Genomic DNA, 57,671 nt, shown 5'->3' with positions numbered 1-57,671 from the left:
ACCACCAAATCAGCTTCCGCTAACCATTGGCTATTCCAGCTTCCAGAATGCAGCTCTACCGACTCAGGCAAAGATTCCTTTCCTGGTGGTAGCTCTCGCGTATCAATCACCTTCACATGAGTATGAGGCTGATATTTTACGAGATGTTTAACGACAGAGAGCCCGGTAATACCGAGCCCCACAACCACTACATTTTGAATATTTTGCCAACGTTCCATTTAAACAAGATGCTCTTAATAGTTTTAAAGAGCCCCTACTCAGAGGCTCACATAGGATTAACGAACTTTCAGTGTCGCTAGGCCAACCAGTACTAATACCATTGAGATTATCCAAAAACGCACGATAACACGCGGCTCTGGCCAACCTTTAAGTTCATAGTGGTGGTGAATCGGTGCCATGCGGAAAATACGCTGACCACGCAATTTGTAAGAGCCCACCTGCAGAATCACTGACAGAGTCTCCATTACAAACACACCACCCATGATCACTAGTACCAACTCTTGACGAACGAGTACCGCAATCACACCTAACGCACCACCCAGTGCTAGAGAGCCAACATCGCCCATGAATACTTGTGCTGGGTAAGTGTTAAACCATAGGAAGCCAAGGCCTGCACCAACGATAGCAGTACATACCACCACCAGTTCAGAGGTGTATGGGATGTATGGAATGTGTAGGTATGCTGCAAAGTTAACGTTACCTGTCGCCCAAGCGATAACAGCAAAACCCGCAGCAACCATAACCGTTGGCATAATCGCCAAGCCATCTAGGCCATCAGTTAGGTTTACCGCGTTACTGGTACCCACAATAACAAAGTAAGTTAGAACAATGTACAGTAAACCAAGTTGTGGCATCACATCTTTAAAGAAAGGCACCACTAATTGTGTCGCAGCAGTGTCTTGCCCATGAGCATACAGAGCAAACGCCACAACCAATGCAATAGCCGATTGCCAGAAGTACTTCCAACGCGCAATCAAGCCATCAGTGTTCTTACGAACGACTTTACGATAATCATCAACAAAACCAACTGCACCGTAACCGCCTAGCACGACAAGTACGGCCCAAACGTAAGGGTTTGATAAGTCAGCCCAAAGTAAGACCGTAATGATGATCGCAGCAAGGATCATCACACCACCCATGGTTGGTGTACCACGCTTACTGAAGTGAGACTCTGGGCCGTCATTACGAACAACTTGGCCAATTTGCAGCATTTGCAGACGCTCAATTAAACGAGGTCCCATCCACAGCGACAGACATAAAGCCGTCAAAATGCTCGCGATTGCACGAAACGATAAGTATTCGAACAAACGGAAAAAAGAAAAGTGTGGCTGTAGTAGCTCTGCAAGCCAAATTATCATGAAAAGTTCTCCTTTAAAGCAGCGGCTATTTTACTCATTCCTGCACTATTGGCGCCTTTTACCAACAAGGTATGTGGCGCGTTTTCTGGCAAGCTCAAGTGCTGCTCTATGTGCGCGATCATCGCTTCATGCGTTGCAAAGTGAGTGCCGTTACACACTTCACTAATCACCTTGGTATCATCACCGTAAGTGAGTACATGCTCAAAAGCGAATGGGGCAGCATATTCACCGACTTGACGGTGAAGTGCAAGGCTTTCATCGCCTAACTCAGCCATATTGCCTAAAATCAACCAACGCTGACCTTTGAAGCTCGACAACAATTTAGCTGCAGCCTTCATTGCCGGTACACTGGCGTTGTAACTGTCATCTATCAGCTTGATATTCTGACTTAATTGTTGAACCTCAACTCGGCCTTTAACTGAGATGAGATTCGCTAAACCGCTTTTAATTTCTGCAAGCGTGGCACCGAATTGAATGCTCAGTGCTGCTGCGGCTAATGCGTTGGCTACATTGTGCTGACCAATAATGCCAAGTTCGACATCGATAGCACCTTGCGGGGTCTGCATATCAAAGCAAGCTTCACCCTGCTCGTTGATGCGAATATTCGTCGAAAAGTAATCCGCCGTGTCATCACTTTCAGAAAAGGTCAGTACGTTTTTGTCTGCAAGCACATCTTTCCAGAAGTCACCACCATTGCTCTCTAGGTTAACAATAGCAGTATCACCAGCAGCAAGCCCCTGAAAAATTTCGCCTTTCGCTTGTTTAACACCATCAATTGAGCCAAAGCCCTCTAGATGCGCGGCAGCAACGTTATTCACTAAGGCCACCTGTGGTTTCACAAGCTGCGTGGTATAGGCAATTTCACCAATGTGGTTCGCGCCCAGTTCTATCACGGCATAGTCGTCATTGGGTTCACTGCGCAGCAAGGTTAGTGGTACTCCAATATCATTATTGAAGTTACCCGCTGTAAACAGCACTTTGCCACGTTGTTGTAGAATACTCGCGACCATCTCTTTGACGGTCGTTTTGCCACAGCTTCCTGTTATCGCCATGGTTGGCACGTTACATTGTTTGTGGATCCAAGCACTTAGCTGACCTAAAGCAAGTTTAGTGTCTTCAACAACAACTTGAGTAATATTTAGGTCAAGTTTTCGTTGAACTAATAACGCACTCGCATTGGCCTCAACAGCCTGACCACAAAAATCATGCGCATCAAAACGTTCACCTACGAGAGCAACAAACAGTGCACCTTCTTCAACGGTGCGAGTATCGGTAGAAACCGCATTGATCAAACTATTGCTCGATTTGCCAGCCTCTATCAGCTGACCACTGACCACGGAGCAGATCTGCTCGAGTGATACATCAATCATTATGAAATACCTAAAAGTTGTAGTGCTGACTCTCGATCCGAATAGTGGATCGTTTTGTCTTTTAATACTTGGTAATCCTCATGGCCTTTACCAGCCAGAAGAATAATGTCGTTATTACCCGCCTGCTCTAGAGCAAACTTAACCGCCTGAAAGCGATCGTGTTCAACAAAGGCGACTTCAGGCTCACTTAAACCTGCCAGCATGTCTTTAACAATCAATGCCGGGTCTTCACTGCGAGGGTTGTCATCTGAAATAATAATGTTATCGGCGAACTGCTCTGCGGTAACCGCCATCATAGGGCGCTTGCCTGTATCTCGATCACCACCGCAGCCAAAGATTGCCCATAGCTTTCCAGAGCAATGTACACGTAGTGCTGCCAATGCTTTCTCTAATGCGTCAGGTGTATGCGCGTAGTCGACAACCACTTTCGCTTTGTTTGGTACTTGGAACAATTCCATGCGACCAATAACAGGTTGCAATTGAGGTGCTGTGTCGGTCAAGGTTTGCTTGTCGATGCCTAGTACAAGTAGGGTCGCGAAAGCAACCAATACATTTGATGCGTTGAACTGGCCAATTAAAGGAACAGACAGTTGTCCCTGCCCCCAGCTACCATCAAAAGCGAGTTTGATACCCGTCTCTGCATAAGCAACATCCGATGCCCATACTGACTGCTGGTAGCCCGATAACGGAAGCAATGACACAGCTACTGCATTGGACAGATCAGCCATCCAAGCTTTACCGACTTCATCATCAACATTAATCACAGCGTGCTTACACTTATGCTGAGTAAACAAGCTCTTCTTAGCCAGAGCGTACTCTTGCATCGTGCCGTGGTAATCCAAGTGGTCACGGCTCAAGTTAGTAAATACACCAGCCTCAAAATCCAATGCCTTAACTCGGCCTTGAACCAAACCATGAGACGAGATTTCCATCGCGGTATAAACAGCGTTTTCTTCAGCCAACTCACTCAGCGTACGTTGTATTTCAATCGCACTACCGGTCGTATTCGCCGCCGTTTTAAGGTTGTCTAGAAAACCGTTACCCGTGGTGCCCATTACCGCAGAGCGTTGGCCGACTAAATCTAGCCACTGAGCAATCAATTGGGTGATAGTGGTTTTGCCATTGGTGCCGGTAACACCAATCAGCTTAGTCGCCTGAGACGAGTAAACACGACCGGCCAGTTCAGAGAGAATTGAATTTAGATCAGATACATAAACCACCGGCACTGCATTTAACCATTCAACCAAGCCGTGCGTTTTGTCATCGCTTGCTTGTGCAATAACCGCCTTTGCACCTTGAGCAATGGCTTTATCGATAAAACGACGACCATCGACTGCGTGCCCTACAATGGCAACAAAAATATCACCGTCCTTGATGGCACGACTGTCGAGTTCCAATTGCTCAACCGCAATCGACGCTAACTCGGGAGCACTAAAATCCCCCCAAGGAGAAAGTAAAGATGACAGCGTGAGGCTATTACTCATATTGAATCCTGATTGACTCTATTCTTGAAACTTGTTTTCATCAGCAGGGACATTCAGAATTTGCAGTGCGCCCTTCATGATTTCAGAAAAAACAGGGGCTGCGACCGAGCCACCATAGTAGAGGTCACCTTGAGGTTCATTGATCATCACAACCAAAGAGACTCTTGGGTCACTCACTGGAGCAACACCTGCGGTATAGGCGAAGTACTCGTCTCCATAACCACCGGAAATCGCTTTTCTAGATGTACCTGTTTTTGCTGCTACTCGGTAACCCGGCACGGCAGCTCTTGTCGCTGTACCGCCCTTTTGGGTTACGCCTTCTAGCATGTTCAAAACCAACTCAGCATTTTCGCGCTTGATGATCTGTTTTGAGAAATCTTGGTCGTTGCTTTTAACGATATGGATAGGTTCGTAAACACCGTGATTCGCTAACGTCGCATAGGCATGAGCCAATTGCAGCGGAGTAATCGCTAGACCATAACCAAAGGATAAGGTAGCGATTTCAAACTTAGACCAGCGTCGACGGTTCGGGAAAATACCCGCGGTCTCACCGACTAGATTCAGCCCAGACATCTCGCCAAGACCAACAGAACTGTACATGCCCAGTAGCGCTTCAAGTGGCATATCCAGTGCTAACTTCGCCACACCGATGTTACTCGACTTCTTAAGGATTAACGCCAAGTCTGCCTTACCAACTTTGGAAGTATCACGTACACGGCTACCACCGATTTGCATGATGCCGTTACCCGTATCAATTACAGTATCAGCATCCGCGGTACCATTTTCGAGAGCGGCAAGAACAACAAACGGCTTAACCGTCGAACCTGGCTCAAAAGCATCGGTGATCACGCGGTTACGCATCTTAAAGCTTTGTAAATCAGCACGATTGTTTGGGTTGTAAGACGGTGCGTTAACCATGGCCAAAACCGCACCCGTTTTTACGTCTAATAAGATGGCAGATCCAGACGTCGCCTTGTGATCGGCTACCGCCTGTTTAATCGCTCGATAAGCGATGGCTTGTAAGCGCTGATCGATGGTCAATTCGAGTGGTTTACCTTCTTCACGCTCTTCTAGTGCAATGTTTTCAACTACTCGCCCGTAACGGTCTTTACGGATTGTACGTTTACCTGCTTCACCCGTGAGCCACTTATCGTAGCTGCGCTCGACACCTTCTAGGCCGTGTCCATCAATTCCGGTCACACCAATAAGATGCGCGCTGACTTCACCGGCTGGGTAATAACGACGTGATTCTGCTTTAAGACCAATACCCACCAGCTTTAAGTCGCGGATGTATTTCGCCATTGCTGGGCTAACTTGTCTTTGTAGGTAGATAAAACGACGAGATTTGTCGCTGGAGATCTTGTTGATCATCGATTGTCGATCTAAGCCAAGTACATCAGCTAGCGCATACCAACGATCAATTTGGGCCATGCCATTTTTATCGAAGATGGTTTTCGGGTCAGCCCATACCGCCTCAACAGGCACACTGACGGCAAGTGGTTCGCCATTGCGGTCTGAAATAATACCGCGGGCAGAAGGAATAGCCTTAACACGTACAGAACGAAGGTCGCCCTGACGAATTAAGTTATCTGGTTCAATGACTTGGATGTAAGCCACACGACCTACTAGTACAGAAAAGGCAACCAACACAAAAGCAATAACGACGTTGAAACGCCATTTAATCAGAATTGGATCCGAGTCCTTTTCGCTCTTCACTCGCTCTTTCGTTGGTTTCTTAACGGCTTTCGCGGGGGCTTTTTCCTTTTTTCCGGTCATTTCAGTGTGATCACAACTTCTTTGTCGGAGTCTGGACGTTTCATGTCTAGCTCTCGTTTTGCCGATGCTTGAACGCGGCTATGTTCAGCCAGAGCCGTCTCTTCAAGCATTAAATTTCGCCATTCATTATCAAGCTGTTCACGCTCACTCAATGCCATGTCTTTTTGCGTGATTGCCTGACGTGACATGTGTGTCGTGAGAACGACCCCCATCGCGCTCGCGAAGATACAGATAAGCAGCACCAATGGGACTTTACCCACGGAGATCAAATCAAAAAATATTATCTTGGCTAAGTTAGGTTTGGAGGTCTTCATTGACTATAGCTTTTCTGCGATTCGTAATACTGAGCTACGCGAACGAGTATTCTCATCCACTTCATCTTTAGAAGGCTTGATCGCTTTACCAACAGGCTTAAGATCAGCACTGCCTAGCGCTTTGATCTGCTCTTCTGTTAGTGGCAGGCCATGTGGTACTTGCGGACCTTGGCTCTCTTTACGGATAAAGCGCTTCACCATGCGGTCTTCAAGAGAATGAAAGCTAATAACAGACAAACGGCCTTCAGGAGCAAGAATGCTTGCTGCGCCTTTCAGGGCTGTATCGATCTCTTCAAGTTCACTGTTGATGTAGATACGGAAGGCTTGGAAAGCACGTGTTGCTGGGTGCTTTTTCTCTTTGAAGCTTTTTGGAGCTACATCCGAGATAAGCTTAGCCAACTGACCAGTGCGCGTTAGAGGTTCGTTCTCTTCATTCTCTTGATAAGCGATGATGCCTTTCGCGATACGACGAGCGTGTTTGTCTTCACCGAACTCACGGATAACCCATGTGATGTCATCAAGATCGGCTTCAACTAACCACTGAGAGACAGGAATACCGGTTGTTGGGTCCATACGCATATCAAGCGGACCGTCTTTCATGAAGCTAAAGCCACGCTCAGCGTCATCTAGCTGTGGTGAAGAAACACCTAGATCCAGTAACACACCATCCACTTGACCGACTAAGTCATAACGCTCCGCATATTCAGCCATACCTGAGAACGGGCCGTGAATAATCGTAAAACGAGGGTCATCAATCTTTTGCGCTTCTGCAATCGCTTGTGGATCGCGGTCAATACTAAAGAGTCGTCCATTCTCGCCCAGTTTAGACAGGATTGTACGGCTGTGACCACCACGGCCAAAAGTACCATCGATGTAGGTACCGTCAGGTTTGATCGCAAGTCCGTCAATAGATTCGTTAAGCAATACTGAAATATGTTTGAATGCTTCTGTCATAGTCTTCTCAGTGAGTGGATTGAGCCATTAGTTCGGCAATAATTTGTTCTATTAACGTTTTAGTGTACTGATTTCACGCCGTATCTCCACCATATTGTGTATAGGCTTTGGGAATTTTTGACCCAAGCTCATATCAGGGTGAAGGATTCTAAGGAAATCTAAATAATTTACGTCAATATAAAGCAAAAAACCCATCACTACCGTTAAGTAATGATGGGTTCTTTATATAGGTGGAGTTGACACATACGCCGGGTTCTGTTCCGCTTGCGCGGCGGTAACCATTCGTCTAGGCCTGCAATCGCTCACAGGCTCAAGCAATCTACCCGCCCCCATACGCGAGCAACGCAATGTGAGGGCCTATTTGATCTTGCTCCGGGTGGAGTTTACCTTGCTACGAACTGTTGCCAGTCGCACGGTGCGCTCTTACCGCACCCTTTCAGCCTTACCTGTGCCCCTTCCGAAGAAATGAGGCCATCGGCGGTCTTCTCTCTGCTGCACTTGTCGTGGGCTCGCGCCCCCCAGACGTTATCTGGCACCCTGCTCTATGGAGCCCGGACGTTCCTCCCCTCTACCAGTCTCCCGAAGGACTTCAACGTCAGTTTCCCGAAGGACCTCAACGTCAGTCTCCCGAAGGACATCAGCAAAGCAGCGATTACCCGTTCAACTCCGAGGGCGGATTGTATAGAGATTAGGGTGCAGTGTCTAGCGAGATCACAAATATGGTGCAAACCTCTAAGCAACTGCGTGAATTTTACACAATTCAGACAAAAAAAGAGGAATAACGGCAATACCATCACTCCTCACAAGCTTTTCAATACAGGTTAGCTACTCTATAAAGAGGTTTCTAGTGGTCTAGATGCTCTAGGCCCCATTTGTATAACGCGTTCTTTTTCAGATTGTAGATTTCTGCCGTCATCGCCGCCGCTTTTTTAAGAGGCAGCTCTTTGGTTAGAATGCCTAGTGTGCGAGTCGCTTCGTCTGGCAGTTCTGTGCTCGCTTCTTCACGGTGGCCGTGAATCAGTAACACCATCTCACCGCGTTTACGGTTCGAATCTTCTTCAATCCACTCAATCAACTCACCCAGTGGCAATCCTTGAATTGTTTCGAATGTCTTAGTCAGCTCACGTGCCAAGACAACTTCACGGTCTGGGCCTAAGATCTCAAGCATATCTTGTAGAGAATCTGAGATTCGATGTGGTGATTCGTAGAAGATACACGTGCGCTCTGCTTTCGCGATCTCTAGGAACTTATCTTTACGACCTTTGCTCTTTGGCGGCAAAAAGCCTTCAAAGCTGAAACGATCAGACGGTAAACCAGACGCACTCAATGCCGTAATCACTGCACAAGCACCAGGAAGTGGCACAACTCTCACACCCGCTTGACGACATTGTGAGACAAGATGGTAACCTGGGTCACTGATTAAAGGTGTACCCGCATCAGAGACTAATGCGATAGACTGACCTTCTAATAACCTTTCGACTAGAACTTGCGCTTTAGTTTGTTCATTATGATCATGTAAAGCGAACGTTCTGGTTGATATATTGAAGTGAGCAAGCAGCTTACCCGTGTGGCGTGTGTCTTCGGCTGCAATAACATCGACACTTGATAAAATTTCAATTGCTCTTTGAGTGATATCTCCCAAATTTCCGATTGGGGTTGGCACAATGTAGAGAGTTGGGCTCTCTGTGAGCAAGGTTTTGTTATCTGTCATTTGTTTACCATCACTTCAACGATTAATATAGATACAAATTTATACGGAATTTAAAGAACTCATGGCAACGATGAACCATAAGAGACTCAGTGTACCACGCTTACTAACTCCAATTGCATTAGCAATTACATTGGCGGCTTGTTCTTCAGGTCCTCAAGCACCAACGAGCGTTGATATTACACTAGATCCAGCGCAATCAACTGAAAGTTACATGATGCAGGCGGATAGTAGCAAAGGAAGTCTACAAAACGACTGGTTAATCATGGCGCTTAAGGCTTCTGTGCAAGTTGGAAAAACCGATCAAGCAACTCTGCTGATTAAACGCTTAGCAAAACAAGAGCTGAGCGAAACGCAACAAGCGGAATGGCAATTAGCGCGCGCTCAACTGTTGGTGAATAACTCGCAGCCTGAACAAGCTTATAGCCAACTGAACTTCCAGCCTTGGTGGAAACTTCCGAACGAGCAGTGGAAAGATTATCACGAGCTACGCGCGAACATTTCTGAAATGCAAAGCGAGTATTTTGAAGCAAGCCGTGAGTTAGTTCTTTATTCAGAATATCTAGACGCTGACGACGAGCTCCAACAACAAGCTGCTGACCGTATTTGGCAGAACCTAAATAGCTACTCTCAATATGAGATTCTGGAGCTTAAGACGTCGCCTACAGAAGACGTTCTCGCAGGTTGGTTACAGCTGGCGATTTACATGAAGACGCTGAACTCAAACCTTCCAAACCTGCAGGAAACCTTGTCGGATTGGCTAGCAGAGAATCCTCAGCACCCAGCAGCGACATACACACCTCAGGCGATCACTGACGTCTTGGCACTAGAGATCAGCAAGCCAACCAGCACTGCACTATTACTGCCTCTAACCGGTAAGTACGCCAAGCAAGCACAACTGGTACGTGATGGCTTCATCTTTGCGATGATGAATGACAAAGAGCGCGAAGAAGATGCAACGCTGACGGTAATGGATACCAACGTGCAAAGTGCCGCTGAGATTAAAGCGACACTGGAAGAGAACAACGTTGATTTCATCGTTGGCCCGCTGATTAAGAGCAACATAACTAAACTTCAGCAAGCGCAGAAAAACCACGAGAACTCGATTCCAGCTTTAGCTCTGAACATTCCAACGCAACTAGAACCAGATACTAACATTTGTTATCTCGCTCTATCGCCAGAGCAAGAAGTCGCTCAGGCAGCGAAGCACCTATTTGCTCAAGGCTACAAGTACCCGCTTATCCTTGCGCCAAGAGGACGTTTAGGTGAGCGAGTTGAGCAAGCGTTTAAAGAAGAGTGGAAAAAATACAGCAGCAACGATGTTGCTATCAGCTTGTTCTCTGACAAACGCCAACTACAACGCAATGTGAATCAGGTATTCGGCTTGCAAGAGAGCCAACAGCGTATCGCTCAAATGGATGGACTACTTAACCTAGACCTTGAAACTGAGCCACGCAGCCGTCGTGATATCGATTCTGTCTACATTGTGGCTAAGAACTCAGAGCTAACGCTCATCAAGCCCTTCATTGAAGTTGCAATCAACCCAGATGCAAGCCAACCAGCTCTATTCTCAAACTCACGCAGCAACAGCGGTGATAAGCAGTATGAAGACCTAACCGGTGTGTTCTACAGCGATATCCCACTATTAGTTGAGAATAAAAACGAGCTTAATAAAGAGCTCAACGACCTATGGCCTGCGCACTCAAACGGCCAAAAGCGTCTGCAAGCACTAGGAATGGATGCATACTATCTAATGGATGCACTGCCACAGATGAAAGCCGTGCAAGGTTACAGCATTCCAGGTGAAACGGGTGTGCTAACCATCGATAACAACTGTGTGGTTCAACGTGAAATCAGCTGGGCAGAGCATGGGGCTTTTTAGCCGAAAGTTCCTATCCAAACTAACCATCACCCACAAACAAGTGGGTGATAAATACGAGGCCGTGGCAAAATCTTATCTGATTAACCACGGTTTATCGTTAATAGAAGAAAACTTCATAGCAAAATGTGGCGAGATTGATCTTATAATGCGCCATAACAATACGGTTGTGTTTGCTGAGGTAAAATACCGCAAGCAAACCCGCTACGGACATGCCGCTGAAATGGTGACTGCCAAGAAGTCACAGAAACTGCTCAAAACAGCCAATGTTTGGCTTATGCAGCAAGGCTTGTCGGTGCACTCTACAGATTTCAGGTTTGATATTGTTGCCATTGAAGGGCCGAATGACACTATCGACTGGATTCAAAACGCGATTACCCAAGGATAAACATGCTAGACAGCATTAAAGAAAGTTTCACAGAAAGTATTCAAATCCAAATTGCGGCTGCAGAAGCTCTGCCTGACGCAATCACGCATGCCGCTCAAGCAATGGTTGCGACCTTGCTTAACGGAAACAAAATTCTTTGTTGTGGTAATGGTGGTTCGGCGTCGAATTCTCAGCAATTTGTATCGTGCCTACTCAACCGATTTGAAACAGAGCGCCCTAGCCTTCCAGCGATGGCACTCACAGCAGATAACACCACGCTAACGGCTGTGGCTAACGACTACCACTATGAAGAGATCTTCTCTAAGCAGGTACGTGCGTTTGGTCAAACTGGCGATATCCTGTTGGCTATCTCGACTAGTGGTAACAGCAAGAACATCATCAAGGCAATGGAAGCGGCGGTAACTCGCGACATGACAATTATCGCCTTTACCGGTAAAGATGGTGGTGAGATGGCAGGTTTGCTTGGTGAACACGATGTAGAGATTCGTATCCCTTCACACCGTACAGCGCGCATTCATGAAGTACACATGGTGACACTACACTGCCTATGTGACCTAATCGATCAAGTACTCTTCCCTGCTCACGAAGAGTGATATACGGAGCATCACAATGAAATCATTAACCTCTATGAGGCTGTTTAAGCTGATTAGTGTTTCGCTACTTACACTGTCTCTGTCTGGTTGTGCTGGCATTTTCATTGCTGGTGCTGCAACCACTGCAAACCTAGTCACGGATACGCGAACAACCAAAGAGATTTGGAACGACAACAACATCGAATTTGAAGTCGCAGCGATTACCAATAAACAACCATTCCGTGGCAACGTACGTGTCACCGCAAGCTCGTACCGAGGTTCGGTGGTATTGATGGGACAAGCAACCACAGATTCAGAACGTCGCGCTTTTGAAAACCAAGCCAAAGAAGTGGCTGGCGTTGAGAGCATCCACAATCAGGTTCGAGTGAAAGAACCTTTGTCTGTAAGTGCTATTAGTAAAGACAGCTGGATTACCACTAAAGTGAAATCAGCTCTGCTTGCGAATGCTGAGCTTAACGGCATCAAAGTAAAAGTGATTACTGAGGATTCAGAAGTATTCCTGCTTGGACTCGTGACTCGAGAGCATGCCGATATCGCAACAGAAGTTGCTCGTAACATCTCTGGCGTAAAACAGGTCATTCGAGCGTTTGAATATGGTGAAGAAGAGACGGCTGTTAACTAGCCTTAAGCCAGTCAATTGAATGCTATATAGCAGAAAAGAAAAAGCAGCGACGAGTCGCTGCTTTTTTATTTGGTTCGTTATCTAATACCAATCGTAGTAAATAATCTATCATTCTAGCTTGTTAAAAATCTCGATAACTGCGTTAGAATTTTTGATTGTAGAATAACTACTTATCAAAAAATTCCGCCTTGCTCTCAAGCTTTTTTCCTGCGCTATTTCTGATCACTTACTTACTGTGATTGGTATAACTAACGTTATTTGATAACACGAAGGCTTGGGCGACCTTTCGCTGGACGAGGTGGCTCAGGATCTGAGTCAGGCTCTTCAGCATCTACGTCTGCCGTTGCAACGCTCAAAGATGGGCCTTTTTCTGGTTCTTCAAAAGGACTTTCTTCAATCCCTTCTTCAAACGCTTCCATGTAAGCCTCTTCAGGTTCAAACATGGTACCAGCACCATTTTCACGAGCATAAATCGCTTGTACTGCGTAAAGCGGAACGATCACAGAGTGTGGACGACCACTAAAGCGAGCACTAAACGTCACAGCTTCGTTACCCAGTTCAAGTTGTCCAACCGCACGAGGCGCGATGTTCAGAATGATCTGACCATCTTGAACAAACTCTTCTGGAACTCGCACACCCGGTAATGTTGCTTCAACAACAAGGTGTGGAGTTAGTTCGTTATCAACCAGCCATTCATAAAATGCACGAAGCATGTATGGTCGGCGTGGAGTCATATTAGAAATATCCATAAACGCTTAGCGAACGAGTCGCATCTCACGCTCAGCTTCAGTTAGAGAAGCTAGGAATGAATCACGTTCGAATACGCGGTTCATGTAAATCTTAAGCTCTTTAGAACCAGGACCAATCAGTTCGATACCAAGCTCAGGTAAACGCCATAGTAGCGGAGCTAGGTAACAATCAATTAGGCTAAACTCTTCGCTCATGAAGTATTCATACTCAGCGAAGATAGGAGCAAGAGTCAGTAGGTCGTTGCGCAGTTTAACGCGAGCTGCTTCAGATTCTTCAGCGTTGCCTTTAACGATCTTCTCTGCAACTGAATACCAGTTACGCTCAATGCGGTACATCATTAGACGGCTGTTACCACGAGCAACCGGGTATACAGGCATCAACGGTGGATGAGGAAAACGCTCATCTAGGTATTCCATGATGATCTTTGAGTCATATAGAGCAAGCTCACGATCAACAAGAGTAGGTACTGATTTGTACGGGTTCAGTTCAACAAGCTCTGCTGGTAGATTTTTTTCATCAACCAACTCAACTTCAACACTTACGCCTTTTTCAGCAAGAACGATGCGCACCTGATGGCTATACATATCAGAAGCACTTGAGAAAAGAGTCATTACAGAACGTTTATTGGCAGCTACAGCCATGGAGCCCTCCAGTACACTTTAAATAAAAACAATGGAGGCCTAAAGCCTCCATTGAACATTAACATAATTTGGGAATTAGCACGGTATTATAGCACAATTAGTGCACATCACGCCAATACTCTTTCTTCAGCAAAATCACGATGATAGTGAAGATTACTAAGAAGGCCATTACCCACCAACCCATAGCGTGACGCTCAAGTTGAACTGGGTCGCCCGAGTAAACCAAAAAGTTAACAAGGTCACGAACTGCTTCGTCGTATTCACCAGCACTTAATTCGCCAGAGCCGTCAGTCTCAGTGCCAACAACAACCGTCACTTCCTCGCCATCTACCATATGAGTATCGTAGATAGGTGTTGGGATACCTTGCAGTTCTTCAAGAACGTGCGGCATACCAACGCTTGGGAAAACAATGTTGTTCACGCCAAATGGGCGAGACGGATCTTCATAGAAAGTACGAAGGTAAGTGTACAGCCAGTCAGCGCCACGAACACGAGCAACCAATGTTAGGTCTGGTGGCGGAGCACCAAACCAACTTGCCGCTTGATCAGAAGGCATAGCATTAACCATCAGGTCACCGATTTTCGCTTCAGGGTCGAAAATCAGATTTTCCTTCATAAGATCAACTGGGATCTCTAAATCATTCGCAACACGTTCATAGCGCTGGTACTGCGTTGAGTGACAAGCAAAACAGTAGTTCATGAACATCTTAGCGCCATTTTGCAATGAAGCTTTGTCTGTTAAATCATTGTTCGCTTTATCTAATGGTACGTTTGCACCCGCTGCCATCGCCAGTGACGGCAACATAGCAAATAAAATTACAATCCACTTTTTCATTTGAATGTCACCCTTTCTGGTAATGGTTTCGTCGCTTCATTTTTACTGTAGAACCACAGTAGAACGAAGAACATGAAGTAACCTAAGCTAAAGATTTGAGCCAGTAGCGTGTATGTTGGCGTTGCTGGAAGCGCACCAAGTACACCAAGCGCAATAAAGCTTATTGTGAATTGGATGATATTAATCAAATGCAGTTTGCTACGGTAACGGTAAGAACGCACTTTACAACGGTCGAACCATGGTAGTAGGAATAGCACAACAATAGATGCGCCCATTGCTACAACACCTAGCAACTTATCAGGAACAGCACGCAGAATTGCGTAAAACGGCGTGAAGTACCATACCGGAGCGATGTGCTCTGGTGTTTTCAGTGGGTTAGCAGCTTCAAAGTTTGGCGGCTCAAGGAAGAATCCACCCATCTCTGGGTTAAAGAACAGCACATAACAGAAGAAGAATAGGAAACCGGCCACACCAACCATATCTTTCACGGTCCCGTATGGGTGGAAAGGAATAGAGTCAATGATGTCGTATTTCTTAGTGTAATCCTTGTGGAATGGGAACTGCGTTTTGTAGTCGTCGCCCATTGTGCCTTTAGGAAGTTTCGTCTCAATACCGTCTGGGTTGTTCGAACCCACTTCGTGCAGTGCTAGTACGTGAAGTACGATAAGCAGCAGAAGTACAATTGGTAGAGCGATAACGTGCAGTGCGAAGAAACGGTTCAGCGTTGCACCAGAGATGATGTAGTCACCACGGATCCAAAGCGTTAGGTCATCACCGATAACAGGGATCGCACCAAACAGAGAAATGATTACCTGAGCACCCCAGTAAGACATTTGACCCCATGGTAGTAGGTAACCCATGAAAGCCTCAGCCATAAGCACTAAGAAGATCAACATACCGAAGATCCAAAGTAGCTCACGAGGCTTTTGGTAAGAACCATAGATTAGGCCACGGAACATGTGCAGGTAGATAACAACGAAGAATGCCGAAGCACCTGTTGAGTGCATGTAACGTAGTAGCCAACCGTATTCCACATCACGCATGATGTATTCAACAGAAGCAAATGCACCCTCACCTGACGGTACGTAGTTCATTGTTAGCCAAATACCCGTAAGGATTTGGTTAACCAATACCAACATTGCCAAAGAACCGAAAAGGTACCAAAAGTTAAAGTTCTTAGGCATTGGGTATTCAGATAAATGCTTTTTATACGCATTCATCGCGGGTAGACGTTTCTCTACCCAATCAAGCAATCCTTGCATTACGCGTCTCCCTCGTCCACACCGATCATGATCTTAGTGTCACTCAAATACATATGCTTTGGTACAACAAGATTCAATGGAGCTGGTACGCCTTGGAATACTCGACCTGCCATATCAAACTTTGAACCATGACAAGGACAGAAGAAACCAGACTTAACACCCTGAACTTGTTCTGCAAAAGAATCCGGCAGGTAAGTTGGAGAACAACCTAAGTGCGTACAGAAACCAACAGCAACGAAGAATTCCGGCTTAATTGAACGGAACTCGTTCTGTGCGTATTCTGGTTGTTGTTCAGCTTCAGATTGAGGGTCACGAAGTTGACCACCGATCGATTTTAGGTTTTCTAGTACCGACTCAGCACGGCGTACAACCCATACAGGTTTACCTTGCCACTCGACACGAACCATTTGTCCCGGTTCTAACTTACTGACTTCCACTTCCACCGGCGCGCCCGCAGCTTTCGCCTTGGCACTCGGATTCCATGATTTAATAAAAGGCACGGCTACAGCAGCTGCTCCTAAACCACCAACAACGGCTGTTGTTGCGGTTAAGAAACGCCTGCGACCGTTATTTAAAGGCGCGTTGCTCATCCAAACATTCTCCCATTTGCTCCTTGTGGATTGAAATAATTCCGATTAAAGAGCATGGCTAACAAAATATGTATTTAGTTCTATTTATTGACGGCAAATGATAAATAAAACCCTACTTTTTGACAAGATAAAGCTACCTTTTTGTAACAATCATGAGGCAAAGCGCACATTGGGTTACAAAAGCTTTCAAAATATAAGAATTTGGAAATAAAACGAGGAAGGGAAAGCGTTTAGAGGGGGTATAAAAACAAAAAGCCCGGCATATAGCCGAGCTTTGAACCACAATTCCAGTCGTAAAACTGGGGGCGTGTACTTTTTCGTAAAGAAAAATTAACGCTTAGAGAATTGAGGTTTACGACGTGCTTTACGTAGACCAACTTTCTTACGTTCAACGCAACGAGCGTCACGAGTAACGTAGCCAGCTGCACGTAGAGCAGGACGTAGAGTTTCATCGTACTCCATAAGAGCGCGAGTGATACCGTGGCGGATTGCGCCAGCTTGACCAGAAATACCACCACCAGAAACAGTGATGTAAAGGTCAAGTTTCTCAGTTAGTTCAACTAGCTCAAGAGGTTGCTTAACAACCATACGAGAAGTTGGACGACCGAAGTAAACATCAAGGCTACGCTTGTTGATTACGATCTCACCAGAGCCTGGTTTGATGAAAACACGAGCTGCTGAGCTTTTGCGACGACCAGTGCCGTAGTATTGATTCTCTGCCATTTTCATAATCCCCTTAGATGTCTAGTACTTGTGGCTGTTGAGCAACATGGTTGTGCTCAGTACCAGCGTACACTTTAAGCTTACGGTACATCGCGCGGCCTAGAGGACCACGTGGAAGCATACCTTTAACTGCTAGTTCTAGAACCATTTCTGGTTTCTTAGCAATTAGCTTTTCAAAAGTGATAGTTTTAAGACCACCTGGGAACTCTGAGTGACGGTAGTAAACCTTACCCTTAGCTTTGTTACCAGTTACAGCAACTTTCTCAGCGTTAACAACGATGATGTAATCACCAGTGTCTACGTGAGGAGTGTATTCTGCTTTGTGCTTGCCGCGTAGGCGAGAAGCGATTTCACTTGCTAGACGGCCAAGAGTTTTGCCTTCAGCGTCTACAACATACCAGTCGCGTTTTACAGTTTCTGGTTTAGCAACGAAAGTTTTCATGCTAATAATTACCTATTTAAAAAATTTACACTTAAGGAATACTCGCGTATTCCCACTGTCTAAGAGTTACCATTCATCACCCCTTCGAGTGTTGGAAAACTCTTGGCATAACGTGATTCTACTCATCGCTAGAGGCCCGCAGTAACGGTAGGTCGCAGGATTATAGAGAAGAGCGAAGAAAAAATCACCTCTTTTTGAACAAAATCACGATTTTTTTAATTCTATTTCTTATTCGAGATAATCAAAGCTAACTTAAGTGTTCTTTTGCCAAATATTCATGGCTCTGCATTTCAATTAAACGCGACTGACAACGTTTAAATTCAAACTCTAGCTGACCATGGGTGTATAGCTTTTCTAGCTCCACTTCCGCTGAAATAATCAGCTTCACATTGCGCTCGTAGAACTCATCAACTAATGCAATGAAGCGCCTCGCAGCGTCATCTGAAGTCGCGCCCATTTGCAATACATCCGCCAATAGAACTGTGTGATAAACCCGAGACAACTCAATATAGTCGTTCTGGCTACGAGCCGACTGACAAAGCTGAGCAAAGGTGCCATGCAGTACGCCATCACTCGCTTCGACTACATCTAATTTACGGTGGTTAACCTCTATCTGCTTAAGCTTCTCTTTATCTTCACCAACGAGCTGAGCGTAATACTTTTCGAGATTAATATTCGCTTGGCTATCTAGCGGGTAATGGTAAATCTCAGCCTGTTCTAAGGTACGTAGACGATAGTCAATACCACTATCGACATTAAGGATATGACAGTTGTCTTGAATGACCTTGATGGCAGGTAAGAAACGCGCTCGCTGTAACCCGTTGCGATACAGATCCGCAGGTGGAATATTAGAGGTCGCAACCAAGATAGCGTTTCGAGCGAATAACTCTTGGAACAAGGTTCCTAGGATCATCGCATCGGTGATGTCTGAAACAAAGAATTCGTCGAAACAGATAATGTCCGCTTCTTCCTTCAACTTGTCTGCGACTAAAGGCAATGGATCACTCACATTACCTAGCGCCTTTAGCTCATCATGAACTCGATACATAAAGCGGTGAAAGTGAACACGCATTTTTTTAGTGGTCGGTAAGGCATCATAGAACGTATCCATTAGGTACGTTTTTCCTCGCCCTACGCCACCCCAAAAATAGAGACCTTTCGGTGGTTGTGGCAGTTCTGGCTTTTTGCCTAGTAATTTCTGGAAGCGAGTCAGTTGAGGAATGGGCGTATTCATGTAATCTTGAAATTGATGAAAGAGTTCATCTAAAGATTTTACGGCTTGCTCTTGTGCTGGATCTCTTTGAAATCCATGTTCTTTTATATCTTGTTCGTATTTTTTAATGGGATTCATGACGACATTTCCACAATGAAAGCAATATCAGACAACAACTAAAAATGGGCCCAAACAGTACGAGGAATAACGTGATGTGGTGAATAATGCAGCATCAAACTGCTAACTAGCGCACACGCATTTCTCTTTATACTGCGGCTTTCTCATAGTACCATGGAGCCGTATCACGTGTAACTAAGTAGTAACAAACATGTTAAAAAACAATAATAAGGAGCTGTTATGCCTTGGATGTATGCCGTTGCCGGTTTACTAGTCGGAGTTATTTTAGGGGTCGCTATTTCTCGTCTCATGACACCTGAATACAAAAAACAAAAGAACGTACAGAAAGAATTGGATAGCGCAAAGTTTGCCCTTGAGCAGCAGCGACAAGAGCTGGCTGATCACTTTGCGAAATCAGCAGAAATGTTGGACACATTAGGTAAAGACTACACAAAACTGTACCAACACATGGAAAAAACAAGCTCAGAGCTGATTCCTAACCTGCCAGAGCAAGATAACCCGTTTGTGAAAACAGCCGCTGCCCATTCGGACAAGCCACAAGAGAAGCCTTCAGTAAAAGAGGCGACACTTGAGGAACAACCGAAAGATTACGCTAATGGCGCAACCGGTTTATTTACAGAGCAGAAGAAAGAAATCATGAATGCTCCCGATGTTGTTACAGCAAAAGCATCGTAAACATTTAACACTTCTGTGAACTTTACAAAGGTTTTTGAGTCATAACTTTCACTCAGGTCATTTGAAACTTATCATACTTATTAAACGTATAAGAGGGTTAAGACCTTAACTAGAGAGGAGTTTATGATGAAAAAACCTTTGCTTGCTTTATCAGTGCTAACTTTAAGCTTAAGTTCAATCATCACCCCCATTAAAGCAACAGCCGCACTGCCATTAAGTGTGGGTAATGAACAATTACCGAGCCTTGCTCCTATGCTTGAACAAGTGACCCCCGCTGTGGTTAGTATTGCCGTAGAAGGCAAACAGGTACAACGTCAGCAAATCCCTGAACAATTTCAATTCTTTTTTGGTCCAGAACAAACACGAGAGCGTCCCTTCCGCGGATTAGGCTCTGGTGTCATCATTGACGCCGAGAAAGGTCATATCGTGACCAATTACCATGTCATTAATGGTGCGGACGATATCAAAGTAAAACTGCATGATGGTCGAGAGTACGATGCTGAGCTAATCGGCGGCGACCAGATGTCTGATATCGCACTGCTAAAATTAGAAGAAGCCAAAAACCTGACCCAGATAAAAGTCGCAGACTCAGACAAACTAAGAGTTGGTGATTTTAGTGTCGCGATCGGTAACCCATTCGGACTTGGGCAAACCGTGACATCCGGTATTGTTTCTGCACTCGGCCGTAGCGGCCTGAATCTAGAAAACTTTGAAAACTTCATTCAAACCGATGCAGCAATCAACAGCGGCAACTCTGGTGGTGCGCTAGTGAACCTTAACGGTGAGCTAATTGGTATCAACACCGCCATTCTTGGCCCTAACGGAGGTAATGTCGGTATCGGCTTTGCAATCCCTTCTAATATGATGACAAACCTGACAGAACAAATTCTCGACTTCGGTGAAGTAAAACGCGGCATGCTTGGCGTTCAAGGCGGAGAAGTGACCTCTGAATTGGCAGAAGCACTCGGTTATGAATCAAGCAAGGGCGCCTTTGTTAGCCAAATCGTCCCTGACAGCGCAGCCGATAAAGCAGGACTGAAAGCGGGCGATATTATTGTCTCTATTAATGGCAAACGCATTGATACCTTCAGCGAGTTAAGAGCTAAGGTCGCAACACTCGGCGCTGGTAAGCAGATTGAACTGGGTGTGGTTCGTGACGGTAAGAGCAAAACCTTTGATGTGACGCTTGGTGAATCCACCAATAATAAAACACAAGCTGAGAAGCTCCATGAAGGACTAGCTGGTGCTGAGTTAACCAACACAACAGAGAGTGACTCTGCAACGGGCGTCAAGGTATCGAATGTTGCTCAAGGTTCACCAGCCGAAGCCTATCAACTCCTGAAAGATGACATCATCATCGGAGTAAACCGCCAGCCCGTTAAGAACCTTGCTGAGTTTAGAGAGATTCTTGAAAAACAACCTGGTGTACTAGCGCTTAATATCCAGCGAGGCGACCGAACTATCTATCTTGTGATTCGATAGTCTTACGTCAGCGCAATTACAGGGAGGCTCAGTAAGTTTGCTTTAAACTTACTCAGTCTCCCTTTTCTTTAGATCAATCAAAATGCTATGCTTCACTTGTAATCAAATCAGTCATCCATTGATGGAGGCTTCACACCTTACTTGTTGAAGAGGGAAACATGCTGTCCTTTCTATTTCGTTCTATTTCCCTTGGACTCGTTTCAGCGGCGCTTATTCTTCTCGCCTTCCCGAGCTTAAGACCAGCGATTGTCGCTGACGTCACTAGCCCTAAAGTCGATAATATTGGCTCTCTTCAGATTTCATTTAACCAAGCAGTTCGCCGCGCGGCGCCTGCAGTGGTTAACATTTATAGCCGTAAATACGCTGAAAGCGATCGAAACAAACTGCTCACACAAGGTTTGGGCTCTGGGGTGATTGTTAGCGAGAAAGGCTACATCATTACCAACTTCCATGTGGTGGCTCAAGCAGACCAAATAGTTGTGGCACTTCAAGATGGCCGAGTAGCAGCTGCGCAACTTGTCGGTTCAGACAAACGCACCGATATCGCGATACTTAGAGTCAGCGGTGATAATCTACCGGTGATCCCACTCAATCCTAATTACAAAGCCAATGTCGGTGATGTTGTACTGGCTATCGGTAACCCATACAACCTAGGTCAAACAACAACCTTTGGTATCATCTCTGCAACCGGCCGCTCTTCGATCAGTGCCGATGGTCATCAAGCCTTTATTCAGACCGACGCGGCAATCAATGAAGGTAATTCAGGTGGCGCGTTGGTTAACTCACAAGGTGAGCTAGTCGGTATCAATACCGCTTCTTTCCAACAAGCTACCGACATGGAAACCTATGGGATCTCATTTGCGATCCCCTATCCACTTGCGAATAAAATCATGGAGAAGATCATCGCCGATGGCCGTGTAATTCGTGGTTATATCGGTATCGATGGACAAGACATCAACTCTGTCACCTCACGCATGTTGGGTACTAAGAATATCGGCGGGATCGTTGTGTTGGGGATAGACCCTAATGGTCCGGCTGCCGATGCGGGTTTTGAAGCTCAAGACATTATTGTCAGTATCAACGATAACCAAGTAAATGGTCGCCAGAGTGTAATGGACATCGTTACCGACCTGCGACCTGGTACAGTTATCGATGTGGGTATATTGCGCCAAGGTGAAAGCAAAACCTTAAAGGTGACCATCGCCGAAGATGCTCGCCTGTAGAGCAAACTCTGTAAGCAATGATTCAAGCTGCTAATACACAAGTACAAAAAACCCAGCTCATAGGCTGGGTTTTCTTTTATCTAAAGATTGTTTCAAGTATCTCTACGATTCACTTTGCTCTTCGATATCGATGCGAGTCACTCGCTGTAGTCCTCTAGGCAGTAGACCACCACGACGACCACGTTCACCACGGAAGTTTTCAAGATCCGCAGGTTTCAAACCAAGCTTACGTTTACCGGCGTAGATAGTCAGCGTCGCATTCTCTGGGATAGCCATAAGATGTGAGACAAACTCTTCACGCTCTTTTGCTTTCGCAGAAGGGATGTTGATGATCTTGTTGCCTTTACCTTTGCTCAGCTGAGGGAGATCTTTAATCGGGAACAACAACATACGACCTTGGTTAGTAATCGCCAGAATCTGATTACTGTCCAAGTCAGCAATAGGGCTTGGCATCATCACTTCAGAAGCTTGTGGCAAGTTAACCAAGGCTTTACCGCTCTTGTTCTTGGACAGCAGATCGCTACCCTTACAAACAAAACCATAACCTGCATCAGAACCGACTAACCATAATTGTTCATTCTCTCCCATCACCACTTGGCGAATAGAAGTACCTGGGCTGACGTTCAAGCGGCCTGTAATTGGCTCACCTTGGCTTCGCGCCGACGGTAATGAATGTGACTCAAGGGAGTAGCTTCGACCATCACTGCCGAGGAACACCGCTTGTTGGTTACTCTTACCCTTAGCACTCGCTAAGAATTTATCACCCGATTTGTAGTTCAAACCTTCAGCGTCAACTTCATGCCCCTTGGCATGACGAATCCAACCTTTCTCAGACAACACAACCGTGATTGGTTCGCTTGGTACTAAGTCGCGCTCTGTTAGCGCTTTCGCTTCAGCGCGCTCAATCAGAGGTGAACGACGATCATCGCCGTATTTATCCGCATCTGCTTGGATTTCTTTCTTGATCAGCGTATTCAAGCGACGCTCTGAACCGAGTAGCTTTTCAAGCTTCTCACGTTCAGCTTCAAGCTCTTCTTGTTCCGCTCGGATTTTAAACTCTTCTAACTTAGCTAAGTTACGAAGTTTAATATCAAGAATCGCATTGGCTTGAATTTCAGAAATGTTGAAACGGCTCATTAGGACAGGACATGGTTCGTCTTCTGTACGAATGATCTCAATCACTTCATCGATATTAAGATAAGCAGCAAGCAAACCTTCTAAGATGTGCAAGCGTGCCAGTACTTTATCTAAACGGTACTGCAAACGACGGCGAACCGTTGTGCGACGGAACTCGATCCACTCTTTCAGGATTTGAACTAAGCCTTTAACTTGAGGACGATTATCTAAACCAATCATGTTCAAGTTAACGCGGAAGTTTTTCTCTAGATCCGTCGACGCGAACAGGTGACTCATCAATTGGTCACAGTCGATACGATTCGAACGAGGAACGACAACGATACGCGTTGGGTTCTCGTGATCCGATTCATCTCGCAAGTCGTCAACCATTGGCAGCTTCTTAGCGCGCATCTGGTTAGCGATTTGCTCAAGTAACTTCGCACCTGACACTTGATGAGGTAAAGCCGTGATAACAATATCAGAGCCTTCCTTGTGCCAAACCGCGCGCATCTTGATGCTGCCACGTCCAGTACGGTAGATCTTTTCGATGTCCGATTTCGGGGAGATAATCTCAGCTTCAGTCGGGTAATCTGGACCTTGAATGAAACCCATCACGTCTGAAAGCTCAGACTTAGGCGTATCAATTAGGTGAATGGCTGCATTAGCGACTTCACGCACGTTGTGTGGTGGAATATCGGTCGCCATACCTACCGCGATACCTGTAATACCGTTAAGTAGGATGTGAGGTAGGCGAGCAGGCAACATTTGAGGCTCTTTCATCGTGCCATCAAAGTTTGGTTGCCAGTCAACAGTGCCTTGACCTAGTTCACCTAGAAGAACCTCAGCAAACTTAGATAATTTGGCTTCGGTATAACGCATCGCAGCGAACGATTTCGGATCATCAGGAGCACCCCAGTTACCTTGACCATCTACCAATGGGTAGCGGTAAGAGAAAGGCTGCGCCATCAATACCATCGCTTCGTAACAAGCAGAGTCACCATGTGGGTGATACTTACCTAATACGTCACCAACGGTACGTGCTGATTTTTTGTATTTCGATGCAGCCGATAAGCCTAGCTCAGACATCGCGTAGATAATACGACGCTGTACTGGCTTCAAGCCATCACCGATATACGGCAATGCACGATCCATGATCACGTACATTGAGTAATTTAAGTAGGCATCTTCGGTGAACTTGCGCATTGGCAGCTGTTCAACGCCATCATATGTAATTTCGTTAGACATCCATTATACCTCGGCCATATCACCGTTAGTCTGTAGCCATGTACGGCGATCATCTGCACGTTTCTTACCAAGCAGCATGTCCATCATCTCGTTGGTTGCTTCGCTGTCATCAATCGTTAACTGCACAAGGCGACGAGTGTTTGGATCCATGGTGGTTTCACGCAACTGAAGTGGGTTCATTTCACCCAGACCTTTGAATCGTTGCACGTTGATCTTGGCTTTCTTCTGCGATAGTCGCTCAAGCACACCGTCTTTCTCTGCGTCATCGAGTGCGTAGAACACTTCTTTACCGCAATCGATACGATACAGAGGAGGCATTGCCACATAGATATGACCCGCTTCAACTAATGCATGGAAATGGCGAGTAAACAAAGCACACAGCAGTGTCGCGATATGAAGACCATCCGAGTCCGCATCGGCAAGGATACAGATCTTACCGTAACGCAGGCCGGATAAATCATCGTTGTCCGGGTCGATGCCTAGAGCCACCGAGATGTCGTGCACTTCTTGCGAAGCCAATACTTGGTCTGCTGACACTTCCCATGTATTTAGGATCTTACCGCGAAGTGGCATAACTGCTTGGAACTCACGATCACGTGCTTGTTTAGCAGAACCACCCGCCGAGTCCCCTTCCACGAAGAAGATTTCGGTACGGCTTAAGTCTTGAACTGAACAGTCAGTTAGCTTACCCGGCAGTGCTGGGCCTGAAGCGATTTTCTTACGCACAACCTTTTTGCTTGCGCGCATACGGCGGTGGGCATTCGCAATACAAGCTTCTGCTAGCTGTTCTGCCAGTTGTGGCTTTTCGTTCAACCACAGGCTAAACGCATCTTTTACCACACCAGACACAAACGCAGCAGTTTGACGTGAAGACAAGCGCTCTTTTGTTTGACCAGCAAACTGCGGATCTTGCATCTTCACCGACAGTACGTACGAACAGCGATCGAAGATATCGTCGCCCGTTAGCTTAACGCCACGCGGCAGCAAATTACGGAATTCACAGAACTCACGCATTGCATCAAGAAGACCTTGGCGAAGACCGTTTACGTGTGTACCACCTTGTTTAGTCGGTACTAAGTTCACGTAACTTTCGGTGATCATGTCGCCGCCTTCTGGCTGCCAGATGATCGCCCAGTTTGCCATTTCTGTTTCAGCAACGAATTCGCCAACATACGGTTCTTCAGGCAGTAAGGTGTAACCTTTCACGCCTTCGGCAAGGTAGTCTTTTAGGCCATCTTCATAGAACCATTTATGCTCTTCGCCACCGACTTTGTCGATAAAGGTAATTTCTAAACCTGGGCAAAGCACTGCTTTTGCACGTAGGTTGTTAATCAGACGAAGTGTCGAGAATTTAGGGCTATCAAAGTACTTAGGATCAGGCCAGAAATGTACTGATGTACCACTGTTACGATGACCACAAGTGCCCGTTACAGTAAGCTCTGTTACTGCATGACCGCCTTCAAGTGCGATCTCGTGAACCTGACCTTCTCGGCGTACGGTCACTTCAACACGTTTTGACAGCGCGTTTACAACCGAGATACCTACACCGTGCAGACCACCAGAGAACTTATAGTTGTTATTCGAGAATTTACCGCCAGAGTGGAGCTTAGTTAAAATCAGCTCAACACCTGAGATCCCTTTTTCAGGGTGGATATCGACAGGCATACCACGGCCGTCATCGGTAACTTCTAACGATTGGTCTGCATGAAGTACCACTTTGATCTTCTTAGCGTGTCCCGCTAGTGCTTCATCGACCGAGTTATCAATGACTTCTTGGGCAAGGTGGTTAGGTCTTTCTGTCTCGGTATACATTCCCGGGCGGTGTCGCACAGGGTCGAGACCTTCAAGTACCTCGAGGTCTTTTGCATTATATTGTTCAGTCATAATACGGAGTTTACTCAAAAAGTTTGCGTCAGTTCGCTGGCTCCAGTTTCACTAAAGCAGAATCATTACTATGAACCGTCATAGTAGAGCGAACGAGCGAAGTATTGGGGAATATAGTCTGGAAGCTGAGTAATGATGTCAAGCTAGTTCAAAAACTAAGACATCAAACTATGATATTTCACCATTGATAGATGAAATAACAGGCAAACAAGAGAAAATCACTTGGTTGGTGGAACAGATTAAAGATTTAGAAAGGTGATGATTTGTTGTGGGTAGCGTTCAAAATCAACAAAGCTATGATCCCCGCCCTCTTCTACTGTCTGTGTTGCACCTTGGTACTTCTCTACCGCTTGTCGGTAATCCAGAACTTCGTCTTCCGTTTGCTGAAGTAACCAGAAGTCGCTCGGCTTAGCGATAGCCGAAACCTCTAACGCCTTCAGTTCATCAATATGTTTTGTTTCCAGTACATATCGTTCATCTGTGTATGGGTTTACTTGTTCACCTAAATAGTCAGCAAGAAGCTCATACGGCTTCACTGCTGGGTTTACAACCACCGCTTTAAAACCATAGTGGCTATTCAGCCATGTTGAAAGATAGCCACCCAGCGAGCTACCGACCAACGCTATTTGATATTGCTCTTTGTATTGCTCCACCAGCTGCTGTAAATGAAGTGCCGCTTGTTGAGGGAAACTCGGCAGTTGAGGGGTTACGACTTTAATATCAGCGCGATGCTCCGCACAGTAATCTGCCATCACATTCGCTTTATGAGAACGTGATGAGCTGTTAAATCCGTGAATATAGAGAAGCAGCGATGGCTTATTAGCTTGTTGATTAGAGCCTGGCATCAATAACCGCCTTCATTAGTAACCAGCAGCCTTAAAATCAGGCAAGAACTGCCCATGAGGCAGACGACGAACTTGCGTGCTAACGGTACCGTCTTGATGTAATTCAATCTCTCTCCAGCCCGGAGACAAAGTATCAACCGCGAAGTCATCTGAGTTAGGTTTGAATTGCACACAAGTCGACGGTGTTGCCATGACTTGTACACCATGATGATCTCGGTTCATGTCTTGATGAACGTGACCACACAGTACGGCTTTAACATTGGTGTGCTGTTGAACCACATCCCAAAATTGATCGGCGTCTTTTAGGTTATGTTGATCTAACCATGCGCTGCCAACCAACAATGGATGGTGGTGCAATAGAACCAAGGTATTACGTTCAGGGAACTCCGTCAGCTTCTGTTCTAATAGGTCAAGCTGTTGATCGCTGAGGCGACCATGAGGCACACCAACCACCTGCGAGTCTAGCATCACCATCTGCCAGTTATCGCCTAGCAAGACATGCTCAACACACTGTATTTGTGGTGATGGTAAAACACTGCCCATATTAGGCTTAAAGTCATGGTTCCCTGGCAGCCAATAGCATGGCTTTTCCAAAGGCTGAATCCCTGACTCAAATTTCTGGTACGACTCAGCACTGTGATCTTGAGATATATCACCGGTTGCTAAAATCGCTTGATAGTCAAAGCCCTGACTAACAATGCCATCGACTACAGCACGAAAGCTATCTTGAGTGTTGATGCTTAATAAGCTGCCATTGCTCGGCGCAAATAAATGCGTGTCCGTTAGCTGCACAAGCTTAATAGTGCTCTCATCAAATTTTGAAGTGTGTGATAATTCCAAAATAACAAATCCAGATACGTTACTGTTTAGACTTTAAAAGTGTTGATAAATAGGCTCAATTAAAAGGCAATTGGGGTTCGGCTGATACCCGTTTTTAAACAAAACGTTAACCATTCCCCAAGAAATTTATTCAATTGAAATTTCTCGTCCTTTTGCAGAAGCTTAGTGTTGGGGTAGTCATATTTCGCTTTGACTCGCGAAAAATCCCCGCTAGCGCACACTTCTGCAACTCGAGCGTCGTGATATAGCCTGACAGACATTTTTGGCAAAGGAAACACTGGCATCGCATCACTCTGACATATATCTATTAATGTGGTGTATTTTGTGACCTCATTCACTGTCAATTGATACACCATATTAACGGCTTGGTAACAGCGAACGTCACCAACCTCATGCCCAACCGGTAACAAAGCGTTCAGTTTGGCATAGTTAGTCTCGTAAACTCGCATCAATTCAGCAAGATCAACATGATACGGTTTTTTGACCGCGATATTTGGCATGACGTTAATCTATCCACTCTGACTGTAATTCTTGGTAGTTCAATTGTAGCCACTGTAGCGCAATGATCGTGGCTCCATTTTCAAATACACCATCTTTTACCAACTGATAAGCAGCTTCGCGACTCATCACTTGTACACGAATGTCTTCACCTTCGTAGTCCAATCCGTGTACCCCTTTGGCTGTCGTTGCATCAACACAGCCAACAAAGACGTCGAGCTTTTCAGAGCAACCACCAGATGAAGGATAATACGAAGTAATAGGCAATACAGATCCGACTTCGACTCCGGCTTCTTCCATCGCCTCACGACGAGCGACATCTTGTGGTGATTCATCGGTATCAATGATCCCAGCAACAATTTCGTATTGCCATGGGTTCTCATGCTCTAGGGCACCAACACGGATCTGTTCGACGATCACAACTTCGTCACGCACAGGATCATAAGGTAGCAAAGCGGCAGCATGTCCACGCTCAAACATCTCTCGCTCTATTGGTTGGCTCCAGCCGCCCTCAAACAGTCTATGTTTAAATGTGTACTTAACCATTTTGAAAAAACCACGAAACAGCGTCTCTTTTGAGACTATTTCCACATCTTGCGGAGTAAACTCATGTCGTTGATTGTCATACTGTTGCATTTGGTACCTCACTAAGTGATCTTTATAGTTTACTCATTGTCCGAGTTAACTACCAAGGATAAGGTTCAACTTTTTATATAAAATTTATAATTAAAGTTAAGTTTTAAAAAATAAATATTGCACAAGTGGACAGTTAACTGTAAAAAAGTGCAAAGTTTCGAGTAAATTACCACCAAACTGGGTTAAACTCTTCTAAAGAAAATTCCATAAAAGGCAGGAATAGGAAAATGAAAAAACTGCTTCCACTATTTATCAGTGCAGCAATTGGCAGCCTGAGTTCGTCAGCTTTTGCTGATACGCTAGCTGAAGTTTACGACCAAGCAAAACAGAACGATCCACAACTTCTTCGTTCAGCAGCGCAGCGCGATGCCGCTTTTGAAGCAGTAACGTCAAGTCGTAGCTCTTTGTTACCGCAAATCAATTTGACTGCGAACTACGACATTAATCGTGGTGACTATAAAGACGCAAGTAATGACAACAACCAATGGGGTGTTGGAATTGGTTTCAGTCAAGAGCTTTACCAGCGTTCTTCTTGGATCACTCTAGATACGGCAGAGAAAACTGCTCGTCAATCTGATTCAGCTTACGCGGCAGAACAACAAGCTTTGATCCTTCGTGTTGCAACAGCATACTTCGAAGTACTTAGAGCTCAAGATAACCTAGAGTTTGTTCGTGCAGAAAAAGCAGCGGTTGCTCGTCAACTAGAACAAACTAAGCAACGTTTTGAAGTTGGTCTTTCAGCAATCACCGATGTACACGATGCACAAGCTCAGTACGATGGCGTTTTGGCTGATGAAGTTCTTGCAGAGAACGACCTAACGAATAGCTACGAAGGTCTACGTGAGATTACAGGTCAGGAACACTCTAACCTAAGCATCCTAGATACTGATCGTTTCTCAGCAAGCAAATCTTCTGAGTCTGCTGTTGCACTTGTTGAACAAGCAGAACAAAAGAACCTTAGCTTATTGGCTGCACGTATCTCTCAAGACGTAGCAAAAGATAACATCTCTCTAGCAAGCTCTGGCCACCTACCAAGCTTAACGTTAGATGGTAGCTACGGTCTTGCAGAACAGACCGACAGTTCTAACAGCACAAATGATTACGACTCTGACAACCTAAACATCGGTTTGAACTTAGTTGTACCTCTATACACAGGTGGTAACACAACTTCATTGACTAAACAGGCTGAATACAACTACGTTGCAGCAAGTGAAGATCTAGAAGCGACTTACCGTAGCGTTGTAAAAGACGTACGTGCATTCAACAACAACATCAGTGCTTCGATCGGTGCTCTACGCGCTTACGAACAGTCTGTAGTTTCTGCTCAGTCTGCTTTAGAAGCAACAGAAGCTGGTTTTGATGTAGGTACTCGTACTATCGTTGACGTACTAGACTCGACTCGTCGTCTATACGATGCGAACAAAAATCTTTCAGATGCTCGTTACAACTACATCCTAAGTGTACTTCAGCTTCGTCAAGCAGTTGGTACGCTAAGCGAACAAGACATTGTTGATGTAAACGCAGGTCTAAAAGTAGCAAGTAAGTAATTATTAATTACTTAAGTTACCCCTACAAAAATGCCGCTCATTGAGCGGCATTTTTATTATCTATTGAAAGCTAATTCTCAACCTAGCTCAAAGTTAAGCCTTGAGACTAGAAAACGGGAAGGCTAAGAGTTAGCCTCGACCACCTTTAATCGCTTTAATGATTTCAGTCGTAGAGCAACCATCTTCAAAGTTAAGTACTTTAACTTCACCACCAGCAGCAATCACTTCCGCACCACCAGCGATATCTTCAGGTTTGTAATCACCACCTTTCACAAGAATACTTGGCAATACCTCAGAGATTAAACGTTGAGGTGTATCTTCAGAGAATGGGACAACCCAATCAACTGCACCTAAGCCAGCCAATACCGCCATACGACGATCAGTTGGGTTCACAGGGCGACCTGGACCTTTCAAGCGTTTCACTGATTCGTCAGTATTCACCGCAACGATCAAACGATCACCCAGCTCAGCCGCGTGATTCATGTAAGAAACATGACCAGCATGCAAAATATCAAAGCAGCCATTGGTCATCACCACCTTCTCGCCTTTCGCACGAGCACGCTTCACCGCTTCAACCAGTGCCGCTTCAGAGATAAGACCGTAGTCTGTGTCTTGACTACCGTGAATCGCTTCCGCTAACTCAATCGTAGACAGTGTAGATGTACCAAGCTTACCTACTACCACACCCGCAGCAGCGTTCGCCAGTGCACACGCCTCATCCAGTGGCTTACCAGCAGCAACGGAAGCTGCCAGTACCGAGATAACCGTATCACCCGCACCTGTCACGTCATACACTTCTTTAGCTTGAGTCGGCAAGTGGAATGGTTCCAAACCTTTGCGAAGCAAAGTCATACCATGTTCGCTGCGCGTTACCAACAAAGCCTCGAAATCAAACTCTTCGATTAACGCGAGTCCTTTTTCGATCATTTCTTCTTCAGATTTTACTTTGCCAGCCACCAACTCGAACTCAGCCATGTTTGGTGTAAGCAACGTTGCTCCACGGTAGCGTTCAAAGTCTGCGCCTTTCGGGTCGATAAACACAGGAACTTTTGCTGCGCGCGCTTTTTGGATAAAGCTCTGCACGTGCTCCAACGCACCTTTTGCGTAATCAGATAGAATTACCGAGCGCACATTTGGAAGCGCTTGCTCCATACGAGATAAAACCAGCTCAGGATCTGTATTCTCAAATTTATCTTCAAAATCAAGGCGAATTAGCTGCTGACCACGGCTCATCACTCGCAGTTTAGTAATGGTTGGGTAATCTTCTAACTCAACGAAATCACATTTAACCTTTAGTGCGCCTAAGGTATTTTTTAACACCTCAGCAGGCTCATCTTTACCGGTCAAACCAACGATATGAGCATGGCCACCAAGAGAAGCAATATTCATTGCTACGTTGGCTGCACCACCAGGACGCTCTTCGTTATTTTCTACTTTTACAACGGGTACAGGCGCTTCTGGTGAAATACGGCCAGTTGGGCCATACCAGTAACGGTCAAGCATTACGTCACCGACAACAAGAACGCCTGATTGGCTGTAGTCAGGTAGAATTGGTTTCATTATGGATCTCCAAAAATCGAATCTGGCTAGAGTCTAGCACACTGATTACAGAGGCTAAACTATAGATAAATGAGTAAAAGCCTATCAAGATAGGTACATCCGTCATTACTGTATGACTGGGTTATGCTTCCATCCACTGCTTCCATGCTTGAACAACATGTTCTCTTTCCATTTCAAACTTTTCAATCGCCACATCCGCATCAAGATTAAGTAGATTACGGTGGTGGATTTCATCTCTTAATGTTGTATAAGCATGGGTTAATGCCATACCTTGCTGCTCGTCCATAATCCCTTGTGACAACAAGCTTTCGAAGATTCGTACATTGTCACACCAACGAGTAAGCTTTGGCTTCTCATTGCTGTATCTAAGCACTAAGTATTGCGCCAAGAACTCAATATCAGTAATACCGCCCGCATCTTGTTTAAGCATGAATCGATCGGCTTTTTTACCGCCTAAATGGCCACGCATTTTTTCACGCATATCCACAACTGACTTTTTGAGTGTTGCCTCATCTCGTGGCAAGCACAAAACCTCATGCCTAGTTTTGTTAAACGCAGATACCAATAAGTCATCACCGTAAATCATACGAGCACGAGTGAGGGCCTGGTGCTCCCATGTCCACGCGTCATTGTGCTGATACTCGTCAAAGGCATCGGTTGGACTCACCAATAGACCAGATGCACCAGAAGGGCGTAGGCGAGTATCGACTTCGTACAAAATGCCAGAAGCAGTTCTGGTCGAGAAAATATGAATAATACGCTGCGCTAATCTTAAGTAGAATTGGCGTCCATCGATCTCTTTCTTTCCATCAGTATAGATGTGTACCGGGCAGTCGTGCATGAACACGATATCGAGATCGGAGTTATAACCAAGCTCCCAACCACCGACTTTGCCATAACCAACGACAGCAAAACCGCGACCTTCGCGATCTTTAACATGGGTCGGTTCACCAAACTTGGCGGATACTTGTAACCAAGCTTGATTGACCCCCGCCTCCACAATGGCTTCTGCTAAGTAGGTCAGGTGATCACTGACCTTCATGACAGGTAGAGCACCCGCAATATCCGCGGCTGCAATTCTCAATATACAGGTCTGCTTAAACTGACGCAGACCTTCCATCTGTTGCTCCATATCATCTTCAGGGATACGGGCTAGATAATCACGCAACTCGGTCTTGTAAGACTCTAAAGGCACGGGATTGTAGAGTTGCTGAGGGTCGATAAGTTCATCTAACAGAATTGGATAACGACCCAACTGCTCCGAAATCATCGGGCTTGCCGTACACAGGCGAACTAGCTGAGTCAACGCGGCAGGGTGTTCATCTAGTAGTTCAAGGTAAGTGGTACGCGTAACGATTTTATGCAGCAGATGCAGTACTCGCGACAAACCAAACTCGGCATCCTTAGCGGTGTACAGCGCTTGAAACACTTTCGGCATCAGTCGATTGAGGACTTCCCGCCCACGAGGGCCAAGAGTCTTTTTAGCCAAATCGGCTTTAAACTGAATGATCGTTTTCGCCGCATCAGGCGGGCTCGCGACCGCAATGTCGTGTTCCAACACGTGCTCAATTACATCGGGTTTATGGGCCATATCCCACAACTCGCTAAAGTGGCTCGCGATCGGATTAGCGTCATCTTCATCAACGCCAATTAGGTCTTCGAACACGGTATGTACATTCGCCATATGGGCGCGAGTTGCCACAATCAAGCTATCCCAATCGGAAAATTGCATGGCAACCGCAAGCTGCAGTTGTTCGAATTCACCGTCAGGTAAGGTTTGAGTTTGCTTATCAGCCATGGCTTGTAACAGGTTCTCAAGGCGACGCAAAAACAGATAAGCTTCACGTAGGTGCCCCACCTCTTCAGACTCTAGCAGATGAAGGGATTCAATCGCACTTAAGGTTTCGAGTAACCCTCGACCGCGTAAGCTAGGCTCGCGTCCACCACGAATCAATTGGAAGACTTGTGCGATAAACTCAACTTCACGAATACCACCAGAGCCAAGCTTGATGTTGTTCGAGAGACCACGACGACGCACTTCGCTGCTGATCATAGACTTCATTCGGCGCAGAGATTGAATCGCACTAAAATCAATATAACGGCGGAACACAAACGGGCGTAGCATTTGGCGAAGCTCTTGATACTCAGGGTACATCTCACTGCCCATCACACGCGCTTTGACCATAGCGTAGCGTTCCCAATCGCGACCTTGTTCTTGATAGTAATCTTCTAGCGCAGCGTAACTCATGACCAGTGGACCACTCTCACCGAATGGACGCAGGCGCATGTCTACTCGATAACAGAATCCATCGAAGGTTTGCTGATCAAGCGCCTTAATAATACGTTGCCCGAGACGTGTAAAGAACTGCGCATTGGCAATGCTGCGTCTTGCACCTTGGGTTTCACCATTCTCTGGGTAGGTGAAGATCAGATCGATATCGGAAGAGAAGTTAAGCTCACCGCCCCCTAGCTTGCCCATACCAATGATCAACATCGGCTGTGCTTCGCCTTGTTCATTACAAGGTGTGCCCCACTCTTTACAACAAATATCGTACTGCCATTGGTAGGTTTCGAAGATCATCGCCTCAGCCAACATCGATAGATGATTTAGGCTCTGCTCTAGCTCCCACGAACCCATAAAATCACGCCAAGCAATGTAGGTCATTTCTCGATTTCGGAATTGACGCAGCACGCGCTGACCGCTCATTTCATCGGTGCAACTAGAAAGTAATTCAGCCAAGCGTTCTCGGTATCCTTCAGCGCGTTCTTCGCATGCCAACATATTAGGTAAGTCACCACATAAAACCGTATCACGCTGCAGGCAATCACCAATAAAACAGCTTAAACCGAGTACACGTTTAAGATCTTCAGTCAGTGGCTCAGACCAAGTATTGATGGCTTCACTTTGATGCTCTAATAATTGCTCAAAAGCAGACTGGGAGTGAGTGATGAGTTGAGAAGGCAATGGCATGTTTCTTCCTTGTATAAGCTGCGCGCCGAACAATCGGTTTATCGATTCAGTTCTTCAATAACGAGTTTTCATAACTAAAGATAAGTTATACCAAAGTTACGCCAATAAAAAACGCCCACATTAGCAATGTGGGCGTTTTATCGATTAACTTATCTGGTTGAGCTTACAACCGAGAAACAGTCTCTGGGAATTAGCCTTTGACGGATGAAGATTGGGTGCTGAGGACTAAACCTTAAATTGCTTAATCTTACCGTCGAGTTCTTGCGCGTTACTTTCCATAAGCTGAGAGGTCTCGAGCAGTTCACCAACCACCACAACTGAAGCTTCAACAAGCTCGCGTACATTGGTCAGGTTGACGCTCATCTCTTCAGCAACACTGCTCTGTTGGCCTGCAGCGGTCGCGATCTGGAAGTTCATATCATTGATTTGATTGACTTGGCTTACAATGCCGTCAAGCTCACTTCCCGCGTTAGTCACCAGATCAACACCTTCAGCCGCTTCAACAACACTCTTCTCCATCAGTTCTACCGCAGAGTTAGCGCTGCTTTGTAGATGACTGATCATGTCTTGAATCTCTACCGTCGCTTGCTGAGTGCGCTGTGCAAGGTTACGAACCTCATCAGCAACAACCGCAAAACCACGACCCGCTTCACCGGCACGTGCCGCTTCAATTGCAGCGTTCAATGCTAGTAGGTTTGTCTGTTCTGAAATGCCTTGGATAGTACCAACCACACTGCCAATTGAGTCAACGCGTTCTTCTACTTGGTTTACCGCTGCTGCAGATGCTGCGATATCTGAAGATAGCTCACTCATCTTAGACACTGATCCTTGAACGAACTTCTGACCAGTAAGAGCTTGGCCTGATGCCTGTTCAGTCAATGACGAAGCGCTTTGTGCATGCTCAGCGACAGTTTGCACCGTCGACGTCATCTCACTCATTGCTGTTGCCAGTTGATCGATCTCGTTGAACTCTTCTTGAGCTGACTCTTTGGTTTCAGACATGCTGATGGTCATCACTTCCGTCAGAGCAAACAGCTCATCAGAAGAGGCCACCTGAGTTTTGATCATGTCGTTCAGTTGGACGCGAGTTTTTTCAAGTTCGCGTGCCACATCGCCGTATTCATCTTTACAGTCCATTTGAATCGGCACTGAAAAGTTCTTATCTGCCATGGTTTTAATGGCGTCATTAAGGTATTGAGTCTGGCGCAGCATAACGCGCGCCGCTGCTAACAGAAGAACCACAAACACAATGATCATCAAGGCTGTTTGCCAAGCCACTTGAACTAGGTAAGTCTCGTAATGCTGTTGTGCGACTTGCGCATTGTTCGTTACAGCAAGCAATGAATCGTAAAACGTACTTGCGTCCCATAGCTGCTTCGAAATGATCAAGATAGTGCTGAATATCATCAACATGACCATTTTTGGAACGAGACGAACGTCAGAGATTACCCTTTCCCACGGCTTGAATGACAGTTTAGTCATTGTCAGTTCTCCATTAATTCTTATATATTGATGGCTTCTATATCCGCGAGGTGGCTATGTCAGTCAAAGTTCGCGATTTATTTTGAGCCTCGTATGAATGTTGAATAATACCAAAGACGCCACCAAGCCGATGAGCTTATTGTCACTGATTCTCTCTTTCTTAGCGTTATTTGTGATCTCAGGCTTATTGTTCGTACCGATCGATAAAGAATCGAAACAAGTCCTTATCGGCCTCGATTTTATAATCTGTAGTGTTTTTCTTTTTCAGCTCACAATTGATCTATTTAGATCACAAAACAAAAAAGAATTTCTAAAAGTACACTGGATCGATTTCTTAGCAAGTATCCCAATGATCGAGCCTCTTCGTTTCGCCCGTATTTTTCAAATTCTGCGAGTCATCTTAGTTCTGCGTTCAAGTAAACGTATTTTCAGAGAGTTATTTCGTAATAGGAAAGAGACCACTTTCGCTTCCATCATTCTGCTTTTGGTGATCTTACTGACTATCGGTGCTGGCACGATCCTGCTATTGGAACACAAAGATCCGAACGCCAACATCACTACAGGTCATGATGCTTTATGGTGGGCGTTTGTGACCATCAGTACTGTGGGTTATGGCGACCATTACCCAGTGACAACTTCCGGTCAGTTAGTGGCTTCAATGGTGATCATCTGTGGTGTCGGTGTGTTTGGTATGATTTCAGGCTTGATTACTTCTTTGATCACCTCCCCAACTCATCATGAGAATCAACGAGCGGAAAACAAAGAGAAACACCTTGAGAAGATCATCGAGCAGCAACAGAAAATCTTAGAGCGACTCGAAAAACTTGAGCAACAAACAAAAAAATAGGGCCGGAGCCCTATTTTCAAATTCATACTTCTATTGATACAGGTATCGAGTTTAGTCTTGCCAGTATGGCTCAACCTCAACACTGATTTGGCGTGTCTGTTCCATCGCATGCAGAATGGACACTTCTTGACGAGCTAACCAACGCTCTAGCTGAAGCTTCTCATCGCCTTCCAGCTTCTCAGTCAAAGGCTCTAATGTTTTAAGTGCCAGCAAGTCATCAATGCCTTGCACCATATCGGCCCAAGGTAAACGGAAACTGTTTCGCTCAGCGTCATCATACAAACTCGCGAAACCAACACCAGAATATAGGTTTCGCATCAAACGGTATTGCTGCTCAATATACGCTTGGCTGGTCATCACTCGCTCTGGCGGGAAAGCTTCCATCAAGTCTGCCCATGTGCGATCGAGTTGCTGCACGGAAAACCATTCGATACCACGACCCATTTGCTCACGCGCTTTCTCATCTAAGAAAGGCTGCCAGCCACGAGACAAGATCCAACGGCTCAAATCTAACAATAAACCGGTGTAACGAGCAGAGCTCAGCAAGGTAAGCAGATCTTCACGATCTGGCAGTTGCTCTTGCATCTCTTTAAGCTCAGCGACTAAGAACTTACGCGCATCGAGTTTACGTAGTACATGGCCTTTATCTTCCAGCAAGTCTTCGAAGTGATCATAGCTTTTCAGCCAGTCGAGCTCTTGCTCAAGCCACTTCAACTCTTGACGTAAAATCGCACTTGCTCGTCTAGGGACAATGCCGCCATAGATAGTGAAAGTTTGGCGAATAAAACTCAGCGAGTGACTGATCTCATGCAAAGCTTCAATCGATTGACGCTCTGTGAAAATCTGCTCGTGATAATGCCAATGAGCGAGAGCATGCTCTAAAGATTGAATAAAACACGATTCAACGGTATCACTTTTGTCAGTATCAACTAAGGTCAAAGGAGTAACTTCATCTCCTTGATAACCTTGAGCAAGACGGTAACCCTTAGCTGCTTTACTTAGGTTACCCAAACGCATGCCACCTTGTTCGCAGAATTGGCGAGACAATGTAAATAGCGCATCCGTTTGACCGGATTTAAGTTCCAATTCGACTTCGCAAATCGGTTCTTGCAGGTCGCCTGATTCAACAAAGCCTTGATCGAATGCGACCTCGACTTGGCTACCATCAGGCATACCAATCAACCACTGCTCACGCGTGAAGTTGGTAGAAAACAGAGGAGTCAGCTCAGCTTGCAACGTTTCGATGTCTTTACCTGTTGGCCAGATATCCTCTGGGTGCAGGGCTAGCTTAGGTTCGTTGCTGTCGTGTTCTGCATTGTATTCAGGCCTTTGATGCAGGCCAGCAACCACACGACCAGCAGTCTTTACGGTTTGTACAAATACGTCATCAAAGCGTCGAATGCGTAAGCCTGTATCGTGCTTACGTAGCCAGTTGTCAGCGGTGTCAAAGTAGATGTTACCTAGCTCACGACAACTGTGCTGAAGTACTTTAGTTTCAGCAATTTTATTGCGTAAAGTCTCTGAAAATTCAGGAGAAACAAAAAACTTCAGTTCTATCTCGGTTTCCATAGTTATACCTTTCTGTGAAGATAGGGACAGGATATTGCCAATTTGAAAAGTCGGCAAGTCAGAAATATCGCCCTTATGATGATCTAAAACAGTTTTAATGAGAGATTGATTAGGTTAACATGCGCGACTTTGTAGCCATCGCTTAACATTTCACCATGAATATGGTGTATGTTGTTTTAAGGTTATTATTTATTAGGTTGGATGACCATGCCAGTAAATACAATTATGGGGTTATTTGCAAAGTCCCCAATTAAACCTTTGCAGCGTCACGTAGTATGCGTGAACGAATGTTGTTCTCACCTAGTTAATTTCTTTGAAGTTTCTTCAAAAGGTGACTGGGAAAAAGCATCAGAAATTCGAGCTCAAATTTCTCACCTTGAGAAAGAAGCTGACGTACTAAAACGTGAAATTCGCCTTAAACTTCCTCGTGGTTTGTTTATGCCAGTTGATCGCACCGATATGTTGGAGCTATTAACTCAACAAGACAAACTCGCAAACCTAGCGAAAGACATTGCTGGCCGTGTATATGGTCGTCAACTTGTCATTCCTGCTCCTATGCAAGAAAACTTCATCGCTTACGTTAAACGTTGTCTAGATGCAGCGAACCAAGCACAAAACGTAATCAATGAATTAGACGAATTACTTGAGACTGGCTTTAAAGGCCGTGAAGTAACACTCGTTGCCGAAATGATTCATCAATTAGATGTAATTGAAGATGACACGGATGCGATGCAGATCGAACTACGCCAACAACTAATGGCAATTGAAGGCGATCTGAATCCAGTTGATATCATGTTCTTATACAAAATTCTTGAATGGGTTGGTGGTATTGCAGATCAAGCACAGCGTGTAGGCGCTCGTCTTGAAGTAATGCTTTCTCGATCTTAAATCATACGTTAACCATATAACGAAGAGCATTTTTTGAACAAACCACTTATGCGCTGAGTATTCCTCTCGCTGAGCGGTTTTTTGCGTCTAAATTTGTTCCGCTTGTTATCAAACAACTAGGTATTACGATGGATATCCTTGCTAACTACGGCACTGTCCTGATTATTGTTGCAGCAGCTTTCGGTTTCTTGATGGCTATTGGTATTGGTGCAAATGACGTTGCGAACGCAATGGGCACCTCAGTAGGCTCTAAAGCTTTAACCGTTAAACAAGCGATCATTATCGCAATGATCTTTGAATTCGCAGGTGCTTACCTTGCGGGCGGCGAAGTAACAGACACGATTCGTAAAGGTGTTATCGAAACGTCTCTATTCGCTCATCAACCAGATGTACTTGTGTACGGCATGATGTCAGCACTTCTTGCTGCGGGTACATGGCTACTTCTCGCTTCTTACATGGGCTGGCCGGTTTCTACGACTCACTCAATCATCGGTGCAATCATCGGTTTTGCGTGTATTTCTGTAGGTACTGAAGCTGTAGACTGGAACAGTGTTCAAGGTATTGTGGGTAGTTGGATTATCACACCCGTTATTTCCGGCTTCTTCGCTTACGTCATATTTGTAAGTGCTCAACGACTGATTTTTGATACAGAGAACCCGCTATTTAACGCGAAACGCTTTGTACCGGTATACATGTTCATTACAACAATGGTAATTGCACTTGTAACCATCAAGAAAGGCCTTAAGCACGTTGGTCTTCACCTAAGCAACACTGAAGCATGGGTTTGGGCTGCTGGCGTTTCTGCGCTTGTAATGATCGGCGGTTACCTATACATCCAGAAGAAATTCGCTAACCGCGAAGAAGACCACGGCTTTGCAGGTGTTGAAGGCATCTTCTCTGTACTCATGGTTATCACAGCTTGTGCGATGGCATTTGCACACGGTTCAAACGACGTTGCGAACGCGATTGGTCCACTGTCTGCTGTTGTATCAACCGTTGAGCACATGGGTGAAATCACAGGTAAGAGTACTATCGCATGGTGGATTCTTCCTCTAGGTGGATTCGGTATCGTTGTTGGTCTTGCAACAATGGGTCATAAAGTAATGGCAACCGTTGGTACTGGTATTACAGAACTAACACCAAGCCGTGGCTTTGCTGCACAACTTGCAACTGCATGTACGGTTGTACTAGCTTCAGGTACTGGCCTTCCAATCTCTACTACACAAACACTCGTTGGTGCTGTTTTAGGTGTTGGTTTTGCTCGTGGTATCGCAGCACTAAACTTAGGCGTTGTACGTAATATCGTGGCTTCTTGGATTGTGACACTACCTGCAGGTGCTCTACTTGCTGTTGTGTTCTTCTACGGAATTCAAGCTGCGTTTACTATGTAATCGCGACTGCGTTAGTGAATACTAGCGTCAGAACAGTGTGAGCTTCAGTAACGATATGTAAATGCCATGTCATTATTGACTCAAACGCACAGAAAGGGAGGCTTTGCCTCCCTTCTTTGTTGCACCGCATAAAGAAACTAAATATTATTTGCTGATTGAGGCTGACTCATACGCCTACCCAATTTGAATCGTTAAGGGATTTACTGTGAAAAAACTGATTAGCTTAGTTTTGTTCGCAATGCTTGCGGCTCCAGCTGCCTTTGCACAAGACCGTTATATTGCTGACAAACTATTTACTTATATGCATTCTGGCCCAAACAACACATTCCGTATCATCGGTAGTGTTGATGCTGGTGAAAAGATTACATTCCTACAAACTAACAAGAGTACGGGTTACACCCAAATTCAAGACAACCGTGGCCGTAAAGGTTGGGTTGAAAGCAAGTTTGTAAGCACTCAAGAAAGCATGGCACTGCGTATGCCTAAGCTAGAGAAAGAGCTGACGGAAGTTAAAGGCAAGCTAGCGAATGCTCGTCAGAGTGCTGACAGCGAAAAAGCTGGCCTAGCAAGCTCTCTAGATTCTCGTAACAAGCAGATTGCTGAACTAGAACAGAACTACAGTGAAATTAGCCAACAGCTAACGAGTTCTCAAACAGAGAACCGTGAACTGCGCGCTAAGCTAGACACTCAAAAAGACGACCTACTATTGAAGTACTTCATGTACGGTGGTGGTGTTGCGGGTATTGGTCTACTTCTAGGCCTTGTTCTGCCACACATCATGCCTCGTCGCAGAAAATCACCAAACGGTTGGGCGTAGACGTAACGCTTGTATTAGGTACAGTAAATTCAGTATCGAAGATCAAAAAGGAGCACCGAGGTGCTCCTTTTTATTTGTCTGTTATCTAGATACCTTTAGAGCTCGCTAGCCTTTCCACTCGTACAGAGCTGGGATTTCTATCTTCTGCTGATTGAACTCTATGATCACCGATTGTGGCTTAATCTCCAGCAATTGAATGTCTTGTCCAATCCAATCTCCTTGCGCCACTTCTTGACCGTTCACTTTTACCCAACGCTTGGTTTCGCTGCTCGAGTACATATGGGTTTGTAGGTCTAACTTAGGAAGGACGCCTGATAAGCTATTGGTGTGCGTTTCCAACTCAATGACCTGAGAACCCCTTTGCCCTGAGGGTCTAGAATCCATCGGCTCAGGAGCGCTTTGTTGCTCCCCCATAATAGATTCAAGCTTCAATGCCAAATCAGGTGGCAACTCACTGAGGTCTAGCCCTTGCAGCAGATCACTGTCCGATTGTAAGTCACTATTTGATTGCTGATCAGTGCTTGATTGCAGAGCAGTCGTTTCATCACTCGCGCCTGGCTGAACGGATGACGATTCAGAACTGGCTGTCATTTGAGTGTTGTTATCAGCATTAGCGAAGATCACTGCTGAGCCACCAGCGGTGTTTGCACGATTAGCGCCAGAATCAATCTGTGCATACATCTCTTGGCGTGGCAATGCTTTCAACGGTTGGCTCTCCGGTGCAGGGCGAACGGTGAACAAGGCATCTTCTTCCTCAGACACGGCATCCATGCTTGCTATATCAGCATCCGCAATTTCAGGCTCAATGTCTGATTCAGTTTTAAATTCTGGCAGAGCGACATTGGCAGCTTGGTTCACGGCTTCTTGTTGTTGGATATACGATTGATAAGCCAAGACGCCACCCACCAACAAAGAAGGAACCAAGATTAAGAGTAGCCCCATCGCTAACGATGAACCTCGCTTGTTGCTCATCCCTTTTGCAGAGTTAGGAACATGATGATTCTGGTAGCCTTTGAAGCTTGGTTTGCTAAGAGAGTGCTGATTAATAGAAGATGGCTTGTGAGACGGCTGTTTAAGTTCGTGCATAATACGTGACATTAGCTTTCGCCCCCTTCTAGTGACATCAGCTTAGGCGAATCGAGTTGAGCTAATCTCTGCAATCTTGCTAAGGTGCGCTTACCTGCAATGCCATCAACAGACATACCTTGCCACGTTTGAAATGCTTCGATTTTCATTTTTAACTCATAATCAAATACATCATTACCGGAAACAACCTCTCCTAATACTTCAGAAAGCAGTAGATCAAGCAAAGCAACCGCTTCACCTTGATAGCCCTCTTTAAGGGTCTCTCGCAGCGGCTGCTTCCAAATAGCGACGTAATCGCCTTGCCAGATTTGCTCTAAGGATTGCTTCGGCATCACCAACAGCTTTTCATTAACCAGCAACTCGACAGAATCCTTAGACACGCCATACAGCACAGCAAACACTGGTTTTTGGTCTATGTCGAGATTAAGTACCACAGGAACACCAAGTTCTAACAAGGTATCCAAACTGGCCTGCTGCTGCTCACACACAAAAACACTTTGTGGCTCACTTAAGCACAATCCATCACGCAGTGAAGATTGATATCCCCACAGCGTATACAAGTCTTTGATAGCGAGAGAACGATTGGTCCCCTGCATCAAATGTTGTTGAATGTGTTGTGGCAATTCAAACTTGGCAGGTTTTGGCTCAGCAACCAACTTAGGAACATCTGATACCAAAGAACGCTGAGTACGTGCTAACACTTCCGTCTTTGCTCCATTTGATGCATCCGTAGGCAACCAAGCATTGATATAGCTTGGAGCGAAGTTAAAGGTCGCTATTGCAAGACCAACGCTTAACGTCGCAATCCCTGCGTATTGGAATAACTTAGGCGCGACACGAGAAGTTAGAGCTTTCTCGACGTGATACACATCGGCCTGAAAGGACATAACCTGCTGACACGCTCGGTTAACCGTTTCATTGCTCGGTAGCTGCTCACCGTCATGAAAAGCCAACTGCAGTGCTTTATCACACACCAAGTTAATGAGCCTTGGAATACCATGCGTATATTGAGCAATCAGCTTGATAGAACGGTTCGAAAACAACATCTGCTCGCCACCCGCCGTCTCCAAACGAAACGCGATGTACTTGCCCGTTTCTTCGGTATTAAGAGGCAGTAAGTGATAACGACCAGTAATGCGCTGTGCTAGCTGACGTAGCTGCGTGGTTTGTAAGTGCTGTTGTAATTCCGGCTGGCCGACCAACAGTACTTTTAACAGCTTACGATTGTCGGTTTCCAAGTTTGTTAGAAGGCGTAACTGCTCCAACACATCGGCAGCGAGGTGTTGGGCTTCATCGATCACCAATAGGGTTTGAATGCCTTCGGCATGGCTATCAAGTAGAAAATAATGAATAGCCTGACTGAGCTGTTTCAACGATGCTTGTTCTGGGTACTCGACCTCAAACTCATCGCAGATAGCTTCTAGTAAATCCGTATTTGAAAACGTAGGGTTAAGTATAAGGCCAGCCTGAGTATGACTATCCAATGAAGACAACATCGCCTTAGCGACCGTTGTTTTCCCTGTACCAACCTCACCAGTAAGCATCGCAAAGCCCCCACCCTCGCCTAAACCGGCTTGTAGGTTCTGCATCGCTTCTTGATGGCGCTGACTCAAAAACAAGTAGCGAGAATTTGGTACAATCGAAAATGGCATCTCAACGAAGCCAAAATATTCCTTATACATGTGCTGCCCTATAATTACGATTAATGGAAAGTACCATTGCTTGCAGTAAAGTCCAGCAGTGATAAAACATTTCGAGGTGATAAGTTGCAAATTTACGATAGCCTACCAAAAGACAACGGGCTACAACGCTATCTAGTCGGTGGAGCAGTGCGCGATAAGCTGCTCAATATTGATAGTTATGATAGAGATTGGGTCGTGGTAGGGAGTACCCCTCAAGAGATGGAAAACCTTGGCTTTACTGCTGTGGGAAAAGATTTCCCGGTATTCTTGCACCCAAAAACCAAAGAAGAGCACGCACTGGCTCGCACTGAGAGAAAATCAGGCTCTGGTTACACAGGCTTCGAATGTTACTTCGCGCCAGACGTGAGTTTGGAAGAAGACCTGATGCGTCGAGATCTGACCATCAACGCTATAGCTCAAGATGATAAAGGCCAACTTCACGATCCTTATCATGGCCAGAAAGATCTCTCGGATCGTATCTTAAGACACGTTTCAGACGCTTTTGTTGAAGACCCTCTTCGTGTACTGCGTGTGGCTCGCTTCGCCGCCAAGCTTCACCATCTTAACTTCACGGTTGCACCTGAAACCATGGATATGATGAGTGAGATCGTCCAATCTGGTGAACTGGCACACCTTACTGCAGAGCGAGTTTGGCAAGAGTGGCATAAGTCTCTTAGTACACCGCACCCTGAAGTGTTCCTCTCTGTATTGAAAGAGTGTGGTGCATTGGCAGTCGTATTACCTGAGATTGACGCTCTATTTGGCGTCCCTCAACCTGAAAAATGGCACCCTGAAATCGACACGGGTATTCACACTCTGATGGTTGCTCAGCAAGCCGCACTATTAAGCCCATCGCTACCGGTACGCTTTGCAGCTCAAGTGCATGACTTAGGTAAAGGCGTCACACCACAAGCTGAATGGCCAAGCCATAAAATGCACTGCCACACAGGTGTTAAGATAATCAAGAAACTGTGTGAGCGAGTGAGAGTGCCCAATGAGTTCAGAGACCTTGCGTTGTTAGTGTGCGAGCAACATTCTAATATCCACCGCGCAGGCGAGCTCAAACCAACCACCTTTCTCAAGGTTCTCAACAAGTTCGATGTTTGGCGTAAGCCAGATAGGTTCGACGATATACTACTTTGCTGCCAGGCCGACCACGCAGGCCGAAAAGGGTTACAAGATCAGCCTTACCCTCAAAAAGCGCGCTTTGAAGTCGCCTACCAAGCGGCGCTTCAAGTCGAAGTTAAGGCGATTATTGCCGATGGCTTTAAAGGTAAAGATATTCGAGAAGAACAAGAGAAACGCAGAGCCATCGCAATTGAAAACGCCCTATCAGAACTCGCTAGCAGTTAATCGTCGCCGCTCTACCTAAAACGTATAAAAAGCCCGCAGTTAAGCGGGCCTTTTGTTTCAATTCTTACAGCGAGACCGTTGCCTGTGTCTGTTACTGCATCATTAAGAAAGCAAACAGACCACAACCTAGAATCAGGCGGTAGATAACGAACGGTGTCATGCCCATACGAGAGATAAGCTTCAAGAAGAAGTGGATACAGATGTAAGCACTGATGAAAGACACCGCAACGCCCGTTAGCAAAGTGCCAACATGGATTGGATCACCGCTTGTCACCAACTTAAGACCTAAATAACCACCAGCCAGAGTGATGATTGGGATAGACATCAAGAAAGAGAGTCGAGCCGCCGCTTCACGTGTGAAACCAAGGTAAAGCGCCGCGGTAATGGTTGCGCCAGAACGAGACGTGCCCGGAATGATCGCCATTGCTTGAGCAAGACCAATAAACAGCGCCTTTTTCCAACCCGCTTGGTATTCGTCATCGCGCAGGCTTGAGTTCTTGTCCACCCACCATAACAATAGACCAAAGATAATCGTTGTCGTCGCGATCACCCACGCACTGCGTAAGTAAAGTTCAACAATATCTTTCATCAACAAGCCAAAGATACACGCAGGAATCGTCGCAAGAATGATCATCCACGCTAACTTCGCTTCTTTACTACGATCGCCTTTAAACACTGAACCAAAGAATGCGCTCAACAGAGAGACCACTTCTTTACGGAAATAGATAACAACAGCTGCCAAAGTACCAACGTGGACAGCGACATCAAAAGCCAAACCTTGATCTTCCCAGCCTAAAACAGCTGAAGGAAGGATTAGGTGTGCAGAACTGGAAATAGGTAAAAACTCTGTAAAGCCTTGCACCAACGCCAATATAAACGCTTCAAAATAACTCATTACTTACCTTAAAAATTATAGTTTTATATCTACGACAGAGAGCGAGTCTAATTGCTGCATCTTCTGCCATATTTCACTGACGGTTCTTCCGTCTTGCGGGATCACTCGCGCAGGACAAAGATCATAAAGCGGCTGTGTTACAAAAGGATATTTGTAGATATCACTGCGTGGTAATTCTGGTTCACACTCAGAAACCTCCTCTCCAAACAGCACAATATCAAGATCGAGTTTTCGATCTTGTAGTTTGTGCGCATCTTGAGAGCGACCCCATTTAAACTCAATTTTACGCAGCTGCTGTGAAAATTCAGTCAATGAGAGTGACGTGTCGAGCTCTATCACAAAGTTATAAAACGGATGGCTATTAAAACCGACGGGCTCACAGTGATAGATTTTAGAGCATTTAAGGTTAGTCCCTAACGATTGAAGCTCTGTCCATGCCACCCTTGCATGCTTGTCGCGGTCTATGTTCGTGCCAACACCAACATAGGCTACTGTCATGCTTGACCTCGTTCGATGATCACACCAACGGCTTTTGCTTGTGGCACTGCGCCAGGTTTAGCCAATCGGATTTTAATCCACGGCACAGAGAACTGAGTCATAATAAGCTCTGCGACTTCTTCAGCAACACGTTCTACGAGTAGAAAACGGCCATTTGCAATGTGCTCAAGTACTGCAGTGCTCACTTTCGAATAATCCAAAGCATCAACCACATCATCACTCTTGCCTGCTGGGCGGTTGTCATGAGCCATTTCAATATCAAGCACAAGTTTTTGTTTAATCTCTTGTTCCCAATCGTAAACACCGATCGTTGTAATTACTTCTAGCTGTTCAATGAAAACTTTATCCAGTGCCATGACTTGTCCTTTTAGAGGTCGGATACCCATATGGGGGAAAAAAACGTATTATTTGCGTAATTCGAGATATGATATCAATTACTCTTGGATTGAGCATTATTTTCCCATCGTTAGGCGTATAACCGTTAAAGGACAGACATGACCCCATTGGCACTTATCATGATCATTGCTGCCTACTTACTAGGTTCAATCTCTAGTGCGGTCTTGATATGCCGAGTTTTGAGGCTCCCAGATCCTCGAACAGTAGGTTCTAACAACCCAGGAGCAACCAATGTCCTGCGTGTTGGCGGTAAAGGCGCAGCAGCTGCCGTCCTTTTGTGTGACATGCTGAAAGGCACTATCCCTGTCTGGCTTGGCTACTACCTCAAGATCGACCCAATCATTCTTGGGGTTGTGGCAATTGCGGCGTGTCTTGGCCATATGTATCCGATCTTCTTCCACTTCAAAGGTGGTAAAGGCGTGGCAACCGCACTCGGCGCTATCGCCCCAATAGGGTTCGATCTAACCGGAATGATCATGGCGACTTGGTTAGTGGTCGCGTTTTTGTTTCGTTACTCTTCTTTAGCTGCACTGGTTACTGTGCTACTTGCCCCTTTCTACGCTTGGTTAGTCAAACCTCAATACACACTGCCTGTAGCCATGTTGTGTTGTTTGATCGTGTTGCGTCACCATCAGAATATCCGCCGCCTACTCGATGGCAGCGAACCAAAACTCGGACAAAAAAAATCGGCTTAAACTGTCACGTCTAAGCCGAACCATAATATTCAGTATTTAAAGCTTACAGCAGATGTTTATCTAAAAACGTCTTCAGCATTGTGTTCACAAACTCTGGTTGCTCTAACGAGCTAATATGACCTGCGCCAGGAATCACCACTAATTCACTGCCCGTAATGCAATCGTGCATTAGGTATGACTCAAGTACCGGACGTGGTTTGTCTTCTTGTCCTACCGCAATCAACACAGGTAGCGCGAAGTTCTCTACTGATTCGATCATATCACGACGTCCAAAGACCATTCGACCGATGCGCGCCACTTCTTCCGCTTTATCACCCTTAAGTTCAGATAACTGCTGAGTAAAACCTTCCACTAAAGCTGGCGTGTTGGTTTGCGTATCATTAGCGAAGAACAGTGGCACAACCGCTTCAACAATTGGCTGAGGAACCGTCTTGGTTTGAGTGATGGTATCTAACATGCTGAAGTACTTTGCGTGAGCAACCTCTGGTTCTAAACCCACAAAAGTATCCATTAGAACCAAAGACTTAATACGTGAAGGTGCAAGTTCCGCTAACTCTGTTCCCCACATACCGCCAACCGATAAGCCAACCACTGAGAATTCTTCGATCTCTAAATGATCAAGCAGAGCCAAAACGTGCTGAGCGTAATCTTTCAAGTTACGCATCGAAGCGGGTGCAGCTTGAGACTCACCGTGAGACCAAAGCTCTGGAACAATACAGCGATACTGAGTTTTTAATGCTTCGATCTGCGGCTTCCACATTGCACTATCCCAAAGGTAGCTGTGGCCGAGTACAACAACAGGGCCTTGACCTTCATCTAGGTACGCCATCGATTGATTGTCTACTGTGAACTTGTTCATTTTCTTCCCTAATCTCTATCAGCAATTATTTATCGACATACGGTCGGTAAGCTAGGATATAAAAACGGCCGCACTAGGCGACCGTTTATCGAAACATCTTGATGTATTAAGCAATTGGCTCTAATTGGTCAATCGGCCAACGTGGTGTTGCTTGAACTGAAAGATCTGCAGTCTCGCCATTTTTCAGGCGCTGCATGCCCGCATAAGCGATCATCGCACCGTTATCTGTACAGAATTCTGTGCGTGGGTAGTACACCTCACCACCGATTTTCTTAGCAAGAGCTTCAAGCTCAACACGCAGTTGCTTGTTAGCACTTACACCGCCAGCAATCACTATACGTTTCATGCCTGTTTCTACCAAGGCGCGCTTACACTTGATTACTAAGGTTGCACAAACAGCTTCTTGGAATGCATAAGCAATATCAGCACGAGTCTGGTTATCATTATCGTTATCACGAATGGTATTCGCTGCGAACGTCTTCAGACCAGAAAAGCTCATATCTAGACCTGGACGATCGGTCATTGGACGCGGGAACTTAAAACGACCCGGAGTGCCTTTTTCTGCCAAGCGAGATAGCAGTGGACCACCAGGGTAATCTAAGCCCATCAGCTTCGCGGTTTTATCAAACGCTTCACCCGCTGCATCATCAATCGATTCACCAAGAATTCGGTATTCACCAATGCCTTTCACTTCTACCATCATAGTATGGCCGCCAGAAACCAGCAGAGCCACAAATGGGAATGGAGGTGGATTGTCTTCTAACATTGGCGCAAGAAGGTGGCCTTCCATATGATGGACAGGCACAGCAGGCACGCCCCACGCATAAGCAATACTGCGACCAATCGTTGCACCTACAAGCAAAGCGCCCACTAAACCTGGACCAGCCGTGTAAGCCACACCATCAATGTCTTTCGACGTTAGGTTCGCTTCAGCTAATGCCGCTTTAATAAGAGGAATTGTTTTTTTCACGTGGTCACGCGAAGCTAGCTCAGGTACCACACCACCGTAATCGGCGTGCAGCTTTACTTGGCTATATAATTGATGAGAAAGCAGCCCTTGCTCATCATCATAAATCGCGATTCCTGTTTCATCACAAGAGGTTTCAATACCAATAATGCGCATAATTTTCTCGGCACGCTTTCGTCTAAAATGGGAAATTAGCGCAATATTACCCTGCCTAAGCTCTTCAAACAAATATTGTACAGACTATAATCGACAAAGTGCTTTACAAAGCCACTGTGATCGGATTAAAATTCCGCACCATTTTTGATCAAGCTGGTTAATGGCCAAACGCGAATAGAGAGTTAGCTCGATGGGTAACTTCTCTGATTTGGTACTGAGTGGCCAGCGATAATGAATAACCCCTGAGGTGAAAGGCATATGCCAATAGTTAAAGTACGTGAAAACGAACCGTTCGACGTTGCACTACGTCGTTTCAAGCGCTCTTGTGAAAAAGCAGGTATCCTTTCTGAAGTTCGCCGTCGCGAGCACTACGAAAAGCCAACTACAGTTCGCAAACGCGCTAAAGCAGCAGCTCAAAAGCGTCACGCTAAGAAGCTAGCTCGCGAAAACGCACGTCGCGTTCGCCTGTACTAATAACTTAATCCATAAGGACTGAGTTATGGCTCTTATTGAACAACTCAAAGAAGAGCAAAAATTAGCGATGAAAGCCAAGGACAAACCGCGCCTTGGCACTATCCGCTTAGCTCTTTCAGCAATTAAGCAACGTGAAGTTGACGAACGGATCACTCTGAACGACGACGACATTCTTGCTGTATTAGTTAAAATGGTTAAGCAACGTCGCGATTCTGTTGCTCAATATGAATCGGCAAATCGTCAAGATCTTGCTGACGTGGAAAAAGCAGAAATTACGGTACTTGAAGGCTTTATGCCTCAACCGCTAACTGATGAAGAAGTTATTGCACTACTTGATAGCGCAATCGCCGAAGCTCAACCAGCGGGCATGCAAGACATGGGTAAAGTAATGGCTATCTTGAAACCACAAATTCAAGGGCGTGCAGATATGGGTAAAGTTAGTGGTTTAGTTCGTTCTAAACTCGCTTAATCCCAAATCAAATTGCAACAAGCCGTGCAATCCTTCGGAACGCACGGCTTGTTTGTATCTGTAACCTATTCAAACTATTATTATCCACACTCTCAGTTAGTGCATTTTTCTAAGGTTTTATGGCAGGACACATCCCGCGTAGTTTCATCGATGATCTCCTAGCGCGTCTCGACATTGTCGACATTGTGGACGCACGCGTGAAACTTAAGAAAAAAGGCAAAAACTATGGTGCTTGTTGCCCATTCCACAACGAAAAGACCCCTTCTTTTAGCGTAAGCCAAGAAAAACAGTTTTATCACTGCTTTGGTTGTGGCGTACACGGTAATGCTATCGACTTCATTATGGAGTTCGAACGTCTCGATTTTGTTGAAGCTATTGAAGAGCTAGCCTCTTTCTTAGGCCTCGATGTTCCTAGAGAACAGCGCAGCGGCGAGATATCAACAGCACCAAGAGCCAACAGCGAACAAAAACGTAACCTCTACGATTTGATGGGCGGTATCAGTAATTTTTACCGCTCTCAACTGAAAATATCAGCCAACAAACCTGCGATTGATTACCTAAAGAATCGTGGCCTTTCGGGCGAGATCGTCCAGAAGTTTGGCATTGGGTATGTGGCCGATGAGTGGGACTTAGTTCGTAAGAACTTTGGCCAACAGAAAGAAGCCCAAGACATGCTCGTGACTGGCGGCATGTTAATTGAGAACGATAAAGGTAACCGATACGACCGATTCCGTGGACGCGTAATGTTCCCGATTCGCGATCGTCGTGGCCGTGTGATTGGTTTTGGTGGTCGTGTATTAGAAGACGGTACTCCAAAATATCTCAACTCACCAGAAACGCCTATCTTCCATAAAGGTAAAGAGCTTTACGGCCTTTATGAAGTGCTGCAAGCCTACCGTGAACCGCCGCAAATACTTGTGGTTGAAGGTTACATGGATGTCGTGGCACTCGCGCAATATGGTGTTGATTACTCAGTAGCATCACTGGGCACCTCGACAACCGGCGACCATGTTCAAATGTTGTTCCGTCAAACCAGCACTGTGGTTTGTTGTTACGATGGTGACCGAGCAGGTAAAGAGGCCGCATGGCGCGCACTAGAAAACGCGCTTGAATACCTGAAAACCGGTAACACGCTTAAGTTTCTATTCTTGCCCGACGGTGAAGATCCAGACAGCTATATTAGAGAGCATGGCAAAGCCGCTTTTGAACAGCTGGTCCACAATGCGACACCGCTTTCGACCTATTTGTTCGATAACCTGATTGAAATACACAAGTTAAACTTGGGAACAACCGAAGGGAAATCAGCACTGCGTGCACACGCCAGCGCCTTGATTAATAAAATCCCTGACAGTTACTTCCAAGAATTGCTCGAAAAACTGCTCGATGAGCGAACTGGATTTGATAACCAATTGAGACGTGCGCGTGTTCATACACAGAACCCGACACCTCAACCACATAAAGAGCTGAAGCGCACTCCAATGCGTGAAGTTATCGCTTTGCTTATCCAAAATCCGAGCTATGCTGATATGGTACCGGATTTATCAAGTGTCAAAGGCTTACAATTGCCTGGGCTAAGTTTATTCGTCGAAGTACTTGATAAATGCCACGCGCATCCCCATATCAACACAGGCCAATTATTAGAGCATTGGCGACACAATAAACATGAGGCTCTTCTGTCTCGTCTCGCGAGCTGGGAAATCCCCCTCGACGAAGACAATCAAGAAGACATATTTTTAGACTCATTGGACAACATACTTGCCCAGTGCGTTGAAAAACAAATTGAAAACCTGCAGGCCAAAGCAAGAAGCGTCGGTTTATCAGCCGAAGAAAAAAGGGAGCTACTAGCTTTAATGCTAGATCTAAAAGCGTAACCCTGTTTGATTAGTCAGCATTTAATAAATTTGTTAACATAATTGGTTTGCATTTGAGAATGCAACGTCCTTCACCAGACCTGAAGTTGGATATCATCTATGGATCAAAATCCGCAGTCACAGCTTAAATTACTTGTTATTAAAGGCAAGGAACAAGGCTATCTGACCTACGCCGAAGTAAACGACCACCTACCTGCAGAAATCGTGGATTCTGAACAGGTAGAAGACATCATTCAAATGATCAACGACATGGGTATCAAGGTAGTTGAAACTGCACCTGATGCTGATGATCTAGCACTTAATGATGACGATGCCAATATAGATGAAGATGCAGCCGAAGCTGCAGCTGCTGCGCTTTCAAGCGTAGAAAGCGAGATTGGCCGTACTACTGACCCAGTTCGTATGTACATGCGTGAAATGGGTACGGTTGAACTACTGACTCGTGAAGGCGAAATCGACATTGCGAAACGTATTGAAGATGGTATCAATACAGTTCAACTATCGGTTGCTGAGTACCCAGGCACTATTCCATACATCTTGGAACAGTTTGACCGCGTACAAGCAGAAGAGATTCGCTTAACAGACCTAATCAATGGCTTTGTTGACCCAGACGACGATGGCACAGCTGCGCCAACGGCGACTCACATCGGTTCAGAACTTGCTGAAACTGATCTGGAAGACGAAGACAAAGAAGACGCAGAAGACGACGAGGAAGAGGAAGAAGAAGATACAGGTATCGATCCTGAACTTGCTCTTGAGAAGTTCACAGCACTTCGTACTAGCTACCAGAATCGTCAACTAGCGATCAACGAGTACGGCCATGAAAGCCCGAAAGCAATGCTTGCAACGACAATGATGCAAGACGTATTCAAAGAGTTCCGTCTAACACCAAAACAGTTTGATTTCCTAGTAAACGAACTGCGTAACTCTATGGATCGTGTACGTACTCAAGAACGCCTAATCATGCGTCAAACGGTTGAGTACGGCAAAATGCCGAAGAAATCTTTCATTGCTCTATTTACTGGCAACGAATCTAGCGAAGCATGGTTGGATGAAGTTCTTGCTTCAGACAAGCCATACGCAGAAAAGATTAAACGTAACGAGCACGACATCCGTCGCTCTATCCAAAAGCTGGATATGATCGAACGTGAAACGTCTCTTACTGTTCAAAGCATCAAAGATATCAGCCGTCGCATGTCTATCGGTGAAGCGAAAGCTCGTCGTGCGAAGAAAGAGATGGTTGAAGCGAACTTACGTCTAGTAATCTCGATTGCTAAGAAGTACACAAACCGTGGTCTACAATTCCTGGATCTAATCCAAGAAGGTAACATCGGTCTGATGAAAGCGGTAGATAAGTTTGAATACCGTCGTGGTTACAAGTTCTCTACTTACGCTACTTGGTGGATCCGTCAAGCAATCACTCGTTCGATTGCCGACCAAGCTCGTACTATCCGTATTCCGGTTCACATGATCGAAACGATCAACAAACTAAACCGTATCTCTCGTCAAATGCTACAAGAGATGGGTCGTGAACCACTTCCGGAAGAACTGGCTGAACGCATGCAAATGCCTGAAGACAAGATCCGTAAAGTACTGAAAATCGCTAAAGAGCCAATCTCAATGGAGACACCAATCGGTGACGACGAAGATTCGCACCTAGGTGATTTCATCGAGGATACAACGCTAGAACTACCTCTAGACTCTGCAACGGCAACCAGCCTACGCGGTGCAACTAAAGACGTTCTTGCAGGCCTAACACCTCGTGAAGCTAAAGTACTGCGTATGCGTTTCGGTATCGACATGAACACTGACCACACTCTTGAAGAGGTTGGTAAACAGTTCGACGTAACTCGTGAACGTATCCGTCAGATCGAAGCAAAAGCACTGCGTAAACTTCGTCACCCAAGCCGCTCAGAAACTCTGCGTAGCTTCCTAGACGAGTAATCGCACACTCAAGTGTGGTTAGCTTTTAAGCATAAATAAGAAAAGGTGAGCGTTGGCTCACCTTTTTTTTATCTGTGTGATTTAAGTGGCTAAGATGTAAGCGGAATTGCTCCTTATAGTGTCTAGACACCATTGAACGCTTCCCCTATAATCTATGCCCTACGGCCCCTTAGCTCAGTGGTTAGAGCGCACGACTCATAATCGTTCGGTCCCCAGTTCAAATCTGGGAGGGGCCACCAAATTAGAAAAGCCAGAACAGTTCACGCTGCTCTGGCTTTTTGCTTTTCTGATTCAGTACCAATCACACCCTGCACTTCCGAACCAAAAACGAATCGTCCCGCACACAATTCCAATTGCCTCTCTGTGACTAAACATACTTTTCTTTTATAAAAAAATCGGCAATATGAGAGTACATAAATCGCTCAATAGTTCAGGGAAGACTCATGAAAGACGAAACACTCTCGATTCACTTCGGTTACGACACTGATCCAACAACCAAATCGGTTGCCACTCCAATCTACCAAACCGTCGCGTACGAATTCGATGACGCACAACATGGCGCCGACCTGTTTAACCTTGCGGTGCCAGGTAATATCTACACACGGATAATGAATCCAACCAATGATGTGTTAGAAAAACGCATGGCAGCCTTAGAAGGGGGGATTGCAGGCTTAGTGGTAAGTGCGGGCAGTGCTGCGATCAACTACGCGATTCAGACGTTGGCGCAAATCGGTGACAACATTGTCTCAACGCCTCAGCTTTACGGTGGTACTTACACCCTATTTGCTCACATGTTGCCAAACCAAGGAATTGAAGTTCGTTTTGCTAAAGACGACAAACCAGAAAGCTTAGCGGCACTGATCGATGAAAAAACCAAGGCGGTTTACTGTGAAAGTATTGGTAACCCTGCTGGTAATATCATCGACTTAGAACGTGTTGCAGAACTTGCCCACGCACAAGGAGTGCCTGTGATTGTTGATAACACAGTCGCGACGCCTGTGCTGTGTAAACCTATCGATTTTGGTGCTGACATCGTGGTGCACTCACTAACCAAATACGTGGGTGGTCACGGTACAACGTTAGGTGGCGTGATTGTCGATTCAGGAAAATTCCCATGGGCAGAGCACAAAGAGCGCTTCCCTGTTTTTAATCAGCCAGAGCCTTCTTATCATGGCGTGGTTTATACCGAGGCATTTGGTGAGGCTGCGTTTATTGGTCGAGCTAGAACGGTTCCCCTACGTAATACAGGTGCAGCACTGTCGCCAATGAATGCTTTCATGTTGATGCAAGGCTTGGAGACATTGTCGTTACGTATGGAGCGACACACAGAGAATGCCTTGAAAGTGGCAGAATACCTCAGCCAACACGAAAAAGTCAGTTGGGTAAGCTACGCTGGTCTGCCTAGCTCAGAATTCTACCCGCTTGCTGAAAAATACATGCAGGGTAAGCCATCGGCTATTCTATCTTTTGGTTTAAAAGACGGTTATGAAGCCGGTGTTCGCTTCTATGATGCACTGCAAATCTTCAAGCGCTTAGTTAACATTGGCGATGCGAAATCTCTCGCTTGTCACCCAGCTTCGACGACACACCGTCAACTAAGCGAAGCTGAACAGAAACAAGCCGGTGTATCACCGGAGATGATTCGCCTATCAGTAGGTATCGAGCACATTGACGATATCTTGGCTGACCTAGAGCAAGCACTGAGCGCTTAATGACGCTACAGCTAGCTCTAACACTGATCGTTAACTAACAGAATCGAGTAGGAGGAGG

The 57,671-nt window shown here is 45.7% G+C and carries 52 protein-coding genes, 1 tRNA gene and 1 other RNA gene (1 of these 54 running past the window's edge); 20 read left to right on the top strand and 34 right to left on the bottom strand.

The features are described 5' to 3' along the window. The 9 genes from murD to rsmI all read right to left on the bottom strand — a co-directional run. A protein-coding gene (murD, locus tag AB4161_RS11215) for a UDP-N-acetylmuramoyl-L-alanine--D-glutamate ligase (protein ID WP_372083352.1) crosses the window boundary here: on the bottom strand, window positions 1-218 show its start. The gene continues 1,099 nt to the left of window position 1, outside the view; the window shows 218 of its 1,317 coding nt (coding positions 1-218); it begins with the start codon at window positions 216-218; its stop codon lies off the left edge, out of view. Window positions 219-275: 57 nt separating this feature from the next. Beyond that, window positions 276-1,358 (bottom strand): phospho-N-acetylmuramoyl-pentapeptide-transferase, encoded by a 1,083-nt coding sequence (gene mraY, locus AB4161_RS11210; RefSeq protein ID WP_017059284.1) that lies wholly within the window; start codon window positions 1,356-1,358, stop codon window positions 276-278. After that, entirely contained in the window at window positions 1,355-2,728 is a 1,374-nt protein-coding gene (gene murF, locus AB4161_RS11205; protein WP_372083351.1) for a UDP-N-acetylmuramoyl-tripeptide--D-alanyl-D-alanine ligase, read from the bottom strand. Before murF ends, mraY begins: the two co-directional genes overlap by 4 nt. Continuing rightward, window positions 2,728-4,212, bottom strand: a complete 1,485-nt coding sequence (gene murE / locus AB4161_RS11200; RefSeq protein WP_372083350.1) for a UDP-N-acetylmuramoyl-L-alanyl-D-glutamate--2,6-diaminopimelate ligase — start codon at window positions 4,210-4,212, stop codon at window positions 2,728-2,730. The genes murF and murE overlap by 1 nt, the downstream gene beginning before the upstream one ends. A gap of 18 nt (window positions 4,213-4,230) precedes the next feature. Beyond that, a complete protein-coding gene (locus AB4161_RS11195; protein WP_008223684.1) occupies window positions 4,231-5,988 on the bottom strand; it encodes a peptidoglycan glycosyltransferase FtsI in 1,758 nt (585 codons plus the stop codon). After that, window positions 5,985-6,302, bottom strand: a complete 318-nt coding sequence (gene ftsL / locus AB4161_RS11190) for a cell division protein FtsL (protein ID WP_017062901.1) — start codon at window positions 6,300-6,302, stop codon at window positions 5,985-5,987. Before ftsL ends, AB4161_RS11195 begins: the two co-directional genes overlap by 4 nt. A gap of 3 nt (window positions 6,303-6,305) precedes the next feature. Beyond that, entirely contained in the window at window positions 6,306-7,256 is a 951-nt protein-coding gene (gene rsmH / locus AB4161_RS11185; protein WP_017066240.1) for a 16S rRNA (cytosine(1402)-N(4))-methyltransferase RsmH, read from the bottom strand. A gap of 228 nt (window positions 7,257-7,484) precedes the next feature. After that, window positions 7,485-7,924, bottom strand: an RNA gene (rnpB, locus tag AB4161_RS11180) — RNase P RNA component class A. A 176-nt stretch (window positions 7,925-8,100) separates the two neighbouring features. Then, window positions 8,101-8,967 (bottom strand): 16S rRNA (cytidine(1402)-2'-O)-methyltransferase, encoded by an 867-nt coding sequence (gene rsmI, locus AB4161_RS11175; protein ID WP_171732329.1) that lies wholly within the window; start codon window positions 8,965-8,967, stop codon window positions 8,101-8,103. Window positions 8,968-9,028: 61 nt separating this feature from the next. Here rsmI and AB4161_RS11170 point away from each other — a divergent pair, with 61 nt between their 5' ends. Genes AB4161_RS11170 through AB4161_RS11155 form a run of 4 tightly spaced genes read left to right on the top strand, consistent with a single transcriptional unit; the run spans window position 9,029 to window position 12,446 of the window. Continuing rightward, window positions 9,029-10,846 (top strand): penicillin-binding protein activator, encoded by a 1,818-nt coding sequence (locus AB4161_RS11170; RefSeq protein ID WP_372083349.1) that lies wholly within the window; start codon window positions 9,029-9,031, stop codon window positions 10,844-10,846. Next, window positions 10,833-11,231, top strand: a complete 399-nt coding sequence (locus AB4161_RS11165; protein WP_372083355.1) for a YraN family protein — start codon at window positions 10,833-10,835, stop codon at window positions 11,229-11,231. Before AB4161_RS11170 ends, AB4161_RS11165 begins: the two co-directional genes overlap by 14 nt. A gap of 2 nt (window positions 11,232-11,233) precedes the next feature. Next, entirely contained in the window at window positions 11,234-11,824 is a 591-nt protein-coding gene (locus AB4161_RS11160; RefSeq protein WP_372083348.1) for a phosphoheptose isomerase, read from the top strand. A gap of 16 nt (window positions 11,825-11,840) precedes the next feature. After that, the gene (locus tag AB4161_RS11155) at window positions 11,841-12,446 is read left to right on the top strand and encodes a BON domain-containing protein (protein WP_017059276.1); all 606 of its coding nucleotides are present in this window, start codon (window positions 11,841-11,843) and stop codon (window positions 12,444-12,446) included. Between the two features lie 254 nt (window positions 12,447-12,700). On the opposite strand, the gene sspB is transcribed toward AB4161_RS11155, so the two are convergent. The 8 genes from sspB to zapE all read right to left on the bottom strand — a co-directional run bounded on the left by sspB (window position 12,701) and on the right by zapE (window position 19,040). Continuing rightward, the gene (gene sspB, locus AB4161_RS11150; protein ID WP_017072808.1) at window positions 12,701-13,195 is read right to left on the bottom strand and encodes a ClpXP protease specificity-enhancing factor; all 495 of its coding nucleotides are present in this window, start codon (window positions 13,193-13,195) and stop codon (window positions 12,701-12,703) included. Window positions 13,196-13,201: 6 nt separating this feature from the next. Next, window positions 13,202-13,837, bottom strand: coding sequence for a stringent starvation protein SspA (gene sspA / locus AB4161_RS11145; protein ID WP_009848943.1), 636 nt, complete (start codon window positions 13,835-13,837; stop codon window positions 13,202-13,204). Window positions 13,838-13,934: 97 nt separating this feature from the next. After that, on the bottom strand, window positions 13,935-14,672 hold the full coding sequence (locus AB4161_RS11140; protein ID WP_048614931.1) for a cytochrome c1: 738 nt from the start codon (window positions 14,670-14,672) through the stop codon (window positions 13,935-13,937). Continuing rightward, the gene (locus AB4161_RS11135) at window positions 14,669-15,934 is read right to left on the bottom strand and encodes a cytochrome bc complex cytochrome b subunit (protein ID WP_017061435.1); all 1,266 of its coding nucleotides are present in this window, start codon (window positions 15,932-15,934) and stop codon (window positions 14,669-14,671) included. The genes AB4161_RS11140 and AB4161_RS11135 overlap by 4 nt, the downstream gene beginning before the upstream one ends. Continuing rightward, window positions 15,934-16,524, bottom strand: coding sequence for a ubiquinol-cytochrome c reductase iron-sulfur subunit (petA, locus tag AB4161_RS11130; protein ID WP_017061434.1), 591 nt, complete (start codon window positions 16,522-16,524; stop codon window positions 15,934-15,936). Before petA ends, AB4161_RS11135 begins: the two co-directional genes overlap by 1 nt. Window positions 16,525-16,854: 330 nt before the next feature. Continuing rightward, on the bottom strand, window positions 16,855-17,247 hold the full coding sequence (gene rpsI / locus AB4161_RS11125; protein ID WP_004740758.1) for a 30S ribosomal protein S9: 393 nt from the start codon (window positions 17,245-17,247) through the stop codon (window positions 16,855-16,857). A 13-nt stretch (window positions 17,248-17,260) separates the two neighbouring features. Then, a complete protein-coding gene (gene rplM, locus AB4161_RS11120) occupies window positions 17,261-17,689 on the bottom strand; it encodes a 50S ribosomal protein L13 (RefSeq protein WP_010434689.1) in 429 nt (142 codons plus the stop codon). A 247-nt stretch (window positions 17,690-17,936) separates the two neighbouring features. Beyond that, complete coding sequence (gene zapE / locus AB4161_RS11115; RefSeq protein ID WP_372083347.1) at window positions 17,937-19,040, bottom strand: cell division protein ZapE; 1,104 nt, start codon at window positions 19,038-19,040, stop codon at window positions 17,937-17,939. A 219-nt stretch (window positions 19,041-19,259) separates the two neighbouring features. Between zapE and zapG the strand changes: the two genes are divergently transcribed. From zapG to degS, 3 genes are all read left to right on the top strand, one after another. Beyond that, window positions 19,260-19,715 (top strand): Z-ring associated protein ZapG, encoded by a 456-nt coding sequence (gene zapG, locus AB4161_RS11110; protein ID WP_017061432.1) that lies wholly within the window; start codon window positions 19,260-19,262, stop codon window positions 19,713-19,715. 126 nt (window positions 19,716-19,841) lie between these two features. Then, window positions 19,842-21,197 carry a Do family serine endopeptidase gene (locus tag AB4161_RS11105; protein WP_017061431.1) on the top strand — a complete coding sequence of 452 codons (1,356 nt, stop codon included), beginning with the start codon at window positions 19,842-19,844 and terminating at the stop codon, window positions 21,195-21,197. A 158-nt stretch (window positions 21,198-21,355) separates the two neighbouring features. Beyond that, complete coding sequence (gene degS / locus AB4161_RS11100; RefSeq protein WP_171732331.1) at window positions 21,356-22,420, top strand: outer membrane-stress sensor serine endopeptidase DegS; 1,065 nt, start codon at window positions 21,356-21,358, stop codon at window positions 22,418-22,420. Between the two features lie 102 nt (window positions 22,421-22,522). Here degS and parC read toward each other — a convergent pair whose 3' ends face one another. The 6 genes from parC to nudF form a co-directional block, all read right to left on the bottom strand. After that, complete coding sequence (gene parC / locus AB4161_RS11095) at window positions 22,523-24,781, bottom strand: DNA topoisomerase IV subunit A (protein ID WP_017067236.1); 2,259 nt, start codon at window positions 24,779-24,781, stop codon at window positions 22,523-22,525. 3 nt (window positions 24,782-24,784) lie between these two features. Then, a complete protein-coding gene (parE, locus tag AB4161_RS11090) occupies window positions 24,785-26,665 on the bottom strand; it encodes a DNA topoisomerase IV subunit B (protein ID WP_017061428.1) in 1,881 nt (626 codons plus the stop codon). Between the two features lie 239 nt (window positions 26,666-26,904). Then, entirely contained in the window at window positions 26,905-27,510 is a 606-nt protein-coding gene (yqiA, locus tag AB4161_RS11085; protein ID WP_017061427.1) for an esterase YqiA, read from the bottom strand. Window positions 27,511-27,525: 15 nt separating this feature from the next. Continuing rightward, window positions 27,526-28,350 (bottom strand): 3',5'-cyclic-AMP phosphodiesterase, encoded by an 825-nt coding sequence (gene cpdA, locus AB4161_RS11080; RefSeq protein ID WP_017061426.1) that lies wholly within the window; start codon window positions 28,348-28,350, stop codon window positions 27,526-27,528. Between the two features lie 59 nt (window positions 28,351-28,409). Further along, window positions 28,410-28,850 (bottom strand): DUF1249 family protein, encoded by a 441-nt coding sequence (locus AB4161_RS11075; protein ID WP_008222561.1) that lies wholly within the window; start codon window positions 28,848-28,850, stop codon window positions 28,410-28,412. A 4-nt stretch (window positions 28,851-28,854) separates the two neighbouring features. Next, window positions 28,855-29,484 (bottom strand): ADP-ribose diphosphatase, encoded by a 630-nt coding sequence (gene nudF / locus AB4161_RS11070; protein ID WP_017061425.1) that lies wholly within the window; start codon window positions 29,482-29,484, stop codon window positions 28,855-28,857. Between the two features lie 227 nt (window positions 29,485-29,711). Here nudF and tolC point away from each other — a divergent pair, with 227 nt between their 5' ends. After that, window positions 29,712-31,031 carry an outer membrane channel protein TolC gene (tolC, locus tag AB4161_RS11065; protein ID WP_132762217.1) on the top strand — a complete coding sequence of 440 codons (1,320 nt, stop codon included), beginning with the start codon at window positions 29,712-29,714 and terminating at the stop codon, window positions 31,029-31,031. A 129-nt stretch (window positions 31,032-31,160) separates the two neighbouring features. On the opposite strand, the gene hldE is transcribed toward tolC, so the two are convergent. The 3 genes from hldE to AB4161_RS11050 form a co-directional block, all read right to left on the bottom strand. Further along, window positions 31,161-32,591: a bifunctional D-glycero-beta-D-manno-heptose-7-phosphate kinase/D-glycero-beta-D-manno-heptose 1-phosphate adenylyltransferase HldE gene (gene hldE / locus AB4161_RS11060; protein ID WP_372083346.1), complete on the bottom strand. Its 1,431-nt coding sequence runs from the start codon at window positions 32,589-32,591 to the stop codon at window positions 31,161-31,163. Window positions 32,592-32,712: 121 nt separating this feature from the next. After that, window positions 32,713-35,562, bottom strand: coding sequence for a bifunctional [glutamate--ammonia ligase]-adenylyl-L-tyrosine phosphorylase/[glutamate--ammonia-ligase] adenylyltransferase (gene glnE / locus AB4161_RS11055; RefSeq protein WP_102393657.1), 2,850 nt, complete (start codon window positions 35,560-35,562; stop codon window positions 32,713-32,715). Between the two features lie 225 nt (window positions 35,563-35,787). Further along, window positions 35,788-37,044 (bottom strand): methyl-accepting chemotaxis protein, encoded by a 1,257-nt coding sequence (locus AB4161_RS11050; protein ID WP_102321460.1) that lies wholly within the window; start codon window positions 37,042-37,044, stop codon window positions 35,788-35,790. A 97-nt stretch (window positions 37,045-37,141) separates the two neighbouring features. Here AB4161_RS11050 and AB4161_RS11045 point away from each other — a divergent pair, with 97 nt between their 5' ends. Then, complete coding sequence (locus AB4161_RS11045; RefSeq protein WP_102321461.1) at window positions 37,142-37,891, top strand: potassium channel family protein; 750 nt, start codon at window positions 37,142-37,144, stop codon at window positions 37,889-37,891. A gap of 51 nt (window positions 37,892-37,942) precedes the next feature. Here AB4161_RS11045 and AB4161_RS11040 read toward each other — a convergent pair whose 3' ends face one another. Beyond that, a complete protein-coding gene (locus AB4161_RS11040) occupies window positions 37,943-39,460 on the bottom strand; it encodes an inorganic triphosphatase (RefSeq protein WP_017069482.1) in 1,518 nt (505 codons plus the stop codon). Between the two features lie 207 nt (window positions 39,461-39,667). Between AB4161_RS11040 and AB4161_RS11035 the strand changes: the two genes are divergently transcribed. From AB4161_RS11035 to AB4161_RS11025, 3 genes are all read left to right on the top strand, one after another. Then, window positions 39,668-40,348, top strand: a complete 681-nt coding sequence (locus tag AB4161_RS11035) for a TIGR00153 family protein (RefSeq protein WP_010434644.1) — start codon at window positions 39,668-39,670, stop codon at window positions 40,346-40,348. Window positions 40,349-40,476: 128 nt separating this feature from the next. After that, on the top strand, window positions 40,477-41,739 hold the full coding sequence (locus tag AB4161_RS11030) for an inorganic phosphate transporter (RefSeq protein WP_017061418.1): 1,263 nt from the start codon (window positions 40,477-40,479) through the stop codon (window positions 41,737-41,739). Window positions 41,740-41,944: 205 nt separating this feature from the next. Continuing rightward, window positions 41,945-42,556 carry a TIGR04211 family SH3 domain-containing protein gene (locus tag AB4161_RS11025; protein WP_017062917.1) on the top strand — a complete coding sequence of 204 codons (612 nt, stop codon included), beginning with the start codon at window positions 41,945-41,947 and terminating at the stop codon, window positions 42,554-42,556. 105 nt (window positions 42,557-42,661) lie between these two features. On the opposite strand, the gene AB4161_RS11020 is transcribed toward AB4161_RS11025, so the two are convergent. Both AB4161_RS11020 and AB4161_RS11015 read right to left on the bottom strand, forming a co-directional pair. Then, window positions 42,662-43,654, bottom strand: a complete 993-nt coding sequence (locus tag AB4161_RS11020; RefSeq protein WP_136982226.1) for a general secretion pathway protein GspB — start codon at window positions 43,652-43,654, stop codon at window positions 42,662-42,664. Continuing rightward, window positions 43,654-45,324, bottom strand: coding sequence for an ExeA family protein (locus tag AB4161_RS11015; protein WP_198599054.1), 1,671 nt, complete (start codon window positions 45,322-45,324; stop codon window positions 43,654-43,656). Before AB4161_RS11015 ends, AB4161_RS11020 begins: the two co-directional genes overlap by 1 nt. A 36-nt stretch (window positions 45,325-45,360) precedes the next feature. On the opposite strand from AB4161_RS11015, the gene AB4161_RS11010 reads away from it, so the two are divergent. Continuing rightward, window positions 45,361-46,677, top strand: coding sequence for a multifunctional CCA addition/repair protein (locus AB4161_RS11010; RefSeq protein WP_372083345.1), 1,317 nt, complete (start codon window positions 45,361-45,363; stop codon window positions 46,675-46,677). Window positions 46,678-46,768: 91 nt separating this feature from the next. Here AB4161_RS11010 and AB4161_RS11005 read toward each other — a convergent pair whose 3' ends face one another. The 3 genes from AB4161_RS11005 to folB are packed head-to-tail and all read right to left on the bottom strand — an operon-like array spanning window position 46,769 to window position 48,426. Next, window positions 46,769-47,572: an undecaprenyl-diphosphate phosphatase gene (locus AB4161_RS11005; protein WP_017069477.1), complete on the bottom strand. Its 804-nt coding sequence runs from the start codon at window positions 47,570-47,572 to the stop codon at window positions 46,769-46,771. Between the two features lie 15 nt (window positions 47,573-47,587). After that, window positions 47,588-48,070, bottom strand: a complete 483-nt coding sequence (folK, locus tag AB4161_RS11000) for a 2-amino-4-hydroxy-6-hydroxymethyldihydropteridine diphosphokinase (protein ID WP_017062921.1) — start codon at window positions 48,068-48,070, stop codon at window positions 47,588-47,590. Beyond that, the gene (gene folB, locus AB4161_RS10995) at window positions 48,067-48,426 is read right to left on the bottom strand and encodes a dihydroneopterin aldolase (RefSeq protein WP_017061412.1); all 360 of its coding nucleotides are present in this window, start codon (window positions 48,424-48,426) and stop codon (window positions 48,067-48,069) included. The genes folK and folB overlap by 4 nt, the downstream gene beginning before the upstream one ends. Before the next feature lie 138 nt (window positions 48,427-48,564). On the opposite strand from folB, the gene plsY reads away from it, so the two are divergent. Further along, entirely contained in the window at window positions 48,565-49,161 is a 597-nt protein-coding gene (plsY, locus tag AB4161_RS10990) for a glycerol-3-phosphate 1-O-acyltransferase PlsY (protein WP_009847793.1), read from the top strand. A gap of 43 nt (window positions 49,162-49,204) precedes the next feature. Here plsY and AB4161_RS10985 read toward each other — a convergent pair whose 3' ends face one another. Then, window positions 49,205-50,020, bottom strand: a complete 816-nt coding sequence (locus tag AB4161_RS10985) for an alpha/beta fold hydrolase (RefSeq protein ID WP_372083344.1) — start codon at window positions 50,018-50,020, stop codon at window positions 49,205-49,207. A 106-nt stretch (window positions 50,021-50,126) separates the two neighbouring features. Continuing rightward, the gene (tsaD, locus tag AB4161_RS10980) at window positions 50,127-51,143 is read right to left on the bottom strand and encodes a tRNA (adenosine(37)-N6)-threonylcarbamoyltransferase complex transferase subunit TsaD (protein WP_372083343.1); all 1,017 of its coding nucleotides are present in this window, start codon (window positions 51,141-51,143) and stop codon (window positions 50,127-50,129) included. A gap of 258 nt (window positions 51,144-51,401) precedes the next feature. Here tsaD and rpsU point away from each other — a divergent pair, with 258 nt between their 5' ends. From rpsU to AB4161_RS10950, 6 genes are all read left to right on the top strand, one after another. Then, on the top strand, window positions 51,402-51,617 hold the full coding sequence (rpsU, locus tag AB4161_RS10975; protein WP_004396009.1) for a 30S ribosomal protein S21: 216 nt from the start codon (window positions 51,402-51,404) through the stop codon (window positions 51,615-51,617). 25 nt (window positions 51,618-51,642) lie between these two features. Continuing rightward, complete coding sequence (locus tag AB4161_RS10970) at window positions 51,643-52,086, top strand: GatB/YqeY domain-containing protein (RefSeq protein ID WP_017069475.1); 444 nt, start codon at window positions 51,643-51,645, stop codon at window positions 52,084-52,086. 119 nt (window positions 52,087-52,205) lie between these two features. Then, window positions 52,206-53,957: a DNA primase gene (dnaG, locus tag AB4161_RS10965; RefSeq protein ID WP_017069474.1), complete on the top strand. Its 1,752-nt coding sequence runs from the start codon at window positions 52,206-52,208 to the stop codon at window positions 53,955-53,957. Window positions 53,958-54,056: 99 nt separating this feature from the next. Then, window positions 54,057-55,901 (top strand): RNA polymerase sigma factor RpoD, encoded by a 1,845-nt coding sequence (rpoD, locus tag AB4161_RS10960; protein ID WP_017069473.1) that lies wholly within the window; start codon window positions 54,057-54,059, stop codon window positions 55,899-55,901. A 163-nt stretch (window positions 55,902-56,064) separates the two neighbouring features. Beyond that, window positions 56,065-56,140, top strand: a tRNA-Ile gene (locus tag AB4161_RS10955). A 204-nt stretch (window positions 56,141-56,344) separates the two neighbouring features. Next, window positions 56,345-57,613 carry an O-acetylhomoserine aminocarboxypropyltransferase/cysteine synthase family protein gene (locus AB4161_RS10950; RefSeq protein ID WP_102433154.1) on the top strand — a complete coding sequence of 423 codons (1,269 nt, stop codon included), beginning with the start codon at window positions 56,345-56,347 and terminating at the stop codon, window positions 57,611-57,613. The last annotated feature ends 58 nt before the right edge of the window (window positions 57,614-57,671 follow it).

The sequence above is a fragment of the Vibrio sp. 10N.286.51.E5 genome, assembly GCF_041469125.1.
GTDB classification, from domain to species: domain Bacteria; phylum Pseudomonadota; class Gammaproteobacteria; order Enterobacterales; family Vibrionaceae; genus Vibrio; species Vibrio crassostreae_C.
The sequence above is the reverse complement of the archived record's forward strand: the minus strand, read 5'-3'. Positions and strand labels throughout refer to the sequence as shown.

Coding starts and splice junctions, on each gene's coding strand:
- parC (WP_017067236.1), bottom strand. CDS start 24,781: ATGTCTAACGAAATTACATATGATGGCGTTGAACAGCTGCCAATGCGC.
- degS (WP_171732331.1), top strand. CDS start 21,356: ATGCTGTCCTTTCTATTTCGTTCTATTTCCCTTGGACTCGTTTCAGCG.
- hldE (WP_372083346.1), bottom strand. CDS start 32,591: ATGAAACCAATTCTACCTGACTACAGCCAATCAGGCGTTCTTGTTGTC.
- AB4161_RS11020 (WP_136982226.1), bottom strand. CDS start 43,654: ATGTCACGTATTATGCACGAACTTAAACAGCCGTCTCACAAGCCATCT.
- ftsL (WP_017062901.1), bottom strand. CDS start 6,302: ATGAAGACCTCCAAACCTAACTTAGCCAAGATAATATTTTTTGATTTG.
- AB4161_RS11195 (WP_008223684.1), bottom strand. CDS start 5,988: ATGACCGGAAAAAAGGAAAAAGCCCCCGCGAAAGCCGTTAAGAAACCA.
- AB4161_RS11040 (WP_017069482.1), bottom strand. CDS start 39,460: ATGGAAACCGAGATAGAACTGAAGTTTTTTGTTTCTCCTGAATTTTCA.
- AB4161_RS11160 (WP_372083348.1), top strand. CDS start 11,234: ATGCTAGACAGCATTAAAGAAAGTTTCACAGAAAGTATTCAAATCCAA.
- AB4161_RS11165 (WP_372083355.1), top strand. CDS start 10,833: ATGGGGCTTTTTAGCCGAAAGTTCCTATCCAAACTAACCATCACCCAC.
- AB4161_RS11050 (WP_102321460.1), bottom strand. CDS start 37,044: ATGACTAAACTGTCATTCAAGCCGTGGGAAAGGGTAATCTCTGACGTT.
- AB4161_RS11140 (WP_048614931.1), bottom strand. CDS start 14,672: ATGAAAAAGTGGATTGTAATTTTATTTGCTATGTTGCCGTCACTGGCG.
- yqiA (WP_017061427.1), bottom strand. CDS start 27,510: ATGCCAGGCTCTAATCAACAAGCTAATAAGCCATCGCTGCTTCTCTAT.
- murE (WP_372083350.1), bottom strand. CDS start 4,212: ATGAGTAATAGCCTCACGCTGTCATCTTTACTTTCTCCTTGGGGGGAT.
- murF (WP_372083351.1), bottom strand. CDS start 2,728: ATGATTGATGTATCACTCGAGCAGATCTGCTCCGTGGTCAGTGGTCAG.
- AB4161_RS11005 (WP_017069477.1), bottom strand. CDS start 47,572: ATGAGTTATTTTGAAGCGTTTATATTGGCGTTGGTGCAAGGCTTTACA.
- AB4161_RS11105 (WP_017061431.1), top strand. CDS start 19,842: ATGAAAAAACCTTTGCTTGCTTTATCAGTGCTAACTTTAAGCTTAAGT.
- plsY (WP_009847793.1), top strand. CDS start 48,565: ATGACCCCATTGGCACTTATCATGATCATTGCTGCCTACTTACTAGGT.
- AB4161_RS10985 (WP_372083344.1), bottom strand. CDS start 50,020: ATGAACAAGTTCACAGTAGACAATCAATCGATGGCGTACCTAGATGAA.
- rsmI (WP_171732329.1), bottom strand. CDS start 8,967: ATGACAGATAACAAAACCTTGCTCACAGAGAGCCCAACTCTCTACATT.
- folK (WP_017062921.1), bottom strand. CDS start 48,070: ATGACAGTAGCCTATGTTGGTGTTGGCACGAACATAGACCGCGACAAG.
- tolC (WP_132762217.1), top strand. CDS start 29,712: ATGAAAAAACTGCTTCCACTATTTATCAGTGCAGCAATTGGCAGCCTG.
- tsaD (WP_372083343.1), bottom strand. CDS start 51,143: ATGCGCATTATTGGTATTGAAACCTCTTGTGATGAAACAGGAATCGCG.
- glnE (WP_102393657.1), bottom strand. CDS start 35,562: ATGCCATTGCCTTCTCAACTCATCACTCACTCCCAGTCTGCTTTTGAG.
- AB4161_RS10950 (WP_102433154.1), top strand. CDS start 56,345: ATGAAAGACGAAACACTCTCGATTCACTTCGGTTACGACACTGATCCA.
- parE (WP_017061428.1), bottom strand. CDS start 26,665: ATGACTGAACAATATAATGCAAAAGACCTCGAGGTACTTGAAGGTCTC.
- AB4161_RS11155 (WP_017059276.1), top strand. CDS start 11,841: ATGAAATCATTAACCTCTATGAGGCTGTTTAAGCTGATTAGTGTTTCG.
- rsmH (WP_017066240.1), bottom strand. CDS start 7,256: ATGACAGAAGCATTCAAACATATTTCAGTATTGCTTAACGAATCTATT.
- petA (WP_017061434.1), bottom strand. CDS start 16,524: ATGAGCAACGCGCCTTTAAATAACGGTCGCAGGCGTTTCTTAACCGCA.
- AB4161_RS11135 (WP_017061435.1), bottom strand. CDS start 15,934: ATGCAAGGATTGCTTGATTGGGTAGAGAAACGTCTACCCGCGATGAAT.
- rpsU (WP_004396009.1), top strand. CDS start 51,402: ATGCCAATAGTTAAAGTACGTGAAAACGAACCGTTCGACGTTGCACTA.
- rplM (WP_010434689.1), bottom strand. CDS start 17,689: ATGAAAACTTTCGTTGCTAAACCAGAAACTGTAAAACGCGACTGGTAT.
- AB4161_RS11030 (WP_017061418.1), top strand. CDS start 40,477: ATGGATATCCTTGCTAACTACGGCACTGTCCTGATTATTGTTGCAGCA.
- nudF (WP_017061425.1), bottom strand. CDS start 29,484: ATGCAACAGTATGACAATCAACGACATGAGTTTACTCCGCAAGATGTG.
- AB4161_RS11075 (WP_008222561.1), bottom strand. CDS start 28,850: ATGCCAAATATCGCGGTCAAAAAACCGTATCATGTTGATCTTGCTGAA.
- rpoD (WP_017069473.1), top strand. CDS start 54,057: ATGGATCAAAATCCGCAGTCACAGCTTAAATTACTTGTTATTAAAGGC.
- rpsI (WP_004740758.1), bottom strand. CDS start 17,247: ATGGCAGAGAATCAATACTACGGCACTGGTCGTCGCAAAAGCTCAGCA.
- AB4161_RS11015 (WP_198599054.1), bottom strand. CDS start 45,324: ATGTATAAGGAATATTTTGGCTTCGTTGAGATGCCATTTTCGATTGTA.
- dnaG (WP_017069474.1), top strand. CDS start 52,206: ATGGCAGGACACATCCCGCGTAGTTTCATCGATGATCTCCTAGCGCGT.
- folB (WP_017061412.1), bottom strand. CDS start 48,426: ATGGCACTGGATAAAGTTTTCATTGAACAGCTAGAAGTAATTACAACG.
- mraY (WP_017059284.1), bottom strand. CDS start 1,358: ATGATAATTTGGCTTGCAGAGCTACTACAGCCACACTTTTCTTTTTTC.
- sspA (WP_009848943.1), bottom strand. CDS start 13,837: ATGGCTGTAGCTGCCAATAAACGTTCTGTAATGACTCTTTTCTCAAGT.
- zapG (WP_017061432.1), top strand. CDS start 19,260: ATGCCTTGGATGTATGCCGTTGCCGGTTTACTAGTCGGAGTTATTTTA.
- AB4161_RS11035 (WP_010434644.1), top strand. CDS start 39,668: ATGCCAGTAAATACAATTATGGGGTTATTTGCAAAGTCCCCAATTAAA.
- AB4161_RS10970 (WP_017069475.1), top strand. CDS start 51,643: ATGGCTCTTATTGAACAACTCAAAGAAGAGCAAAAATTAGCGATGAAA.
- AB4161_RS11045 (WP_102321461.1), top strand. CDS start 37,142: ATGTTGAATAATACCAAAGACGCCACCAAGCCGATGAGCTTATTGTCA.
- zapE (WP_372083347.1), bottom strand. CDS start 19,040: ATGAATCCCATTAAAAAATACGAACAAGATATAAAAGAACATGGATTT.
- AB4161_RS11170 (WP_372083349.1), top strand. CDS start 9,029: ATGGCAACGATGAACCATAAGAGACTCAGTGTACCACGCTTACTAACT.
- sspB (WP_017072808.1), bottom strand. CDS start 13,195: ATGGATATTTCTAATATGACTCCACGCCGACCATACATGCTTCGTGCA.